Origin of the sequence: Pedobacter africanus, from assembly GCF_900176535.1 — a bacterium.
In the GTDB taxonomy this organism is placed as follows: Bacteria; Bacteroidota; Bacteroidia; order Sphingobacteriales; family Sphingobacteriaceae; genus Pedobacter; species Pedobacter africanus.
In genome coordinates, this window is the sequence record NZ_FWXT01000004.1 from 461,372 (window position 1) to 519,042 (window position 57,671).

Sequence of the window (57,671 nt, forward strand, 5' to 3'; positions counted from 1 at the left end):
ATATGCTGCTGGCCCAGTGGTTCTTAAGAAAAGACAATATGGCTAAGGCCGAAGTTTATTTAAGACGGATCAGCAATTATGAGAAACAACTCATTAGGGTTCAGCATGGTTATTATAACCTTTTAATTGGCTTAATTGAGTCTAGAAAAGCGCCGATGCAATCAGAAAAGTATTTTAAGAAATCACTTTCTTTAGGTTTGCACATGGACCACAATATTGCATTGGCTAAGTTGAGCCTTGCAGGAATCGCAATGGCAAAACGCAATAAACGCGAAGCCCAGATGTATTTGTCAGAGGCCAAGAAAGCAGATAAAAACAAATTACTGGCCGATCAGATCAAACAAATGAAAGACCAGATGGGGATGATGGATAAGCAGCAGCAGGTAAGATACAGATAAACCAAAGCCACATGAAAATGTGGCTTTTTTATTTATCGCTTAACCTGTCGAAATTTTCGCTTGCTTCGGCATAGGAAGTTCTGCTGATGATGTCGTCTTCCAGGTAATCTTTACTTCTGCTGAAGAACAATTGCTCGGACTGTATCCTGGTAATGAGCTGACGGATTAAGGTCAGGTCAAACGCCTCTTTGCTTAATTTGATGCAATATTCTTTTTCGGTAATTTCCAGACTTGAACTGTTCATAATCGTTATCATTTAAATCTGCATAAAAATAAAAAAGGCTTGCTGCATTTTTTGCAGCAAGCCTTTAAGCTTTTGTTATTTCTGTGTTAAGCAAACCAGGTCATCACTTCTTCTTTTGAAGGCATATTCAATTCCAGCTTCAGCTTTTTGCGCATGCCACCAAGGTCGTTAAATACCTTATTAGGATTAGCGCCTTTCAACTCTTCAAGGGTATTGATGTTCATTTTTCTGATCACCTGTACCCATTCAGCCGGAATACCTGCATTTACAAAATCTTCATCTGTAGTTACTTTAGCTTTCTTTTCAGGACGCATCTGGGGGAAGAACAATACTTCCTGTATGGTCGACTGGTTGGTCATCAGCATCACCAGGCGGTCTATGCCTATACCCAGTCCGGATGTTGGTGGCATGCCGTATTCCAGGGCACGGATAAAATCATCATCCATGACCATAGCCTCATCATCGCCTCTTGCTGCAAGTTTCAGCTGATCCTCAAAGCGCTCACGCTGATCGATCGGGTCATTGAGCTCTGAATAGGCATTGGCAATTTCCTTGCCCATTACAAACAATTCAAAACGCTCTACAAGCCCTTCCTTGCTTCTGTGCTTTTTAGCCAATGGGGTCATTTCCAGCGGATAATCTGTAATGTATGTTGGCTGGATCAGGTTGGCTTCAACCTTTTCGCTGAAAAGCTCATCAATCAGTTTGCCCCGTCCCATAGAAGCATCTACTTCTATGTTCAGGTTTTTGCAGACTTCCCTGATCTCCGTTTCTGAAAGGGCAGAAACGTCGATACCAGTATATTTCTGGATAGACTCATACATGGTCAGTTTTTCGTATGGGCCTTCAAAATTGATCTCATGCTCAGCAACTTTTACAACCGCTGTGCCGTGAATAGCTACCGCTACTTTTTCCAGGCATTCTTCTACCATGGCCATCATCCAGATATAATCTTTATAGGCCACATAGATCTCCATAGAGGTAAATTCGGGGTTGTGTGTGCGGTCCATCCCTTCATTTCTGAACATCTTACCGAACTCATAAACGCCGTCAAAGCCCGCTACGATTAACCTTTTCAGGTAAAGTTCATTGGCAATACGCAGGTACAATGGCATGTCGAGCGTGTTGTGATGGGTAGCAAAAGGACGTGCAGCAGCACCGCCGTGAATGGGTTGCAGGATAGGTGTCTCTACTTCCATCCAGCCCTGATCGTCAAAGTACCCCCTCATGGTATTGATCACCTTAGACCGGTTCATGAAGATCTGTTTGAAATGCGGGTTTACGGTCAGGTCAACATAACGTTGTCTGTAGCGCATTTCCGGATCAGTAAAACCATCGTATATATTGCCTTCTTCGTCGCGTTTAACAATGGGCAGTGGTTTTAAGGATTTGGACAAAAGGGTCAGTTCAGTAACGTGCAGCGAGATTTCACCGGTTTGCGTTGTGAAAACATATCCCTTCACGCCGATAAAATCGCCCAGGTCCATTAATTTTTTAAATACCGTGTTGTACAGGGTTTTGTCTTCACCCGGACAAAGATCGTCACGTTTCAAATAAACCTGTATCCTGCCGGTCGAATCCTGCAATTCTACAAAAGACGCGCTGCCCATGATCCTGCGGCTCATGATCCGTCCTGCAATACTGATGTTCTTATAGGCCGTCTTGTCGCGTTCGTAGTTGGCTAAAATATCTGCTGCATTGGCAGTGATTTCAAAGGCTTCGGCAGGGTAGGGATTGATGCCCAGCTCACGTAATTGGTTCAGCGAATTACGGCGCAATACTTCTAGTTCTGATAGTCCTGTACTCATATATTTTTTGTATCGGCCTTAGGGCCAGATAGCTTGATTGTGTAATAATGTAAAATTAGGCAAAAATAGGGATTTTAATCGGCATCTACAGCCTCTGCATACATCTCGTTGATGGCTTCTGCATACTTGGTTTCTATAACCTTTCGCTTGGCTTTTAATGTAGGTGTGATTTCACCTTCTTCAATGCTGAAAGGATTACGTTTGACCTTAAAATTCTTAATGCGCTCGAATTTAGCCAGTTCGCTGGACAGCTTCTTCAGGTCCTGGCCGATCCAATCCGTGATTTCTTTTTCTGCTATAAAGATTTCCGGTTTTTCGAAAAAGGATTCGGGAAGTTTAAATGCCTCCTGCATATTTTCTTTATTCGGAATGACGATAGCCGTAAGGTATTCACGTTTATCTCCGATCAGGAAGATCTGGTCTATTTTCAGACTTTTTAAATAAATATTTTCTACCGGGGTAGGGTACACATTTTTTCCGTAGGCATTTACGATCATGTTTTTAAGCCGGTCAGTAATCTGCAGGTTCCCTTTGTAGAAACGGCCGATATCACCTGTATGGAACCAATCGTCCTTATCAATTGCCTCTGCCGTTTCTGCTGGTTTATTGAAATAGCCCTGCATTACACAATGGCCCCTCACAATGATTTCACCTTCGGCACATTCAAAGTCTTCATTAAAAGTTTCATGGGTCTGAATGCTGATCATTTGTTTGCTTTCCACATCCTGTATGCCAATCTCTATTCCCGGAATTACACGGCCTACTGTACCATAAACCTGTCTGTGATACTCTGTAACAGCCATTACCGGCGATGTTTCCGTAAGCCCAAAGCCTTCTAATATTTTAATGCCAAGGTTCCCAAAAAATTCACCCACATTTTTGGGAAGGGCCGCACCACCAGAGATCATGAACTTTAGACGTCCACCGGTTTTTTCTTTTATTTTGCTGAATACCAGCTTTTCTGCAAGCGCCTTTTTTGCACTGAGCAAAATGCCCGGGGTCTTTCCAGTTTCTTTTATCCTTCTGTAGTCCTGACCTGCTTCTAGGGCCCATAAAAAGATTTTTGCCTTTACACCCCCGGCGGCAGTACCACTTTTAATGGCTTTGTCGTGAATTCTTTCCAGCAACCGCGGAACACAGCTCATTACCGTTGGTTTTATTTCAGCCATGTTCCTGGCCAGCAATTCCAGGCTTTGTGCATAAGCTATTTTACAACCTTGTGCACAGCATACATGGTAGGTCGCTGTACGCTCAAAAACGTGCGATAGCGGAAGGAAGGACAGAAATGTTTCTGTTTGATCAATTACAGGGATCTGCTGCAAACATACCTTTACGTTTTCTACAAAATTACTGTGGGAAAGCATTACCCCTTTTGGCGTTCCGGTAGTGCCGGAGGTATAGATCAATGAGGAAATATCAGCTGGTTTTACCGTACTTCGGATTTTGCCGATGGCTTCCAGTTGTGCTGCATCCAGTTTACCCGTAGCAGCCAGTACTTCTTCAAAGCTGATGATCTGTGCTTTTAGGTTTTCTGGGATATTTACTTTCTGATATTCCGGAAATGCCGGTATGATGTATTCCAGGTGCCTGCAGTTGGCTGCGATTTTCAGAATTTTTTTATACAGAAAGGTATTGCCGATCAATATGGCCCGCATACCTGAATCGTTTACGATGTAGGCGACTTCATGCTCAGACAGGGTAGGATAGATAGATACATTAATGGCGCCAATCTGTTGTATGCCCTGATCGTAGTACACATATTCCGGAGAATTTTCTATCATAAGTCCCATCCGGTCGCCCCTGGTAATCCCTTTTTGCAGGAAAAAGGCCGAGACAGCATCTGCACAATCCAAGGTCTGCTGATAAGATATTTCCTCCCAAACTGTATTCTTTTTGTGGATCAGAAATGTTTCTTCCGGTTTATGGATGTTTTCTACCACATTACGCAATAGGCTGGGTATGGTAGAATGCGCATTAAATAATTCCATGACTGCTGGTTTGGTTATTATAAAAATAGGCCGCTCCAGATTGAACTGTAACGGCCTATGCAAATATAATAATTGTATTTAAACAGAAAAACTTTCGCCACAACCGCAGGAGCGGCTTGCATTCGGGTTATTAAAATTAAAACCCTTTCCGTTTAAACCATCTGTAAAATCAAGCTCTGTGCCTGCCAGATAAAGGAAAGATTTCATATCCAGGGCAATCCTGATGCCTTTATCTTCAAAAAACTGATCTCCGGCATTTTCTTCATTGTCGAAATCCAGATTGTAAGATAGTCCTGAACATCCCCCCCCTTTGACAGACACACGCAAAAAATAGGTGGTATCCATCTGCGCCTCTTCCATCAGCTGGTCGATTTTGCTTTTTGCTTTATCAGTGATTGTAATCATTTCTTTACTATTTAGACCTGTCTGAGGTCATACAAAAACTATACCTATTCAAAAACCGGTAAGGCCGTTAATGATGAGATTTAGGCAATTCAATTGGCTCCATGCCGTTTTTAACGCGGTAGTCATTGATGGCCGATTTGATCGCATCTTCTGCCAATACCGAGCAATGAATTTTTACCGGTGGCAAAGCCAGTTCCTCAACAATATCCATATTGTCAATAGCCAGTGCCTCATCAATGTTTTTGCCTTTCAGCCATTCTGTTGCCAGCGATGAAGATGCAATTGCAGAACCACAGCCAAATGTTTTGAATTTAGCATCTGTGATTACGTTGTTTGCATCGACTTCAATCTGAAGGCGCATGACGTCGCCGCACTCAGGTGCGCCAACAAGTCCGGTACCAACTGATTTACTGTCTTTATTTAAAGTACCAACGTTTCTTGGGTTGGTATAATGATCTATTACTTTTTCTGAATATGCCATTTTATGCTGTTTTAATTTTTTTTAGTGTTCTGCCCACTCAATTTTACTCAAATCCACACCTTCTTTAAACATTTCCCAAAGTGGTGAAAGGTCTCTCAGGTGGTTAACTGCTTTTTTAGTATTCTCTATTGCATAGTCCACTTCCTCTTCGGTTGTAAAACGCCCCAATCCGTAACGGATAGAAGAATGTGCCAGGTCGTCTGACAAGCCTAAGCTTTTCAATACATAAGAAGGTTCTAACGATGCAGAAGTACAGGCAGAACCTGAAGATACCGCCAGGTCTTTCATGGCCATCATTAAGCCTTCACCCTCTACATACTTAAAAGAAATATTAGCTACATGTGGTAAGCGGTGCTGGGTATTTCCGTTTACATAACTTTCTTCAAGCTGGGTAAGGGCATTTTCAAGTTTGTCGCGCAGGGCCGATAAACGCTTGGCTTCCTCTTCCATTTCCAGGCGGCACAGCTCACATGCTTTACCAAGGCCAACAATACCAGGTACGTTTAAGGTACCTGAACGCATTCCGCGCTCATGACCACCACCGTCTATTTGTGCAGTTACCTTAACCCTTGGGTTTTTACGGCGTACATACAATACACCTACACCTTTAGGTCCGTACATTTTATGCGCGGAAAAAGCCATCAGGTCAATCCCATCGGCATTTACATCTACAGGTATTTTACCAACAGCCTGTGTGGCATCAGTCATGAACAGTGCGCCATGCTTATGCGCAATAGCGCTAATTTCTTTAATAGGTTGGATAACACCGATTTCATTGTTGCCATACATAATGGTAACCAGTATGGTCTGTTCGGTCATTGCGGCTTCAAGTTCCTGAAGGTCAATTAATCCATCTTCCTTTACTTTCAGATAAGTTACTTTTGCACCCTGTTTTTCCAGGTGCTTGCAGGTGTCCAGGACGGCTTTATGTTCAGTAGTAGCGGTAATGATGTGGTTACCTTTTTCCTGGTACATTTCAAATACACCTTTGATGCCGAGGTTATCTGCTTCAGTAGCACCTGAAGTAAAAATAATTTCTTTTTCAGTACAGCCAATCAGTTTTGCAACCTGCTCGCGTGCATAGTCTACACCCTCTTCAGCAACCCAGCCAAATGCATGGTTACGACTTGCTGCATTGCCAAATTTGTTGGTGAAATAAGGCAGCATCGCTTCCAGTACCCTTGGGTCAAGAGGTGTAGTTGCGTTATTATCTAAGTAAATAGGAAGTTCCATTATTATATATATGTTGTTATTAACAGACAAAGATACAAAAAAAGATTGCCAACAATTATAAATAATAGCTATGACGGTAGCGTTAAAACATGCATTTTTACATTCTTCTAACGTTTTAAGCAGATATGAATAAGATTGAACACATCGGTATTGCTGTAAAAGACATGGATGCTTCCTGTCAGCTCTACGAACAACTGTTAGGCACCGCCTGTTATAAAAAGGAACTGGTGGAATCTGAGGGCGTGAATACCGCCTTTTTCAAAACAGGTGAAAATAAGATTGAGTTGCTGACAGCTACCGCTGATGAAAGCCCCATTGCCAGGTTCCTGGAGAAGAAGGGAGAGGGGATACATCACATTGCATTTGACGTGACAGATATTGTGTCTGAAATGGCCAGGCTCAAAGCGGAGGGGTTCACCCTGTTAAATGAAAGACCCAAAAGGGGAGCAGATAATAAACTGGTTTGTTTTGTACATCCTAAGGGCACAAACGGTGTACTTGTAGAGCTTTGTCAGGATGCAGGATAATTTTTTCCACACATACTTGCTATTAAAAAATAAAATTCAGATATTTGCATCCTTAAAAATAAGCGACAAATAAGATATAATAATATAATATGAAAAAAGATCTGCATCCATCAAGCTATAGATTTGTAGTATTTAAAGACATGTCAAACGACTACGCTTTTTTAACAAAATCTTGTGTAGATACTAAAGAAACTATCCAGTGGGAAGATGGCAACGAGTATCCTTTATATAAATTAGAGATTTCTCATACTTCTCACCCTTTCTATACCGGAAAAATGAAATTGGTCGATACAGCTGGTCGTATCGATAAATTCAAAACCCGTTACGCTAAAAAGTAATGCTATAGAAATAAGAAATTATTTGAGTCCCGATGCTGTTGCTTCGGGACTTTTTTTATTTTTGTAGCTTATGATGATCAATTTATTTGATGATAATGCCTGGCAGTCCCTTCGCCCATTATCTTTTACAAGACCTGTTGCAGATCTTCGTGTAGGAATTCTTACGATTGCAGAGAAATGGACGAAACATCTGAATGCCGAATGCGGGTTTATCACTTTAGCACACTTATCTGTTAAATATCCGTCATTAAAAGAAGGCTGTTTGTATATCAATGGTTCTGTTTGCCCGGATGAGTCCTTACTCGAAGCTATTGTAGCACTGCAGACCGGTGAATCGCTAAAAAAAGAAGGACTCCTGATTGCCTTTAAAACTGATTATGGAACAACTGATGTGATGAAAACAGCAGATCAGTTAAAACCGAAGGAATACAACAGAGATTTTACCAGGATTGTAGTCCCTGAAGATATTTTCAGAAATAATGATATTGAACTTAGGAAGGATTTTGCACTGATCACAAAAGGACGAAGTTCCGCAGCATTGAGTGCTACCAATACCTTATTGGGTAATGACATCTTTGTTGAAGAAGGAGGGGGAGCAGAGTGTTCCACTTTTAACAGTTTAAACGGGCCTATATATATAGGCAGAAATAGTCAGGTTTGGGAAGGCTGTCATATCCGGGGTTCTTTTGCGCTGTGCGACAATTCGCAGATTAAAATGGGCGCAAAAATTTACGCACAAACCACCATTGGCCCCTACAGCAGGGTTGGCGGAGAAATTAACAATGCCGTAATCTGGGGGTATTCCTCCAAAGGACATGAAGGCTATCTGGGTAATTCGGTGCTTGGACAGTGGTGCAATATCGGGGCCGACAGCAACAACTCTAACCTGAAAAACAATTATGCCGAAGTAAGGCTTTGGGATTATGCAACAGAAGGGTTCCGGAAAACCGGCTTGCAGTTTTGCGGCCTCATCATGGCCGATCATTCCAAATGCGGCATCAATACCATGTTCAATACCGGTACAGTGACCGGTGTCAGCGCTAATGTTTTCGGTCCCGGTTTCCCCCGAAATTTTATACCTGACTTTGCATGGGGAGGCGCACAAGGATTTGACGTTTACAAATTAGATAAGATGTTTGAAACAGCAGAAAAGGTGTATGAACGCAGAAATATACCCTTTGATCAGACAGAAAAAGATATCTTGCAGGCTGTTTTTGACATGACAGAAAATTACAGACATTTTTAGACAGGTGTGCAGTCTGAAATCTTTACATAAAACCTAAAATAACAATATATTTAACAACGATGAGGAAAAAAATAGTTGCAGGAAACTGGAAAATGAACCTGGATTATGCAGAAGGCATATCTTTATTTTCAGAAATAGTTAATATGGTAAGGGATGAAAAAAAAGGCGATCAGACTGCCATCATCTGTGCACCATACATTCATTTAAACAGCCTGGCTAAATTAGGTGGCGATGTAGTGAAAATTGGTGCGCAAAATTGCCACCAGAACGATAGTGGTGCATATACCGGTGAAATATCGGCGGGTATGATCAAATCCGTTGGCTGTGCCTATATCATCATCGGACATTCTGAAAGACGTCAGTATTTTGCTGAAAGTGATGAGATGCTTGCTCAAAAAACAGTGAAAGTATTGGAAAACGGGTTAACCCCAATCTTCTGCATAGGCGAGACACTGGAAGAAAGAAATAATGGCAGTTATTTTGAAGTACTTAAAGCCCAGTTAGTAAAAGGGCTTTTCGGACTAAGCGCTATAGATTTTTCTAAAATAGTTATAGCATACGAACCGGTATGGGCTATTGGTACCGGCCTTACGGCTTCATCAGAACAGGCCCAGGAGGTACATGCTTTTATCAGAAAAGAAATTGCAGCCAAATACAGCAATGCCATAGCAGAGGAAACCACGATTTTATATGGCGGAAGCTGTAACCCTAAAAATGCTGCAGAACTATTTTCCCAGAAAGATATTGACGGGGGATTGATCGGCGGAGCTTCCCTGAAATCGAGGGATTTTGTGGATATCGTTAAAGTTTTTAATTCCTAGATGAACTACATACAGGTAACCTTCAGTTTTACGGCCATAGAGGAATATCAGCAGGATCTTTTGATTGCTGAACTGGGCGATATCGGCTTCAATACTTTTGAAGATACAGCGGCAGGTTTTATGGCATTTATTGATTTTCCCGCTTACAGCGAAGATCAGTTGGAAAAAGTGCTGGAACAGTTTGATGGTGAATTTCAATGCAGCTATGAAGTGGCAGAAATTGCAGGGAAAAATTGGAATGAGGAATGGGAAAAGAACTTTGAGCCTTTGATCATTTCCGATCAATGCTACGTACGTGCAACTTTTCATGAGCCCAGGCCTCAATATCCATATGAGATTGTTATAGATCCTAAAATGGCTTTCGGTACCGGGCACCACCAAACTACAACCATGATGATCCAATACTTGCTGGATACAGATGTGGAAGGTAAAACTTTGCTGGATATGGGCTGTGGAACAGCTATTCTGGCTATTCTGGCTGCAAAAAAAGGTGCCTCGAGCCTGGTGGCTATAGATAATGATGAAGTCTGTTACCTCAGTGCAATTGAAAATGCTGCGCTGAACAATATTGTCAATATGAAGGCATTGTGTGGGGGTAAGGAGGTTATTCCGGATCAGACATTTGATGTGATCCTGGCCAATATTAACCGCAATATCCTGTTAGACCAAATCCCCTCGTATAACGATGTACTAAGGCCCGGTGGCAGTATTTTTTTTAGCGGATTTTATGAATCACCAGACCTGGATATGATCAGGCAAGCCTGTGCGCCTTTTGGCATCCGCTATGTTAACCATAAAAAAACAGGAGAATGGGTAGCCGCTTATTTTAAGAAGGATTAATCCGCAGACCATAATAAATTATAAAGATGCGTATACACTTTATTGCCATTGGGGGCAGTGCCATGCACAACCTGGCCATTGCATTACATAAAAAAGGATACCAGGTTACCGGATCAGATGATGTTATTTTTGAACCATCGAGCAGCAGACTGGCCGGATATGGTATTTTACCAGCACAGATGGGTTGGAACAAAGCCAATATTACACCTGATCTGGACGCGGTAATTCTGGGTATGCACGCGCTTGCCGATAATCCTGAATTGCTCCGTGCCCAGGAACTCGGACTTAAGATATATTCTTACCCGGAATATATTTATGAACAAACCAAGGACAAGCTGCGGGTTGTCATAGGTGGAAGCCATGGTAAAACCACCATTACTTCCATGATCCTTCATGTACTGAATTTTTATAAAAGGGATTTTGACTACCTGGTAGGGGCACAATTGGCCGGTTTTGAAACCATGGTTAAAATTACCAGCGAAGCGCCATTGATCGTTATTGAGGGAGATGAATACCTGGCTTCTCCAATCGACAGGAGACCTAAATTTCATCTTTATAAAGCTAATCTTGCGGTGATCAGTGGCATTGCCTGGGATCATATCAATGTATTTAAGACCTATGCTGACTATGTCAGGCAGTTTGAATTGTTTATAAATACGATTCAGCCAGGGGGTAAATTAATTTATTGCAGTGCAGATAAAGACTTAAAAGAGATAGTTAAAAATGCCACCGCGGCAATAGAAAAAATTGCCTACGAAATTCCTGATCACATGGTGAAAGATGGGATTACTTACTTAATGCCGGAAGAAGTCCCGCTAAAAGTATTCGGAGATCATAACTTAATGAACCTTAACGCAGCCAAATTAATTTGCGCGCAACTGGATATTGACAACAAACAATTTGATGCCGCTATATGTTCCTTTACCGGCGCCGCGAAAAGACTGGAGCTGCTGAGGAGCGAAAATGAAACAAATGTATATAAGGATTTTGCACATTCACCCTCTAAGCTGAAAGCAACTATCGAAGCAGTTAAAGCCCAGTTTCCCGACAGGAAATTAGTGGCGTGTATAGAGTTACATACATTTAGCAGCCTGAATAAAGACTTTTTAGTTCAATATGCTGATACCATGAAGGCCGCGGATACGGCGATTGTCTACATCGATGAAAAAACTTTTCAGCATAAAAAATTAAAACCTTTTAGTAAAAAAGATGTTCAAAGAGCGTTTAAAAGAGAGCAATTGCACTTTTTTAATGACCCAACACTATTGCAGGATTATTTGTTAAACGTAAATTTTTATCGTACGAACTTACTTTTGATGAGTTCTGGAAATTTTGGCGGAGTTGATCTCGTTAAATTGGCACGTGAGTTGAATACAGTTGAGCAAGGAATTTAATACAAGATTACACACCTAAATTAATAATATGAATATCATTGGAAAAAACATTAGACAACTGCGCCAAAAAAATGGCTGGAGCCAGGGGGAAGTGGCTAAACGTCTAAATATTTCAATCCCGGCGTTCTCAAAAATCGAAACTGGTATCACTGATATTAACATTTCAAGGTTGGCACAAATCGCTAATCTTTTCGAGGTATCCACTATGGATATCATATCCAAAGAAGGGGAAAATCCTCAGTCACTTAATTTTGAAGAGATCAATGGCCTAAAAGAAAAGCTGGCGCAAAGAGAAGAAGAGATCATCAAACTTCAGAAGAAAGTAATTGATCTCTACGAAGAAATAAGAGAAAAATAATTTAAAACACCTTTCGCATTGTCAGGTGCCGCTTTCCAAAAGTGGCACCTGTTGCCTGATGGATAGCGAGCATTTTATCGTTAAAATCGCCTACCCATGAGAGCTCTAGTTCCTCATACTGGTTTAAAGGCAAAACATACTCCTTTAACTTAATGAACAATGCCGATTCCAGGCCATGCTTTTGATAAGCAGATTTTGTTCCCATAACTATTGCGCGCATACGTTTTACACCTACCCAGCGCCTGTAAACAAATTTAAGCTTTTCCAGGAGGCCCAATTTGCCATTAAAGTCTTTGATCATCTGGTTGGCATCCGGTATAATTACAACAAATGATGCGGGTTCTCCATTCACATAACCAAACCAGATCAGCTTTTCATCCATAATGGTCTGCATTTTTTCAAAACTTTCCTCCAGCGTTTCTTTTTTTATCGGAACAAAGTTCTCAAAATCTTTCCAGGCATCATTGTAAATTTCCATCAGATCGGATACATATTTTTCCGCGTTCTTCTTGGAAAAATGCTCAAATGTATAGCCGGGTTTATTGGCTACCCAGTTCGCAATTTTAGTAAAACGCTCCGGAAAGGGCTTTTTTACCGCAAGATGATTGGTGATCTGCTCGTATTCTTTCAGGAAACCATATGCAGTAAACAGCTCATGATAATAGGGACGGTGATAATTCATTCCATAGGATGGCGGGGTAAAGCCCTCTACCAGTAAGCCCCAAAAAGAGTCGTTCTCCCCAAAATTTATGGGGCCATCCATGGCTTTCATCCCGTTTTCTTCGAGCCAGACTTTCGCGGTGTCAAACAGCAGGAAAGCCGCTTCTCTGTCATTTACACATTCAAAAAAGCCGATTCCTCCTGTTGGCTGCGCGTACTGGTATGCTTTTTTATCGTTTATAAAAGCAGCAATTCTGCCAATACCGTTTCCATTATCGTCTTTTAATATCCAGCGGATACATTTGCCGTGTCCGAAGAAAGGGTTTTTGCTGGGGTCAAATATCTGCTCAATGTCCTGGTCCAGCGGACAAATCCAGTTTTTATCATCCTTGTAAATCAATCGGGCAATAGCTAAAAAATCTTTTTCTGAATGCTTTCCGGATACTGTAGTTATCTGCATTTTAGGTGAATAGGGCTGGATTTAAAATAAAAAGCATCCCATAAGGATGCCTTTTAATATTCTTTTTTAACTGCTAATAATTGTCGTCATCGTCATCGTCCGAACCAAAACTGTCAAAAGAGTCCAGATCATCTAATGGCATGTCAAAGTCATCATCATCGTCATCATATGACTTATTTTTACTTGTTCCTTCATACGAATCTTCCAGCTCTTCTTCTGGATCTTCTGCTTGACTTTTGTTGATTGGTTTTTTTGGAGTTTTCATTACAAAAAAAATAATTCCGTAAAGTGTTTTATTGATATGTTAAATTTACTAAAAATCTTTTTAAATCAAAAGAACGATGTTTTTTTTAAATTTTCAGCTTCTCAAAAGTAAGACAAAAAGAAATTCCACAAAGAATTTTTTGAAAAAAAATATGCACAATTTTTATGTGGATATCCATGCACGAAACCCTCAGATTTACGGATAAAAAAAATGGTAAAGCTATGAACTTTACCATTTTTTAACACACAAATGAAACCTGAATTGAGATATAGTTTTAGGTTAGGTAAAAATATCTTTGATCAATCCTATAAGAACGCATTTTACAAACTTCTGTTTGTTTTAATATCTATAACAAGTTTAATGCTATTTCCAGTACGTTTCATTTAAAATTAGTAAGTGGTAGGAATAATTGAGTAAACGGTAAATTACCGTTTTAAAGGGATCAAAACAGATACGTATGTACCTGAAATACCGTTCTGTCTGATCTCAATCCGTACTGGATTTACTTCAACCTGATTCAGCAAATTGATCCGTTCATTAGTCAGGCTCATGCCTTTACTCTGGTGCCGGCCTTTTTTGCTGCGCAGCGAATTCTCAATACCTATACCATCATCAATAATTTCGATCAGCAGGTGCGCAGTGCCCTGCAAATCAATCCGGATATCGATCTTTCCACCCTCTTCTTTAGGCATTAAGCCATGCCAGATGGCGTTTTCTATATAAGGCTGCAGGATCATTGATGGGATCAGCGTTTCTTCCTTGTCAATGACCGGGTTTATCTGGATGTTATATTTAAATTTTTCTCCAAATCTCTTTTTCTCCAAACTCAGGTAAAGTTCCAGGTATTCCAGTTCCTCATCCAGACTGATAAAACTCCTGGTACATATTTCCAGGTTTTTCCTGATCAGCCTGGCAAAACCGGTTAATATTTTATTGGCCGAATTGGTGTCTTTGGTATTGATGTAATGTTGTATGGAATTCATCACATTAAAAACAAAATGCGGGTTCATCATGGCCTGGAGTGCGCGCTGTTCGAGCATCAGGATCTGGTTTTTTAGCAGCAGCTGCTGTTGCTCCTTGTTTTTTTGTCGCTGTGTTACTATTACTGCAGCCTTATAAAAGGCAAAGCCGGCCAAAACAAAGATACCTCCAAGGAACCAGTAGGTTTGCCAGAAATGTTTCTTTAAAGAGAAGCTCACTTTGGCAGGCACGCTCCACCTGCTGTTATTGGACCTCGCACTGATCTCAAAAACATAATCACCTGGCTCCATAGAGGAAAACTCAAGTCGTCTGTTTTTGGTCTCTGTCCAATTGGCATCTGCTTTTAAACGATACCGATAAGTGATGTTTTTATTTTGAAAATCAATAGCACTGTAGGTAAATGTGATGTTGTTGTTTGCCGGGGGCAGTGTATACAGCGGATCATTTAGCCCCAGTTTTATTTTATTGTTTATTACGGATGAAATGAACACCTTAGGGGGTTCATTGGTCTGGTTTGCATTTTTATAAGAAAAATAGATCAGCCCGTTATTGGTGGCAAAATAAGCATAGCGATCATCTATGTACAGGCAGTTCACATCATCAGACAGCAGAGAATTGGTATATTCAAAAGCTTCAACCTTAATCTGGTTATCTTTTAAAAAGAGCTTGTTGATCCCATTATTGGTAATTACCCAAATGTAGTTGTCTTTGATAAAAAGACGCTTGCAAATGTTATCCGCCAGGCCCTCTTTTTGTGTAATCACTTTAAAGAGCTTTTTGTCCCTCAGGAACAGAATGCCATAACCATCCGTTGCCAATACAATGGTTCCGTCATCCAGTTCGCAAATGTCATTTATCCTTTTGGTGAGCAATTGGTTGTTCCCGTAATAGCTATACAAGTTTCCTTTCGAAAATTCGGAAAGGCCATTGATATTGGAAAACCACAAATTTTCTCTTTTGTCATAAAATACACGGTAGGACCTGTTGTTAAAAAAACCAACCCCCTGCCTGAAATACAACGAAGTGAACTCAAATTTACGGATCCGGTCGGGTAAGATGAAAACGCCTGAGGAAAGGGCCAGGGCCAGGCTATTGTCTTTGCCAATACTAAAGGATTTGACGACATACAAAGAATCATTGGTCTCCTTCAGATACTCAATTTTTGGTTTTTGGTCATGAATCCCTGTTAACCTTCCCATCCCATAATCGGAAGCAAAATACATGGCATCATTGAGCGTATCTAAATCAAGCTGCTTGATGGTGGCGTATTTCTTTCGTTCCGGTAACTGGATTTTACTCACTTTGTAACTGTTTGGCTGCAGAATATTGATGCTGGCATCGTCCATACCCAACCACAATCTCTGCTGATCATCCTTCATTATACTTTTTACCCCGTCAGTATTTAAGCCATTGCCACTGTTGATCAGGTACAGACGTTCTTCTTTCCTGGGCAGCATATATATACCGGAGTTGGTGGTAAACCACATGTTGTTTTTAGAATCTTTTATGACCTGACTGCTGGATATATTAATCAAATACCGAGTTGTTTTACCATAGGGTTCAGTATGGTAAATGCCATTGCTGTTGCTCAGCCATATATCGTTGTTCTTATCCAGAAAGAAAAAACCCAGGTCATTTGTGAGTAAGGTGCTGTCTATCTTTAGTCTGGTGTATTGTTGCCTTAAACCGTTGTGTATGTTCAGTCCATTGCGCCCAAGATAAGCCATTGTTTTGTCTGGCAGATTTAATGAGGTTTTATAGGAGAGGGGCAGGGTAACGTGAGGTACAATATGAAATTGTTTATTTTTAAAGACCCTTACACAGGCTTTACCAAAGGCCCAAATGTTTCCGGCCCTGTCTTCATGAATAAAGGTATTGATAAATTGCAGACTGGCATTGGCCGACATGTATTTCATAATTGATTTTCCATCGTACATCACCAACAGGTTCTTATTGGTGCCAAACCAGATGCGGCCTTTGCTGTCTTCAAAAAAAGAGACCACCACAGCATTAAATTTCAATAATTTCAGCAACTGGTTATTGGTTTCGTTGTATATTTTTCCGTTGAAGTAATAGCTGAGCTGACCATTCAGTGCCAGGAACCAGATTTTTCCGCTCCTGTCTTCCTTCATTTGCAGGATCTGGTTGTCAGGCAACCCGTCGTCTATGGAAAAGTTTTCAAACAGTTTGCCGTCAAACCGGCTTACCCCTGCGTCGCTGCTGATCCAGATATATCCTTTTGAATCCTGAAGTGTATAATAACAGTTGTTGCTGGGCAAACCGTTTTTTGTGCTGAAGTGCTGCAGATAGGTTGTTTGCGCATAACCACACAATTTAAAGCTCAAAAACAATGCAGTGACTGCTAAAAAAAACGATGCCTGCCTCAGCGTATTATTTTTCATGGTCAAGGGCGTGTATAAGATTTAATCCGTTCAGCAAAATCACTCGCCCGGCGCCTGGATACTGCAAGTTTTTCACCATTTTTGAGGATCACTTCCAATCCGTTCCTTGAATTGTACTCCTTTAGATAATTGAGGTTAACAATACTGGATTTGTGGATCCTGACAAATTGATGGTCAGGCAATATTTCCTCATATTCCTTCAATACCTTGGATACAGTGATCCTGTCCCTGTTGGCAAAGTAAAATACAGAATAATTGCTATCGGCCTCAATATGAATGATGTCGTCAATATTGACCAGGGTATAGCCCTGTCCGTTGGGCAGGCTGATCTTACGGATCTCCGCCCTGTCAGAAAGATTTACTGCGAGATTTTGCAGACTTTCGTTACGGTTATTTTCGTTTTTGTTCAATGCGATAAACCTTAGCGCCTTGTCTACTGCTACTTTGAGTTCATCAATGTCGATGGGTTTGAGCAGGTAATCGAGGGCATTGGCCTTAATTGCTTTTAAAGCATACTGGTCATATGCAGTGGTGAAAATAATATGTGCCTTACTGGATTGTGCATAGGGGATGAGCTCAAATCCGTTTTCGCCGGGCATGGCAATGTCCAGAAAGATCAGGTCTACAGAATGTTGTGTCAGTAAATTCCTTGCTTCGGATACTGACTTTGCAATACCCGATATGTGCACGTCCTCGCAATTCTCCTGTAACAAAAAGTAAAGGGAGGAGCGGGCAAATTCTTCATCATCTACAATAATTGTATTCAGCACAGCTTTAATTTAATATGGTGAATTTATTAAAAAAAAGCCATATCCCCATTTTATGCCTGCTAATAATTGATCACCTGTTCTTCCAGATGATCGGGCAGGTCGCGGTAATTGTACTGTTGCCCGCGTAACTGCGGCTCAAACCCGGCTTCTCTGATCGCATCTTGTATTCCTTTTGCCGTAAAGCGGTGCGGGGCACCTGCTGCCGATACTACATTCTCCTCGATCATAATTGAGCCAAAATCATTCGCTCCGGCATGCAGGCAAAGTTCTGCCACATTTTTACCTACCGTGAGCCAGGATGCCTGTATGTTCTTGATGTTGGGCAGCATGATCCTGCTCAGGGCCAGCATCCTGATGTACTCATCACCGGAAACCGTATTGCTGATGCCCCTCAGACGTTTCAGTAAGGTGCCGTCATCCTGAAAAGGCCAGGGGATAAACGCCAGGAAGCCCTTGGCATCGGCGGGCTTTTCACTTTGCACTTCCCTGATCCATACCAGGTGCTCAAAACGTTCTTCGATAGTTTCCACATGGCCAAACATCATAGTGGCGGAGGTGGTGATGTGCAATTGATGTGCTGCCCGCATTACGTCCAGCCATTCCTGTCCGCCGCACTTTCCTTTCGAGATCAATCTTCTTACCCTGTCGTTCAGGATCTCTGCGCCGGCACCAGGAAGGGAATCCATACCAGCTTCTTTCAGGGCCTTTAGAACTTCGGTATGCGATAAGCCTTCCAGCTTTGCCACGTGAGCAATTTCCGGCGGGCCTAAAGCATGAAGTTTCAGATCCGGATACAATTCCTTCAATTGTTTAAACAAGTCTGCATAAAACTTCAGGCCCAGATCGGGATGGTGCCCACCCTGCAACAGCAGCTGGTCGCCTCCCAGTCTGAAAGTTTCTTCAATCTTTTGCTTATAAGTTTCAATATCAGTAATGTAACTTTCTTCGTGGCCGGGCCTTCTGAAAAAATTACAGAATTTACAGTTGGCAATACAAACATTGGTTGTATTCACATTCCTATCGATCTGCCAGGTCACTTTTCCACTGGGTACCTGTTTTTTTCTCAGTTCATTGGCTACATAGGCCAACTCAGCAGTAGCTGCATGATGATATAAAAAAACACCCTCTTCTTTAGTTAAAAAGTCGAAATTCAAGGCCCTGTGTAGTAATTCGGCAGTATTCATGGTACAAATATACCATAAGTTGTTTTGATCAATATAATTTGTTTGTCTTAATTAGCGACACTTCTATTTCCAATCGCATAATTCCTATCTTTGGCGCAACTATTTTCAATTTATGGTAGATTTTAATCGTTTTACACTAAGTAATGGCTTACGTGTGCTGGTACATGAAGATGATACTACACCGATGGCAGTGCTGAATATTTTATATGATGTTGGTGCAAGGGACGAAGAAGAGGGAAAAACTGGTTTTGCTCATTTGTTTGAGCACCTTATGTTTGGAGGCTCGGTAAACATACCCAGCTACGATGAACCCTTACAACGGGTGGGGGGCGAAAACAATGCCTTCACCAGTAACGACATTACCAATTACTACATCACCCTCCCGGCGGTTAACCTTGAAACTGCTTTTTGGCTGGAGAGTGACCGGATGCTGAGCCTTGCTTTTTCAGAGAAAAGCCTGGAAACGCAGCGAAATGTGGTTTGCGAAGAATTTAAACAACGCTACCTGAACCAGCCTTATGGCGATGTATGGCTAAAACTAAGACCATTGGCCTATACCACACACCCTTACCGCTGGGCAACCATTGGTCAGGACCTGAAGCAAATTGAGGATGCAAAAATGGAGGATGTAAAAGCATTTTTCAAAAAGCATTATAACCCTCAAAATGCCATCATGGTTGTAGGTGGAAACGTAAAAACAGAAGAGATAAAAGTTTTGGCAGAAAAATGGTTTGCACCAATTCCGGCTGGCGAAAAATACCTGAGGAAGCTGCCGAAGGAGCCTCTGCAAACAGTGGAGAGAAAGGAAACAGCAACCGCTGATGTGCCTTTAAATGCCATTTATATGGCTTTTAAAATGCCAGCCCGGGTCGATAGCGATTATCAGGTATACGATCTGATGTCGGACGTATTGTCGCAGGGGCAGTCATCCAGGTTGTACAACAGCCTGCTCAAAGAGCAGCAATTATTCAGTGATATTCATGCCTACATCACCAGCAGTATAGACGAAGGGCTCTTCATTATTGAAGGTAAACTTGTAGAAGGTGTAAGTATAGAAAGGGCAGAAGCAGCTATCTGGACAGAACTGGATAAGCTTAGGGCAGAGCCGGTTGCCGAAACGGAAATCACTAAAGTGAAAAACAAATCAGAATCTATAATGGTATTTGCCGAAATGAACCTTTTGGATAAAGCCATGAACCTGGCTTATTATGAATTGCTGGGGGATGCCGGGGGACTGAATACCGAGATCGATAAATACCTTGCTGTTAGTCCGGAACGTATTCAGCAAGCTGCCAAAACTACTTTTGTGAAAGCACAATGTTCAACTTTATATTATTTAACCGCCAACAATGCTTAACCGTACACTAGCCCCGGAATCTAAACAGGTAGAGGACATCAGTTTCATCGAACCTTTAAAACAAATACTGGACAATGGTATACCGGTTTTTACCATCAATGCCGGTAAACAGGAGCTTGTGCGCATAGAATTTATATTCGAAAACGTCAACTGGGATGCCACAAAACCATTGCAGGCCATCGGTGTCAGTCACCTGGTCAATAATGGAACAGCCTTGTTAAGTGCCAGGGAAATTGCAGATAAAGTAGATTATTACGGCGCTTTTTTGCAGACCGAATATGGTGCCGATCAAACCTGTGTAAAACTATACACCCTGAACAAACACCTGGTTTCCGTATTGCCCATCATCAGGTCAGTTCTTAACGAAAGCATTTTCCCTGAGCAGGAACTGGCTATTTTTGTTCAGAACCAAAAGCAATCCTTACAGGTAAACCTGCAAAAGAATGATTTTCTGGCCCGTAAGCATTTTGCGAACACGCTTTTTGGAGAAACACCATATGGCTCTAATATCGGTGCTGCCGATTATGATGCATTGACAAGGGCTGAACTGATCAGTTATTTTAAGGCCGCTTACAAGCCAGAAAACTGTACAATTTTTGTAGCAGGTAAGTTTGAACAGAAAGAATTCGATATCCTAAATAGTATAATCGGGAAAGACTGGGACAATACAGAAATTTCTGTCATTAATAAATTCAGCTTTGCTGCGGTACCGGGCGGAGATGTTCTTATCGAGAGAACAGAGGCCATTCAATCGGCCATCAGAATGGGCGCATTGGCGATTAACAGGAACCACCCTGATTTTCCGGGATTCCAGGTGCTGAACTGCGTACTTGGTGGTTATTTCGGATCGAGGTTAATGGCCAATATCCGGGAAGATAAGGGCTATACCTATGGTATCGGTTCTGCGGTAGCATCTTTGAAAAATGCCGGATACTTTTTTATAGCCACAGAAGTTGGTGCTGATGTTTGCAATAGTGCCCTTAATGAGATCGAAAATGAGATCAGCCTGCTTAAAACTGAACTGGTGGCAGATGAGGAGCTTGCTCTGGTACGTAATTACATGCTGGGCGCCATGTTGGGTAGCCTGGAGAATGCATTCTCACATGCCGATAAATTTAAAAATGTATACTTCTCAGGACTGGATTACAGTTACTACGAAAACTATATCGAGACGGTGAAGACCATTACCGCTCCCGAGCTGAAAGCACTGGCCAATAAATACCTCAATACCGACACCTTTACCAGGGTAGTGGTAGGAAAAAAATAAAGCCTATCCTGGCTATTCTACTTTAGCCAGGATACCTTTTTGTTTATCTGCCTGAAACATTTTCTTAGAAAATGCCACATAATCATTGTACTTCTCAGGGGGATATTCCCTGCTGATCATTGTTTTTGTGCGCGTGTAAACCACTGTGTTGTCCTTTAAGGTCACTTTAGCTGTATACTTTCCAAATTCTGATTCTATCAGGATGTCCTTAGGCATAAACTCTACCTTATATCCTTTGGGAAGGGTATAAATAATTTCATCTTCATCACAGTAACCGTACGCAATGTTAAAAGATGTTTTACGGTTTTCCAGCGCAGTAAGGCTTGATTCCTGTCTATTGAGCAGGTTAAGCGTAACAAAAAGTTTGTCGCCCCCATTAGCCAGCAGCTGAGTGCTTTTAAGGTTTATTTTTTCATTCAATACAGGCGACTTTTTGTCTGGCTGGGTATAACTGAGGGTATTGATCTGCATGTTCGGGATACTCAACGTGTTCATTATCCTTTTTCGCTGTAATGAGGGATCAGCAAACAACATGGCCATATTGTCTTCATACTGGGCATTCCCATACCGGGTCTCAATGCTGATATCAGCGGAACCTTCCTCATCAAAATTTACTTTTGTATTTCTTTTCTGATAATTACTGGCAGGTTCATACGTAGGGGTCTGAACCAGTTTCCCTCCTTTTTCTGTAACCAGCAATACCGTTCTGTTCGAGTTGCCATTGCCAATAAACCCGATGGGGGTTCGTTGACTGGTACATTCCAGCCAGATGGTGTCTTTTTCAAGTGGTACACATAAAATCATATGGTTGGCCTGGCCCATACTTGCAAAGCTTTTGTTTAATGAGGGCATATCATTTCCTATAACAACCAGGTTCGATTTTATACCCGCTACTTCAAGCAGCGCTTTCATAAAGTTGGAAAGACCCTTACAGTCACTGTAGTTTACTGCATATACTTTCTCTGCTGCTATAGGCTTGTACCCACCAATCCCCAGCTGTACACCTACATACCTGGTATTGGATTGCAGGTAATTGTAAAGGATCCCAATTTTCTCCTGATCTGTTTTTGCATCTTTAACAAGGGCTAGTATTTTTGTCTTTGCCGTCTCGGGAAGTACCTGCAAACCATTGCTTAAGCCATACATCCAGTTGCCAAAATTTGTCCAGTCTTCAATGTTGGCTTTCGAGTTGTCGTATTCAAACTGGTTGGGTGCAACATTTACCCAGGGCATTACATTTTTTAAACCTGTGCTCATGGGTTCAAATTCCAATGCCGGTACATTTCTGCATCCCCATTTGTACTCCATCTTATCTTTTACCTTCAGGGAATCCGTTTTTACATTCTTGTGTTTAAGGTATTTGAAGGTCATGCCCTCAGGAATCCGGAAAATGAAATCTGATTTCTCTATTGCATATCCCCAGGACCTTGCAGGATACCATGTTGGATAAGAGCGAATGCCCCTGTAATCCACAACATAGCTGTATTCAATGGTATAGGGATAACCGGTATGTAAAAACTCCAGGAATTTAACCCGGTCGTCCTGATATAAGGTACCTTCCGGTACAGCGCTTTTGTCTTTAAAATCAGCACTTTTATACTCCTTTATCTTAATCCCCTTGTCATTATAAAGACATGCCTTTAAATTGGATATGCTGGAAAAATTATCATAGAACTCGTACATATTTGAAGCCTTTTCCCCATTTTGATTCAAAATGGTAACCGCAGTTTTGTAGGTTAATGTTGCACTTGAAGGACTTTTAACCTCATAAATCTGTTCTTCATCTCTGATCACCACCGATGCATCTTTAGTCAGTTCTGCAGGTATCCTGCTTATATCATAGTTGCCCTGGGCATGCACTTTTGCCATGCCCAGCAAAGCTGTAATAAAAAATAAATGCCGCTTCATCGTTTAACTTTTCTTAAATACAATCTGCTCAGCCTGCTTCCTTACTACATTTTTAAAAAGTTCTTTCAGGTCCTGATATTCCTCAGGAGTAAAGAAGGATTTTCTAACTTGTATTTTGCTGGTGATCATCAGTTTATTTTGGTCTATGGCAAACAGGAATGTAAATGATGCCTTATCTTCAGGTAATACTATTTTTTCATTTTTTGGTGTTTTATCCAATTGGTATCCTTCAGGAAAATCTATGGTAATACGGTAATTTTCTTCTGTAGGATAGGCAAAGTCGACCGGAAACACCCTTTCCTCCTGCCGAAAAGGGTTCTCCTTTGTTCTTTCAAACAAAAGAGGGGCAAAGTAAGCCAGGTTCCCTGCTTCCTCAATATTGTCCTCAATCAGTACATCCATAGTCTCCACCAGGGGTTCGGCAGGATCGTTCAGGTTATCTATCTTATAGTTTTTTACGCCTAAGCCTGTTTTTCCGGTTTTATAATCTTTTAGATAATCCAACTCATTGGCAGCAGAACGGTATTTATCCCTAAGGTTTAAAGCTTCATAACCTGTTGAGGATAAGTAGAGCTTGCCGTTAAATTTGTTTTCTTTGTCTAACGTCAGCATCATGGAAATGCTCCTTCTGCTCGGATGAGTTGTTTCCAGCGAAATCCATTCCGCGTTCTCATTGGCCAGATCTATCTTCAAACCTTCGTGGTTTAAATTCTGGTAAGCAATGAGGTTAGGCGCGTGGTCTTTATCGGTAGCGTCTAGAAGGATGGTCTTATCACCAATCACCGCCTGAACAAGGACATTGTTAAAATCCGTTAGCATAGGAAAGCCCGGGTGCGCGCCGTTCTCCCTTGTGCTCAATAACACCGGCGAAGCGGTAATATTTGCCTCGGTTAAAAGCGTCAGTAAGCAAAGGTTGATGTCGGCTGAATTTCCTGCTTTCTTTTCAAATACGGCTTTGGGATTGGTTTCTGATGTGTAAAAATAATGCTCCTTATTCCATTTGATATTGTTCTTTACATAATTAAATATGAGTTGCGTTACGTTATCAGGATTGGTTTCACTTTTTATGATGTCTTTTAAAAGGCTTTTGCTATAGCTCCTTCGGTTGATAAAGGCCCCAAAATTTTCCTCTCCTTTCAGACCCTTTACAATTTGAGGCCATGAGGAAGTGATTTCTTTGTAAACCTGTCCCGGAACAGTTACTGAACTCAGCTCAAAGCCTATTTTGCTCAAGTAGTCGTCCATCGTGGTAATGAAGCTCTCTTTTTTCAGGGCTGGTACGTTTTCTGCCCGGTAAACTTGTTTTGAACAGGCCGCGGTAAGGGATTGCTGTCCAAGTATGAAGGTCTTGTTAACCATTTCCTGTTTAGGGTTCAAAAATACGTAGCCGCCAGTTCGAGGTTTGTATTTGTAGTATTCCGGTATGGTGATCTCGTATTCAGAATATAGTGTAGGGATCTCTCTTTGAAAGTACCAGGGCTTAAGTGTAAATATAAAATCAGAAGTCATCTTGTATTTATATTCCACAATAGAGCCTTCCTTTACGTTAGGCAATGCAAATTTTTTAACCGTATAATTTTTATCCTGTTTTTCTGAGAATTTTGCGTCCTTGTTTAGCTTACTGGTAACAATTTTGCCATCTTCCAGGTTATAAGTGGCCGCATCCATGTAATCCAGCTTAGTCTCATCGGAGTTTCTTCTGTAGAATGAAAGTTCCAGATTTGCATAGTCATAACCGGCCTTACCGATGATCTTGTAGCGGATATGCCTTTCAAAAACGTAAACAAAATCGCCTGTTTTAGGGCTGACATCAAAATAACCCTTTCCTACATCAAATAAAGTTATGGCCGCAGCAGCAGAATCTGCACCACTGCCCTTCGTGTCAAATTCACTAAGTTCTATTTTTCCATATTTAAATGTTTTTGGTTTGCTAACCACCGTTAGCTGTGCATAGGAGAAAGATGCCAGTAAAAACAGGCATAGCACCAGGGCGTTTTTCTTGTTCATGTTAGCGATAATTTGTTTGCACAATTATAACATATATCATGAGAAGAAAAAAAATTATTTATTTAATTTTCAGCAAACTAACTACACCATCCATGGTAGCCACCAAAACAGTGTTTTTGTCAATTACATTTACCGTGTTCACCATCGAGTTGTCTATTTTATGCGCCCATACTATTTTGCGTAAGGTGGGGTCAAAGGCATACACTACACCGTTTCGCGTGCCGAAAAATACCTGCTTATCTTTGGCTATCAGCATTGAAGGTACGTGTTCATAACCAAAACCCAGGTTTAAGCGCCAGGAAATTCCCGGATCGGTTGCCTGTGTCCTATAGGCTACCACTTCATCGTTCATGGTTTTTCCAAAAATCATGCTCCCATCTTCTGCTATCCCCGCAGATTCACGTACCGTTGCTTCCTTATTTCTCCAAAGTGTAGTTCCACTATTGGCATCCACTGCAGTAAGCACCCGGTCGGGTGCCACAAAATAAACAATATCATGGTGTGCCATAGGGGTACACATGGCTGGCGAGAACATGCGGTTTGCGCTCCCATTATTCCATTTCCACAGCAAAGAACCGTTGCTTTGGTCCAGTGCGTACAAATGCCTGCCCCAGGAACCGAAAAAGACCTTGCCTTTGTACAGTAGTGGTTTTCCGACTATAGTGCCTTCCACTCCGTTAAATGCCCAGAGCTGTTTACCCGTTTGTACGTTTATCGCCCTGAAATTATTGTCGCTTCCGCCAATGTAAACAATACCGTTTTCAATAACCGGACTTCCCAATACTGAAGCTTTGGTTTCAAACTTCCAGATCTGTTTACCGCTGCCCGTATTTAAGGCATAAATAAAGCCATCTCCAGAACCGAGCACTACCGTATTGCCGCTTATTGCCGGAGAAGAATAGATGGCCCCCTGGGTTTTATGAACCCATTTCCGATTGCCATTTTTAATGGACAATGCCTCTATTTCGCCAATATGGTTGCCAAATATAACGAGGTCTTTTGTTGCCGCAGGTGTGGATATGACGTTAGCTGTAGCATGGTAATTCCAGGCCTGTTTTACCTGCGGATAGATACTGTTGATCTGGTAAGATGGCCGCTCAGTTTTCGCTGTGCTGCCTGCAGTAAATTTACCCAATGCAATTTTTCTCCATGGCCTTTCCAATTCCATTCCAGGTTTTTTAACCGCAAATAAAACCGAATCACTGCGCATAGTTACCATGTTGTAACCGCCGATGCTGTCTTTAGCCCTCAAATTGGAACGACCCATAGTGCCAGGTACACCCTCAAAATTCAGGGCCTGGTTGGCATGGCCATGTCCGCATATGGCATATTGTATATTGTATTTTTTTATCCTGTTTGTGGCTTCATACCAGTTATCCAGACTATTATCGACAGGGTAGTGATTAATGAACACCACCGGCATGGTTGCAGGGGTATTCTTTAAAACCTTATCCAGCCAAACAACCGCATCTCTCGGAATATGGCCGTCAGACATCCTTACATAAGGCCCGGATGCACAAGCTATAAAGCGATAACCTTTATGGTCTAAAGTAAATTTATCGCTTCCAAATTCCTTGATGAAATCTACCCCTCCCGATTCAGACCACCCGGTATCGTGATTGCCCGGGATCACATGAAAGGGGATTTTGAGGGAGGCCAGTATAGATTTCGCCAGCTTAATTTCAAGCCTCGTGCCCATTTCTGTTACATCGCCGGTAACCAGTACAAAATCCAGGTCTGTTTGTTTATTGATGTCGTCCACGGTTCTTCTCAGGTCTTCCTCACCCGTTGCCGTACCCACATGTGTATCGGTTACAAAAGCATATTTAAAAGTCTGGGCACTTGTGTTTAAAAAGCAGAAAGTCAGTAAAATGAAAAAAAAGCTGTATTTCATGGTCTGTTACATTTGTGAGGGCTCAATTTACGTTTTTTTTGCCAATCGTTAGCTGAGTGTAATGTTTTACTTTCAGTATGCTTTATTTCCAATACTATTGCACATTTTCAATAATAATCGTACTTTTGCCCGGCAAATAGTAACTCTTAAATTATTTGCTATGCAACTCGATCCCAATAAATTTATTGCCGAAGGTCTTACATACGATGACGTATTATTAGTACCCGCTTATTCCGAAGTTCTGCCACGTGATGTGGATACCGGAAGTTTCTTAACCAAAAAAATACGTCTGAATGTTCCTATCGTTTCTGCTGCAATGGATACGGTAACTGAAGCCGGTCTGGCTATTGCTATTGCTCAGGCTGGCGGTATCGGCATGCTGCATAAAAACATGAGCATAGAGCGTCAGGCAGAAGAAGTCAGGAAAGTGAAGCGTTCGGAAAGCGGAATGATCCAGGATCCGGTTACGCTGAGCGAAAATGCCAGGGTTGCCGATGCTTTCCAGATCATGAAAGATTTTAAGATCGGTGGTATTCCGGTTATTGACAACGAAAATAAACTGGTAGGTATCATTACCAATCGGGACCTGCGTTTCCAGAAAGACATGCAACGCAAGGTATCGGAAGTAATGACCCGCGAAAACCTGATCACTGCTCCTGAAGGAACGACCCTTTTACAGGCAGAAGAAATTCTGCAGGATTATAAAATTGAAAAACTCCCTGTAGTGGACAAGGAAGGTCACCTGGCCGGACTGATTACTTTCAAGGATATCCAGAAATATAAAAACTACCCTAAAGCCTGTAAAGATGAGCGCGGACGCTTGCGTGTTGGAGCTGCTGTAGGTGTTGCTGCTGATAACATCGACCGTGTTGCTGCGTTGGTACAGGCAGGAGTAGACGTAGTTACGGTTGATACGGCGCATGGCCATTCCAAAGGGGTTATTGATATGGTAAAAGCCATCAAACAAAGATGGCCGGATTTACAGGTCATTGCGGGAAACATCGCTACAGCAGAAGCAGCCATTGCTTTGGCCGCAGCTGGTGCTGATGCCGTTAAAGTAGGTATCGGTCCGGGGTCTATCTGCACTACCCGCATCATTGCCGGAGTAGGGGTACCCCAACTGTATGCTGTTTTTGAATGTGCACAGGCGCTTATCGGAACCGGGATTCCCGTAATTGCAGATGGAGGGATCAAACAAACGGGAGATATTGTTAAGGCTATTGCCGCCGGTGCAAACGCAATCATGGCAGGCTCACTGTTTGCTGGCGTGGAGGAATCACCGGGTGAAACCATCATTTATGAAGGACGTAAGTTCAAATCTTACCGTGGTATGGGCTCTGTAGAGGCCATGCAGCAAGGTTCTAAAGACCGTTATTTTCAAGATGAGACCGATGTAGTGACCAAATTGGTGCCGGAAGGCATTGTAGGGCGTGTGCCTTATAAAGGAACACTTGCCGAGGTTATTTATCAATATGTTGGCGGTTTAAGGGCGGGTATGCACTATTGTGGTGCAGCTACAATCGACGACCTTCAGAAAGCCAAATTTGTACGAATTACCGCTGCAGGTATGAGAGAAAGTCACCCGCACGATATTTCCATCACCAAAGAGGCACCAAATTATTCAAGATAATTTAAGTGATGATATGGAATTCCCTGCTGAAAAGCGGGGAATTTTTTTTACAAAAACTCGTCCGGACTGATCTGCCAGGTCCATGGTTTTTTAAAGCTGGTAAATGTACGGAGGTTCTTCAGGGGTAAAGGCTGTTCAAAAGTCTCATTTGCTGATGCTTTATTATCAATAGTGCCACTGGTAACGGTACGTTTCTTATTCACAAAATCGTATTGCTTGTCATTCATTTCACCTGAACCTGTATGCCAGGTATAGTTGTTCGCTTTCGTCAGCCGCCATTCCTTATCCTGATATTTAAAGGTATAAAATAGTTTCCAGCGCCAGTTGCCCCCGCCTTCAAAACTCAATGAAAGCGCATTGGAATCAATACTTAAAGGCCTTATGGGATCGCCCATGCCGCCACCTTCCTCTGACCGTAAGATGAAATTGTTATTTTGCGTAACCAGTTTGTAAGCTCCAGAGGCTGAGCGTCTGAAATATATGGCCAGTATTCTGGGTTTTTGCACCTCAGTAATGATTTCCGTTTCATTGTCGCCATAAGCACGATTTTCTTTAACAGGCCTGTAAAATTCCATCACAAGGACCAGGTCGCTGATGTTGTCATTGTTCAGATCGCCCTTTACGCTGTCTATTACTTTCCAGGTTGGCGGTACAAGCGAAGCAATGGTTTTTCCTTGTTCCGGAACCGTGGGGAATTTAAAGGTTTGTGCATATAATGCCGTATGGCAAAGTAAAAGAAAGCCAATCAGTTTAATTCTCATATCAAATGGAAAACGAAAGTTATAGCGAAATAGTGTCGGCAACACCTGGTTTGGGCAACTGAAAGCAAAATGAAACTGACCTGCCGCTTATATTTACTTTTAATTCGCTGCCGTTCCCTTTCAGGTATTCACGGCAAAGGTGCAGGCCCAGTCCGATTCCTTTTTCGTGCCCGGTACCGGAAGTGGCCTCAAATGCGCTAGTGTTGGTAATGCTCTCTATATTCAGCTCATTCGAATTTGAAGTTGTATTGTTTACGCAGACTTCTATACTGGTTTTATTTTTCGTCAAGCTGATGCCAATGCTGTGCGAGGGCGGGGTAAACTTTATGGCATTGTCAATCAGGTTCCGCAATACCAGTTGGATCTGGTTTTCATCGGCATATACCAGTGGATGTTGCGGGGCCTGAAGGTTAACGGCAATTCCTTTAGCTTGTATAAGTGGTGAGTATACCAGGACCAGATCTTCTGCCATGAGTTTCAGGTCAAACACCGTGGGTTGGTTTTTTAGGCCCTCCATCTGGCTTTTGGCCCAGTACAACAGGTTGTTCAACGTATTGTGTATGGTATCGATGTTTTTTTTATTCTCATTCAGCAACATTTTTAACTCATCCAGACTAAGCAAGTCCATGTCTTTTAAGGAGAAAATGCTGACCAGGCTGGCGAAGGGACTTCTCAGATCATGCGCAATGATAGAAAACAACTTATTTTTTACCGCATTGGAGGCTTCAAGCTGTACAATACTCTCACTAAGCTTAAGCGTGCGGTCTTCCACTAGTTTTTCCAGCCGCTGGTTCTGTGTCTGCACCAGTAAAAGATTCTCATCTCGTACCAGCTGCTCATTGCGGATAATGGTGCGGTAACGATCGCCCAACGCAAAAGCAAGCAGTAAAAGCTCTATGGTAGAGCCTATGGGTACCAGCTGAAAACTAAAATCCCGGAAAGGTAAAATCCCTTCCATACTGATCACGGCAAGGATGATGGTAAATGCAATAAATGTCCAGGCCAGGATGAAATATTTTGCAGGTGCATGCCCTTTTCGGTAGGCCAAAATACCGTATGTCCATAAAATGATGGCCGAACTTATGGAAAGAAATTGCGCTAGGATGGCCGATATACTTTTAAGACCGGCAGCGCTGGTCAGCAGCATAACGATACTAAGCCCGATCAGTGCTTTACATACTTTGCTGAACGAAGGAAACAAGGTGTGCAGGTTCAGGAACTTGCTGGAAAACAGGATGCCCGAAATGATGGATATACTCAGAAAAAGATGGGGATAAAGGTTCAGCATGATCCTGAACTGATCGCCCAGCAAATAGCTGTAACCCCTTAAATACCCCACCACGTATACGGCCAGGGAAATCACATAAATGCTGTAATAAAGATAAGTCCGGTCTCCTATGCTGAAAAAAAGGAAGATATTAAAGACAAACAGTGTAAGCAATATACCAATATAAATAGATTGCATGCTGTTTTTTACAGATAAACCAGGTACAAAATTTTCGGAAGTGGCCATTTTTATGGGCAGGAGCAAAATATTATTGGTTTTAACCCTGAGCCAGATGGTCGAAACGCCAGGGTTTTGGCCCTGCTCGGGTAAGGGAATGATGTAGTTGTTCCTGGTAATTACTCCGGGTACCGAGGGCTGTATTGATCCTGCACTTTTATGGATCAATTGGGTATTGGTTTCAACATAGCAGTCAATATGTTCTATGTTTGGCACATCTATCACCAGGTAATCCCTGCCGGCAACGGCACTTTTGTAAGTGATCTTTACCCAAAAGGCAGATTTTGTATTTCCTAAATTGAGGACCTCGCTTTTGCTTTGTTGAAACTTTCCCCTTTTTTCCAGTACTTTAACCCCGTCAAAAGTAATCCCCGCCTCCTTATCTTCAAAATAGCTTACCTGTTTACCGATATTACCATAGGTATAGCTGCTGTCCAGCAGTATAGGCTGCGCCTTTGTATTAAAACTCAAAAGGCACAAAAGAAGGATAAAGAGGCTGAGCAGGCGCATATAGCTTTAATAAGGACTTGTGCCTAATGTAAACAAATTACAGAACAAAAGAAAGATGAACTGCAATTTTACGGGGCCGCCTAAGTATCTTTCCGGAGCACTTCAAGAGGCGGATGGTTGAGCACGCTCCGGCTGCTCCATACACCTGTAATCACTACCAGCGAAACGATGGTGATAAAGAATGTCGCTATTGGCCATAGGGAAGGTGTGAAGCTGCTTGCAAAACTAAACCTGGCCAATGCCCAGCTTCCGCCCAGTGCAAGGATCATCCCTGCAGCAGCGGCAACAGCACCCAGAAACAGGTATTCCAGGGCTGTGATGAGCAGGATTTGCTTGCGGCTGGCACCCAGGGTTCTGAGCAATATGCTTTCGCGAATGCGTTGTCCCTTACTGGTCAGCACGGCCGAAAGTAGTACAACCCAGCCCGTAGCCATACTGAAAATAGCCATGAAACGGATTACAAAGCCGATCTTGGACAGCAATTCATCCAGTATTTCCAGTACCAGCTCAAGGTCTATGACCGATACATTTGGAAAACTCCGCACTACAGCTGTCTGAAACGCTGCAGATGCCTTACCAGAAGGTACACGTGTCGTTAGTACATAGAATTTGGGCGCATCTTCCAGCACGCCAGCGGGAAAAACTACCCTGAAGTTGGTCTGCATCCGGCTCCAGTTTACCTCCCGCAAACTACCTACTACAGTAGGAACCAGTATGCCCTGCACATTGAATACGATCTTGTCGCCCACATTTACATGAATTCTTCTGGCATAGCTTTCTTCCAGGGATACGTATACGATCTGGTCTGCCGCAACTTTTCCACTCCATTTACCAGCTGTAATCTTTTCGGCCAAAGTAAGGGTATCCTGCCAGGTTACCCTCAGCTCCCCTTTAAAAGCCCGTTGCGAGGGTTCCTGCTGTCTGCCACTCTTGGCTTGCCGGTTATCTACACTATCAGCTTTAGCCAGTTCATTAGCTGTTTTGCCATTGATTTCTTCAATACGTACCGTTACAATGGGTACCTGGCTCATTACCGGCAGTTTTTGTGATTTTACCAGTGCAGCCATTGCCTCTTTTTGTTCACTTTGTATATCGAAGAGCAACATATTGGCCTGTTTTGAACCCGAAGATAAGGTAACCCGGTTCATGAGTATGCCCTGTACGAAGAACAACGTACAGATAAAGGTGGTAGACAGGCCAATAGATACGGTAAGTATCAGCGTTTGGTTGTTCGGACGGTACAAATTGGCAAAGCCTTGTCGCCATAAATAACTGGCAGAACCAGGCAGCAGCCTGCGCACCAGCCACATCAATAATTTTGAAAGTGCAAAAAGTAAGGCAAAGGCAATCAAAATTCCCCCGGCAAATACAAGGGCCTGCATCCAGCTGCTCATCTGCATCCAGGTAAAACCAAATACAAAAAGCAGGAGGAGGAGGTATACCAGCCATTTCAGCGGGTCGAAAGGTTTTCCTGCTTTTTCAAAGGAAAGGCGCAGGGCACTTAGTGGCGAAATATGCCTTACTGTGAGTAAAGATGGGAGGGCAAACAACACAGAAATGATGAGGCCCAGCAAAATGCCTTGCCCGATAGCCCACCAGGATACCTGCATGGTAATTTCAACCGGGATAAAATCCTTCAATACCATGGGCAGCAAAAACTGGATAAGTGTGCCCAGCAATGAACCTACAACAGCCCCAACGAAACCAATAGCCACAATCTGGATCAGGTAAATAAGGAAAGCCTCGGTAGACTTTACCCCCAGGCAACGCAGGGTCGCTATTGAACCCAGCTTTTCCCTGATGTAGACATGCACTGCACTGCCCACACCAATACAGCCCAGTAGTAGTGCAATAAATCCGGAGAGGGCCAGGAAGCGGTTTACATCTTTAAACGATCTTCCAGTATCTTCTTTTTTGGAAGCTACTGTCTCCGTGTCCAGGTTCTCCTTTTCGAGCAGGGGCTGCAGTTGTGTGATGCTCTTTTCCACTGCAGATGCACTGCTGTACCTGAAATAGTATTTGTACTGGATGCGGCTGCCTTTTCGGGTAAGACCTGTTTGCTCCAGGTATTGAAGAGGAATATAAACAATAGGGCTAATGGCAGAAGAAATCCCTGTTTGTCCGGGCGCTTTGTCTATTGCCCCTTCAACTGAAAAGGACAACTCACCTATTTTGATGGAATCACCTTTTTTTACATTGAACTGCAGCATTAGGGTTTTATCTACCAATGCTCTTTTTGGGCCTTGCCTGAAACTTTGCGCTGCATTTGCCGGGGTAGTTTCAATTTTACCGTAAAAGGGATAGTTGCCCTGTAGCGCCCTGATCTGTACCAGCCTGCTAACCTGGCTTTTTGTAAAATAGACCATAGAAACAAAGCTCCTTTCGGTTGCCCGGTCCATACCCAGTGTATCCAGCAGGGCCATAGTCTTTTTGCCAGGCAGTTTGCGGCCCTCAATGATCAGATCTGCACCCGTAAGTAGTTTAGCCTGATTGTCTATATCCCGCTGTAAATTTTCCCTGAAAGAATAAACGGCAACCAATGCTGCAATGCCCAGCACAATAGATGAAATGAAAAGGAAGAGCCGGGATGTGTTGCGCCGGCTGTCCCTCCAGGCCATTTTAAATAGCCATCCACTGGCTACAGGGCGATTTATTGGAGATGGATTTTCAGGCATGCTGGTCTGATTGAATGAGTCCACTTTTTAACCTGATGATGCGACTGGTACGCGAAGCCAGTTCCAGATCGTGTGTTACAATGACCAGTGTGGTACCTGCCTCTTGGTTCAGGCCGAACATCAGTTTCTCAATCTTCTCGCTGGTTTCCCCGTCCAAATTGCCGGTAGGTTCATCGGCAAAAAGTATGGCTGGTCGGTTGGAAAAGGCCCTCGCAAGGGATACCCTTTGTTGCTCCCCGCCTGAAAGCTGTATTGGGTAGTGGTTTGCCCGCGCCGATAAGCCTACCTTATCCAATAACTCTACTGCCCTGGCACGTACATCTTTCTCTCTGCGTAATTCCATGGGTACCATTACATTTTCAAGGGCCGTAAGTGTGGGCATCAGCTGAAAATTTTGAAAAATAAAACCTACATAGCGGTTCCTTATCGTAGCTCGTTCATCTTCTGTAAGCTGGTTCAGCTTTACATTATTCAGGCTCACACTGCCTGAACTTGCCCTGTCAAGGCCGGCACATAGCCCCAGTAAAGTTGTTTTTCCACTGCCGGAAGGTCCGGTAATGGCAACGGTAGCGCCTTGCTCAACAGAAAAACTGATGTCGCTTAATACGGTAAGCGCATTGCCTGCGCTTTTGTAGGTTTTACTGACGTTCTGAATATCGAGAATGTTTTGGATGGGCATTTAAAAATGGATTTAAAGGAGTTTGCAATATTTTAAACTTAACGGCTGAATTGCTGTTAAATGTACAAGTATTCACTACTTTTAGATTTATATATCCTATATATGTTACGTATTAAATTTATGAGTTCAATAATTTTGCTGGGTATGCTCAGTGCCTGCGGAAATAGCCAGAACAGCGATAAAACTGCAGCTATAGCCAAGGCAAAACCTGCGGAGGCCGCACCGATGGCTACTGATATAAATGGTAAAATACAGAACATCCTGTTTTTTGGCACCAGCCTTACCGCAGGGTATGGTTTAGATCCTGCAGAGGCCTATCCGGCACTCATACAAAAAAAGATTGATTCTCTTGATTTGCCATATAAGGTGATTAATGGTGGTTTAAGCGGTGAAACCTCTGCAGCTGGAAAAAGCAGGATCGACTGGCTGCTGAAACAGCCTATTGCTGTTTTTGTACTGGAACTGGGCGCAAACGATGGTTTGAGGGGTTTATCGGTAACCGAAACTTCAGCAAATCTTCAGGCTGTAATTGATAAGGTGAAAGCTAAATACCCGAACGTAAAAATGGTAATGGCTGGAATGCAGATGCCGCCTAATATGGGAGAAAAGTATACTGCGGATTTTAAGGCTGTATTTAGTAATCTTGCCCAAAAGAACCAGATGGTATTTGTGCCATTCCTTCTGGAAGGGGTAGGAGGTGTTGCCAGACTTAACCAGGAAGATGGCATCCATCCCACAGCAGAGGGGCAGCAAATCCTGGCGGAAAATGTATGGAAAAAATTAAAAGCCGAGCTGTAGCCCGGCTTTTAATTATTTCGTTAAATCTGCCAGCTTTTTCAATAAGTCTTCAGCATGCAGGTTTTTGGCCAGTATGATGCCATTTGCATCCAGTAATAGATTTTGAGGCAGCGCCGTAATGCCGTACAATACAGCAACGGGATCTTTCCAACCTTTTAAACCAGATACCTGCTGCCATAATAAGCCGTCTTTTTCTATGGCGGCTTTCCATTTCCCGGGGTCGCTATCTAGCGACACACTCAATATATTCAGCTCCTTGCGGCTATAAGTATTATAGGCCTGTACAAGGTACGGGTTTTCCTTTCGGCATGGACTGCACCAGCTGGCCCAGAAATCCAGGATGGTGTATTTGCCACTGTTTAGTATAGTTCTCAGGTTTAAGGTTTTACCTTCCGGGGTCAGTGCTTCAAAATGAGGTACGCTTGCCCCGGCAACCATTTTCCCGGCTTTGGCAATTCGTTCTGCAAATATTTTTCCCTTATCGCTGTTTTTTATCCTGTCGCTTAATTTATGAAAGCTCGGATAAACCACTGCGTGATCTATTATTCCACCGGCCCGCCTGATCATCAATTCCAATGTGACATAAGAGTCTGGGTTGTCGGCCATAAATGCACTGGTTATTTCGGCTATCCGGCCGTCTAGTTTGGCTATTTTGTTCAAAAGTTCCTTTGCAGGTGGGTGTTCTATTTCCGCTTTTGGAATGCGATGGTATTTGAGCGTGTGGTTCATTTTTTGTCTTTGCAGAGGTCTTACAGGCTCCATAAGCCGGCAATAATCCGTAGCAATTTCATTGCCTCCTATTTTTGCGTTTTTCAGTGAATCGGTAGTTACAATATGGGTAAGGCCTGGTGCCAGGTAAAAATCAATATCATTCGTGGACAGCACTGTTCCAGCAATGAGGTAGGCTAAACCGGCTGCGTCCACATGGCCTTCAAATGTAAATGCGCCGTTGTGCACAAGGGTACTATCGTGCATGCTTTTTCCAAAACTTGTGTAATAAAGATGAACTTTTTCTCCGTCATGAGAAAGGTTCATTCTGCCTTTTACGGTAAAAGAATTTTGTTGTGCGGATGCAATGATGGGCATAGTGATGCACATGAAGATTGCTTTTAAATATTTTAAGGTCATATTGTGTAAGGTTTGGTGGGTACTTTAATTGTAACCCTGGTTTTGTATGAGAAAAGGATTTCTATTGATTTCATCTAACGGGATAGGAAACAGCTTAGCTTCAGGGCGCCAGTTGGGCTTGTCTTTTAACACATCATCTGCCTTTCCGGTACGTTTTAAATCCAACCAGCGGTGACCGTATTCGCTGAAGAATTCTACGAACCGCTCCTGCATAATCAATGCTAAAAGCTGGCCTTGCGTTGCCCCGGGGTTTTTATCTGCAATTAAGCTAATACCTGATCGTTTTCTGATGACATCTAGATCATTGATGGCTAGGTTGAGTTTATTTTGCATAGCTCTGGCCTCGGCCCGGATCAGGTATTGTTCGGAAAGGCGAAGAAAAACGTTGGACTCTGTTTTTGTTGTTCCTGTACCGCTGCTGATTTTGTATTTGTAGGGGTAATGGTAGGACTTGGTTATACCTGCGGTGGTAATGGTGTTCGTCCGGAGCCATTCTACTTTTCGCAGATCACCGTTTTCAAATGATTGATACAGTTTATCGGTAAGCAGGTAAGTAGGAATGGTGATTGCAGAAGAGGGAACAAAATTGTAGGCATCCCAGGTATATAAAACGTTTCCAGGTTGCTGCAATTGTAATATTACTTCTTTGCTGCTGGTCAGAAATGTTTTTTTTAGATCATTTTCCATATCGTACATGGTTTTACCGGCAACTTCTATTACAGTACCCGCCTGTTCCTCGGCATTTGCCCATTCTTCGCGATACAGGTATACCCTGGCCAGCAGCGCACAGGCTGCATATTTATTGGCACGCATGCGTTGGGTGCCCAGGTAGGCCGGGCCGAGATTATTTACCGCATATTTCAGGTCTTCCACTATAAGCTTATAAATCTCATCGGCAAAAACCCTGGGCAAATTGGCATTTACGCGATAATCCGTACCGATGGGCATAGGAACATCACCATAAAGATTAACCAGGTAAAAAAAGTGGGCTGCACGCATAAATCTAGCTTCGGCCAGAAACTGCTTTCTGGATGCTTCAGTAACTCCTTTAGATTTTTCCAGGTTTTCTATAACCGCATTTGAATTGAACACAAAATTATACAGCGTTCCCCATAGACCGAGGTTGTTAGCACTGTTTGTGGAATTTATAGTGTTGATATAGAATTCGTGATAGCTATTGCTCGTAGTGCTGAGTTCCATTTCATCCGCAGATACCCCCAGAGCTGTCTGCAGATGTATCCCATATGCATTTATGGCTGGGGTGGGCCCAAGGTAATGGCCGATCAACAAGGCATAAAGGCCCCTTACGGCCGAAGCCGCCTTGGCATCATTGTCAAAAGCTACGTCGGAGGCCATCTGGTCTATCGGGGTGGGTACCTCTACGAATTTTTTGCAGCCGGAAAAGCCAAGCCATAGGCAACTCAATAGCAGCAAGCCGGTTTGTAGGTAAGTCTTATTTAAGTTCATGGTATTCATTTTAAAGTGTTAACTGTAAACCTGCGGTAATGGTGCGTAGCGGAGGCATTCTCAAATAACTTTGGGTTTCGGGATCAGCACCTTTATAATTGGTAATGGTCAGCAGGTTTTGCGCCATTACCTGAATGGTAAAGTTTTTTACAATTTTTGTTGGAATGGCATACGAAAAAAACACATTTTTCAATCGCAGATAGCTGATGTCGGTGTAGGCCCTGTTAGAGAAAGTCATCGAATAAAATCCAGAAGTAGCGGTAACTGTACCCGAGTTGGTGGTAAACTTTTGTACATCTGTAAAGTCGCCCTCTTTTTGCCATCTGTTCAAAGCCAGTGTGGGCACATTGTAAATGGTTCCTGGTGGGTAGCTGGTATTGGCCACACGCCAGTCCCTTCCTGTCTGACTGTTGAACTGCAGAAAAAAGCTAAGGCTAAATCCTTTGTAGCTAAGGGTATTGTTTAAGCCACCAAAAAATTTGGGGTCAAGCGTTCCTGCCAGCGCATAATCGTTGGCAGAATTCTGCCTGTTGTCACCATTTACATCCTTTACGGTATACAGCCCTGTTACCGGATCTACCCCGCTAAACTGCGCCTGGTATATCCTGTTCAGGGATTCACCCAAGGTATATGCCCTGGCATAGCTTGACTTTTCAAGATCAGGGAACCTGACCAGCTGGTTTTGCGGAATGCTGATGTTGAATTCAGTTTTCCAGTTAAATGCCTTGTTCACGTTTTGGGTGATTAATGTAAACTCCAGGCCCCTGTTGCGAACTTTTACCCCGGCCAGATTTTGTGTTATGGTCACAAAACCGGTCATCCTGGGCAGTAAATAGCTTACAAGTGGTTCCGAAGAAATGTTCTGATAAGCCGATGCGGTAAAAAGGATGCGGTCTTTCAGGAAGCCGAGTTCCAGGCCAATTTCGGTTTTTGTATTGCTTTCCCAGTGCAGGTTGGGGTTATAGAGTTTGGAAGGATATATTGCTGATGAATCTGCATAATTCCCTGCAGGGGCCCAGGCATCCAGGTAGGCATACTCGCCAATCTGGTCATTGCCGGTAGCGCCATAACTTGCCCTAAGCTTTCCATAACTCAGTACCTTGCTCTTCTTTAGCAGTGCTTCCTCGCTAAAGATCCAGGCAGCCCCAAAGGCAGCAAAGTTGGAAAAACGGAATTCGGGGCCAAAACGACTGGAGCCATCCCTTCGCCCGGTAAAATTCACAATGTATTTGTTTTCCCAATTGTAATTTACCCTCCCAAAAAACGCCTGATAATTGTATTGGGTTAAAGTATTGGCCACTGTAATGCCGGTGCTGGGTGCACCTTTTAACGTCCCAAGCATTTCATCGCTGGTATAACCTGTAGCACTCGTTACATCACCTTCGGTATAACGTTTATTGTAAGTTGCGCCCAGTAATACATTGAGTTTGCCCCATTTGCCATCTTTTATAGGACTGGTATATTCCAATTGAGGTTCAACAATCCAGTCTTTGAGCTGATTGTTACCAAAATAGGCCTGCCCGCTTAAATTGTTGGTCCGTGGGTTTTGTGCTGCTATAGGGATGAACTTTTTCTCGTCCAGCTGTGTAAGGTTATAGCCAAAAGTGCTTTTAATCACTAAGCCTTTTAGTGGGGTATAGCTCAATACTGTATTTGCATTCAGGTGGCCCATTCTGGCCAGATATTTTTGTTTAAATATGGCCAGGGGATTGTCTTTTTGTATATATAAGCCACCTTCATTCCAGGCCAGGTCACCTTTTTCATCATAAAGCCTGAAGTTGGGGGGGAGTAAAGTGTAGGTGGCAAGGTCAACTGCCAGCAAGTTATTTTTACTGGCGATATAATTGCCTGTAAACCCTATGCTGAATTTTTCATTCTCGCTACTGGTAATGATATTGACGCTCATAGAGGCACGCTCTGCTCCGGTATTGCCATACCACACAGTACCTTCTTTATGATAGCCTCCATTGATCCGGTACCGGCTATTTTTATTACCGCCCGAAAAGCCAAGCTGGGCATCATTGGTATGTGCGGTATTGCCAATCAAAAGTTCTGCGAAATTGGTATAGCGGTTGGTATCCCATAGCAACAGGTCGTAGGCATTACTGTTGGTTTTAGCGATTTTATCATTGGCAAATGCTTCATTTCGCATGGCAATGAATTGTTCTGTATTCAGCATTTTTGGTAAATAAGCGGCCTCGCTGATGCCAGAATATAACGTGGCATCCATGCGCATTTTACCGGGCTTCCCTTTACGTGTAGTGATCAGTAATACACCATTTGCCCCCCTGCTGCCATAAATAGCGGTGGCATCAGCATCTTTAAGCACAGCTATGCTTTCGATGTCGGCCGGGTTTATACCTGACAGGGCAGAGAGCCCATCAAGTGCTGTGGCACCAAATGGTCCGCTTATCAGGTTTACCTTATCATTCGCGGCGGCCATAGGTACCCCGTCGATAACAATCAATGGCTGATCTGAGCTCAGCAATTTGTCGAAATTGGCCCTTCCGCGAATCTGTATATTTAAACGGGCGCCCGGTACACCGGTACTCTGGCTTACGACCATGCCAGGTATGCGTCCGATCAGTGCTTGCCCAAGATCGGATACAGGTTGTTTAATCAGGTCATCTCCATCGATACTGGAAATGTTGGAGGTGGCCAAGCGCCGGGAACCTTTGCCGTAAGCTTGCACGGTTACTTCATCCAACCGGGCATCGCTCAGCTGGAGTTGAATAATGCCCGTTTTTTCGGTTGCCTTAATGCTAAGAGTCTGATATCCCACATAGCTGATTTCCATTTCAGTACCTTCTTCAATATTGCTAAAGAAAAACCTGCCGTTTTTGTCGGTTTTGGTCTCGCTCCCGTTTTTTGCCTTCACTGTAGCCCCTTGTAAGGGCTGGCCATCGGGATTGACCACCTGTCCGTTTACGTCAATGGTTTTAAAATAGGATAGCAATTTACCTAGCGCATCAGAAAACCCGTTTTTTGCCTTTATTTCTAACGTGTTTCCATCCAAGCGGTAGTCAAAAGGCTGCGCTGCAAAGAGTGCTGCTAAAACCGAAGTCAATTCCTGCTTGTGCACTACCAGGCTTACTGGTTTTGCTTTATGTAGTAATTCGTTATCAATAAGGTAGTTGATGTCTGCCTGCGAACGGATGGTATTGAGCACATTTTGCAGGGTGGTTTTGCGCACATTGAGGCTTATTTTCTGCGCAAATGTGGATGCACTGACCTGCATAAAAAGTACCAGCATTAGTACCATTGTAATCTTCATGATTCTCAAAAATTGTATGACATGGCAGCTTTGCCAGTACCATAACTTTGTGTAAATTTTGTACATTTGGTTAGTTCGTTTAAATAGTTGATTGTGAAATGCAATACCTGGATAAACTGAACATTGATCAGAGGTGTGTCCAGCACTTCTGATCTTCATTTTGTCAGGTTTTCGTTTTAAAGGGATTAATTGTGGTAAACTCTACTTCATAACGTATACTTTCCTCCCTTCAATTTTAAATTTAACTTTACCAGAGGCTTCTATTAGGGCCAATACCTTGGACAATTTGGCTTTTCTTGAAATACGGCCCGTCATGTTTAAGGTTGGCTTTTTACCTACATACTCAAATTCTACATTGTACCAATTTTTTAGTCGGTGAATGATGGTTTCCAGATCATCGCCTACGAAAACAAAATCGCCTCTTTTCCAAGCCATAACGGCCTCCGTATCTGCCTTAACTACGTGTAAAACCCTTTTAGATAAACTGGCCTGTTCGCCGGGCTTTAAAGTTTTTTTCTGATCAGGCTCCTGCAGCAGGTTTACCTGCACCGAGCCTTCCAGCAAAGTAGTTTTCACATCAACCCCATAGTCGTAGGTATTCACGTTAAAATGTGTACCCAATACCCTAAGCACCTGCCGTCCTGATTGTACAATGAAAGGTTTCGCTGCATTTTTAGCGATTTCAAAATAGGCTTCACCGCGCAGCTCAACCGTTCTTGTATTTAACTTATTAAAGGTTGAAGGGAATTTAAGGGTGCTGGCGGTGTTAAGCCATATTTTGCTCCCATCCGGGAGAGTGAGGGTATAAGTACTGCCCTGCAAGGTGTTGACGATAAGCTCCTGCCCGGGATGATGAACAGTTACCTTACTGCTATCCGTATATTTTAATCCAGAATTGCCGATTACAATTCCGTCTTTGGTATTACTTAACGGTATAATTTCACCATTAGCCAGTGTTAAGGTTGTTGTGTTGGCAGGTGGGGGAACATCATTGCGCGCGGCAATTTCCCTGCTGCGCTCTTCTAAGGACGGACCCGAATTGAAAAACCAGATGCCAAACAGAACGAGAGCCATTGCAGCAGCTACACCCACAAGCGGGGCCCATAGTTTGTAACCAGGATGTGCTGCCATGGCACCATCAGGTAAGCCAACTGCTTGTAGCAAATGCCGGTATAGTCTTGATTTTAATTCCCGCTCATTCCTGTCCCCGGAACCCCACTCAATTACTTTTGGTACGGGCTGGTTATACCATGCATCCAGTTGTTCAGATTCTTCGGAACTGATGGTTCCTTGAAGTCGCTTTTTTGCAAGTTCTTTTAAGCGTTCAGTATTTATTATGGCCATGATATCAAATCCTTTTTATACATAGCCTGTAAAAAAGAACTGATACCCTTAGTTGAACTTTAAAAAAATATAAAATATATAACGATAGAACTTTTCCCGGAGTGTCCTTAAGGCTTTCTCTATATGGGCTTCTACCGTTTTTTGTGAAATTTTAAGTAGTTCCGCAATTTCTTTTCCTTTCATTCCATCGTTCCTGTGTTTAAACACCAGTCTGCATTTTTCGGGAAGTGCGGCTATGGCCCGCTCCAAATCTTGCTGCAGGTCGGCAAAGTCCAGCCACTGCTGGGTAGCGTCATCGGCTACAGGTCCTGGTTTTACATCTTCAATAAAAGGGTACTTTTTCTTCCTGCCGGATATTTGGTTGAATACTTCATATTTAACTGCAGAGGCAATGTAAGTATGAATGGTATTTCTGATTTCTGTGGTATGCCTTCGCTTCCACAGGTTGGTAAACATGTCCAGTACAACTTCTTCAGCACCGTCCTCAGACCGCAGGAGTGAAGAGGCCTTTGTCAGCATTTTTTTCCAGTACCTGTCGAACAATGTGCTGAAAGCGCCTTGGTTGTCTTGCTTTATCAAGACAAAAAGTTCTTCATCAGAAAGCAGTTTATAATTTTTCATATTGTCAGTTATCCACCAGTTAAATTTAGTGTTTAAAATGCAATCTTATGCAAAAATTGGAAAACCTGGTAAAGCAATATTAAATTTAATGTAGCTTTGAATTGCTATGCAGGGATATGATACCATCAGCGATTTTGAACTGCTGGACCTCCTGAGGTCTGATGACCATGCTGCGTTCGCTGAACTGTACGAGCGTTACAAAGTAGTGCTTTACCTCCACGCCAAAAGAATGCTGTCCGATCAGGACGAGACCAAGGATGTGATCCAGGAAGTATTTACGCAGTTGTGGACCAAAAGGGCTGATATTGTTATCAGCACCTCCGTCAAAGCCTACTTATATACGAGCATTCGCAATAAGGTATTTAACCTGCTGGCCCATCGTAAATTTGAAATGAATTACCTCAATTCCCTGCAGCAGGTGATCGATCTTGGCGAAACCAGTGGGGAAGCGCAGCTCAGGGAAAAACAGTTGATTGTTATGATAGAGCAGGAAATTGAGCAGCTTCCCCAAAAAATGCGGGAGGTTTTTGAACTGAGCCGCAAACACCACCTCTCTCATAAGGAGATCGCGGGAAAGCTGAACATTTCAGATAAAACCGTAAAAAAGCAGATCAACAATGCCATCAAGATCCTGCGGCTCAAAATCAATGCTATTTTACTCCTTTTACCCTTCCTCTAAAATATTTAAATTTTTTCTACTACCAGGGTAGTTTTCATTTGTCATAACCGCATAAAAGATAAAAAAGCTTTTTAAGGTAATGGACAACAGCAAAGCTAAAACGCTCCTAGAAAAATATAAATCCGGCACATTGAACCAGGCCGAACAGCACCTGCTGGAAGACTGGTATCTGGGCTTGTCGCGCAGCAACAAACTTGATCTGGAAGAGGGAGAACTCGAAAAGAACCTGGACGAGATCTGGAAAACGATCAGCTCAGATACTGCTGTTCCCATGCAGAAGACCTATAAAATTGTATGGTGGAAAAAGCTTAGCGTGGCAGCAGCCTTATTGCTGGTTTTTGGGGCAGGATTCTATTTCTACAATCAAAAAGAAAGCAAAACAAGTTGGTACCAGTCTTACACAACAGCTGTTCAGCCGGGCAGCAACCGTGCCACCCTAACCCTGGCCAATGGTCAGGTAATTGCACTGGATGATGCCGGTAATGGAAAGCTAGCCGAGCAGGCCGGAATCAGCATTACCAAAACAAAAGATGGGCAGTTGGTTTATACCGTCACCAATGGGGCAGCCGGCAGTAACAAAGAAACGATCAATACCATTGCCACACCAAAAGGAGGGCAATACCAGGTTAACCTGCCCGATGGGAGCAGAGTTTGGCTCAATGCTGCATCTTCACTGCGTTACCCGGTACACTTTACAGGCGCAGAACGCAGGGTTACCTTAACCGGTGAAGCATATTTTGAAATTGCAAAGGTATACAGCGCTGCGCTGTCGCAAGCCGATGGCGCTACTCAAAGAAGACTGCAGGCCCCTTTCATTGTCTTAACCGACAAACAGCAGGTCACTGTTTTAGGTACACATTTTAACATCAATGCCTATGCCGATGAACCAGCTGTAAAAACCACCCTCCTGGAGGGTGCAGTCAGGATAAACCGTACTGCTGCTCCGGCAGCTGCCCTGGTATTAAAACCGGGTGAGCAAAGCACTATAGCCAGTGGCCAGCTAAATGTAGCCGCCGTAAATACCGAAGAGGCCATTGCCTGGAAAAATGGAATGTTCATGTTTAAGGATGCCGACCTGAAGACCGTAATGCGTGCCATAGCCCGCTGGTATGATGTAGAAGTGCATTACGAAGGCACACTTCCGGATAAAGAATTCTCAGGTGATATTTACCGCAATCTTGACCTTAACCAGGTGTTGAGTGTACTGAGTTTTTACAAAGTGCATTTCAGGGTTGAAGGAAAAAAAATAACCGTAACACCATAATCTATCAGCAATTAACCAATTCTACATAACCAAACTAAAAACGCAATGAAAATCAGACTCCGACAACGCTAGACAGATCAGGGGAAAGAAAAAACCGCAGAAGTGTTGGAGCACAACTGCGGCAATATCTGAGTTAACCCTGCCCGGAAATCCGGGAAAACAATTTCGCAAACTATTTACTGTATTAACCCAAACACCACAAAAGTATGAATTTTAATACGATTACTACAGCTATGTCCAAACCATGGCTGCCCCCTAAACTGTTACTCATTATGAAGCTCACCACACTTCTTTTGTTTTTAGCGCTGCTGCAGGCCAGCGCGGAAGGGTATAGTCAGATTACCCTGAAAAAAAACAATGTGACATTTGAAAGCGTCTTGCAATCCATCAAAAAACAAACAGGCTATGCTTTTTTCTATGACAGTAAGGACATCAGGCTCAGCCGGATCAGCATCAATGTGAACAACGCCAGTCTGAACGATGTGCTGGCCGAGTGTGCCCGGGTATTGCCACTTACCTTTAAAATTGTAGGAAAAAATGTGTTGTTGAAACGTAGGGACACAGCCAATCCCAGCTACGATCAGCAGTATGCCGCGATCCTGGTAAAAGGAAAAGTTTTTGATGAAAGCGGAAAGCCGGTTCCGGGTGTAAGTGTCACCCTGAGCGGGGCCGACTACAGACAAACCACACAAACCAATTCCGGTGGTGAATATTCCTTCAATCCTTCAAAAGCGGGTACCTATACTTTAACGGTGAGTTCCATTGGTTATAACAAGCAGGTTATTACACTGGAACTGAATAAAGACAATGTAAACCAGAATGTAACCCTGGTACCTTCCAATGAAGACCTTTCGGAAGTAATGGTAGTGGCCTATGGTACGCAAACCAAGGCTTCCTTTACCGGATCCGCCAAGGTGCTGAAATCCGCTGTGGTAAACGGGGCACCAAGGGTATCATTGCAGGAAAGTCTGCAGGGAAATGTACCTGGATTGATATCTTCCAATGGCTCGGGCCAGCCGGGTGCGGTGCCTAATGTGCGTATCCGTGGTATAGGCTCTGTAAATGCGGGCAGCGGGCCGCTATATGTGGTCGACGGAATTCCACTTGAATCCGGCCAGATCAGCAGTCTGAACAGCTTTGATATAGAAAACGTAACAGTATTGAAAGATGCAGCAGCAGCTTCTATTTATGGGTCAAGGGCAGCCAATGGTGTCATTATCGTTACCACCAAAAATGGCATTGCAGGAAAAACAGTGATCAGTGCATCTCTGCAATCGGGCGTCAATAACGTTACCCCGATTAAAAATAATGCGCCCTTAAGTACCACCGAAATGCTGGAGCTTTTGAGAGAAGGCTGGATAAATAAAGGCAGTGATCCGGCTTTGTTCGACAAGGCAGTGACCGATAATGGTGTAAATCCTGACATCAACACCAACTGGTTCGACCTTCTTACCCGTACGGGGAACCATACCCAGCTCGATCTTTCGGCAAGCGGTGGTACAGAGAAAACCAAATTTTACGTTTCCGGTAGCCACTATGTAGCCAAGGCCGCATTGCTGGGCAGTGATTTTTCGCGCAGCACGGGGAATTTAAGGCTGAGCAACCAGGTTTCAGAGAAACTTTCCATAAACGGTGGGCTACAGGTAAACTACCGTCGCAACCACAGTCAGGCAGATGCCGGTACTTTTGGCAACCCGGTAAGGATGTACTCCATCTATCAACCCTGGTTAAGGGCCTACAATGATGATGGAACTTATGATTTCAGTTATTTTAACAGGTATAATCCAATTGCACAGGTAAAAGAAAGCTATGACGAAAGCACTACTTTTGGCATGCTTGGTAATTTTTTAGCCAAGTATCAGATCCTCCCTTCGTTGTCTATCGAAAACCAATCGAACATCAGCTTCGGCTATAATGAAAGGACAGAATACAATAAATCGGGCGTAGGTACTTCACGTACAGATGGCGGAAGGGCCACGGCCAGTACCAGTCGTTATATCAATTGGGTAAATACGGCCATTTTGCGCTACAACAAAACCTTTGGTGATTTTGGTTTGAAAACTTACCTGGGCTATGAGGCACAGGAGGTAAAAGAGGTGGGTACCAGCGTGCAAAAACGCAACTTTTTACCCAACACCTATACCTTAGACAACGCTTCTATATTGGTCGATGGCGGATCTAACGCTACCGGAAATACCCTGAATTCTGTGTTTTTGAATGCAACGGCCGATTATAAATCGCGCTATTATTTAAGTGCTTCAGTTAGGCGCGATGGTTCGTCAAGATTTGGGGCAAGCAGGCTGTATGGTAATTTCTGGTCGCTGGGTGCCTCATGGAACATCAGCAAAGAAGCGTTTATGGAGGGACAGAAAGTCTTTTCTGACCTGCGTTTGCGCAGCAGCTATGGGGTAAACGGAAATCAGGATATCAGTAACTTCCTTTCAAGGGCTTTATACAATAGCTCTTCGTACGACAATGCACCAGGACTGGTTTTTTCCAATTATGGTAATAACCTGCTCACCTGGGAAAAGAACAAACCCTTTAATATCGGTCTTGATTTTGGGGTGCTGAACAACAGGATTACAGCCACAATTGAATACTATACCCGTGCTACTTCCGATTTGTTGCTGAGCAGGCCGATCTCGGCTACCAATGGCTTGACGAGTTTTACCGATAACGTTGGCGCCATCAAAAACAGCGGCCTGGAGTTCGACCTGAACAGTGTAAACGTCAGGGCGGCAGACAATGGTTTTGGCTGGACTACAGCGTTCAACATCTCTACCATGAAAAACAAGATCACTGCTTTGAGCAGTCCGATCATTTCAGGTGGCTACAACCGCTTTGTAGGGGGCGATTATTACCAGTTGTACATGGTGGGCTATGCAGGCGTAAACCCCGATAACGGGGAGTCGTTATGGTATACCGACGGAACAAAAACCGCCACCACCAATGTTTATGGATCAGCCGCCCAGTTTAACCAGGGTAGCGCTTTACCTGATTTATTCGGCGGTTTTACCAATACCTTTACCTATAAAGGCTTTTCACTGAGTTTCCAGTTCAACTTTAACTTCGGTAACAAGATTTACGACAACTGGGGTGCAACAGGGAATTCAGACGGATCAGGCGGTTTTGCACCGACCACCCGGATGACCCGTTATACCTACGAGAACAGGTGGCGAAAACAGGGGGATGTGACCGATCAGCCTAAAATCGTTTATACCGGCACACAATCGGGCTTGTCCAGCCAGGGTTCTACACGTTTCCTGTATGATGGCGATTACATCCGCCTGCGTGACATATCCCTTGGCTATCAGCTTCCGCAAAGCTGGATCAAAAGCCTCAGCCTGAGCAGTGCCCGCATCTATTTCAGGGCAAACAACCTGTATACCTATATCAAAGACAAGCGTGTCAATTTCGATCCTGAAGTGGGTATAGATGGTTTGGCCGATAAAAATATCCCGGTATATAAAACGGCATTAGTTGGTCTTGATCTTAAATTTTAATCGATATAGCAATGAACAAATCATATAAAATAGTGTACGCAGTACTGATCGCCATATTGTTCAGTGCCTGCAAAAAGGATTTCCTGGATGTTGATCCGCAACAGCAAACAGATGTAAACATGGTAATCGTTGATCTACCCAGCACCAAAGCTGCGGTAATGGGAACTTACGCATTGCTGCAAAGCGCTTCCTATTATGGCCGGAGCATGATAATCTACCCGGAGGTGATGTCAGACAACCTCTACATCAGCAGACGTAATTCCAACCGCTACACGGCTTACGACCAGTATATTGCTGCGGCAAATGACAGCCGATCAGCCGAAACCTGGAACATTTTGTACCGTACCATTGTAAATGCAAACATCATTATTGCCAAGGGTGAGTTGCTGAATGTCCCTGAAACCCAGAAAGCAGAAGTAAACCACCTGATTGGTGAAGCTTATACCCTAAGGGCCCTGGCACATTTTGACCTGCTGCGTTTGTATGCCCTGCCTTATAATACAACAGCAGGTGCCGGTCACATTGGCGTTCCTGTGGTAAACAAAAGCGGAACCAGTAAGGAAGATGCCATCTCGCCTAAGCGTAATACCGTAAAAGAAGGCTATACGCAGGTGGTAAACGACCTGGTAAAGGCAGCTACCCTGATGCCTGCTGCAGCGCCGGTGGGCTTTCCGGCTTCCAATAAAGGGCATATTTCACATTACGCAGCAAAAGCACTGCTGGCCAGGGTGTACTTGTATATGGAAGACTGGGCAAATGCCGAAACTTTGGCTACAGAGGTGATCACTGGCAATAAATACACTTTGTTGAGCAATGCCAACTATGTAAACGGCGCTACCAATTTCAGGAACCAGAACAATAACGAAAGTATTTTTGAGGTACTGTACAATATCACGAGCAATCTGGGGACAGATGCACTGGTAGCCTTTTTGCTACAAGGTGCCAGTTATGGAGATGGTTTGGCTACCGACGATCTTTATAATAAATACACGGCCACGGATGTGCGCAGGGGCTTTATGGCCAAGGGCAAAAGGTCAGGATCGGGTGGCGAAGACCCGGCAGTAATCATCAACAAATACAACAATACCACCACCTATGAGGAAGGGGTTAAGGTGATCCGCCTATCGGAGATATACCTGATCCGGGCAGAGGCCAGGGCCAGGCAGACCGGTAAGGACGCACTGGCAGCAGCCGATCTGGATGTGGTGGCCAAACGTGCCGATACGGCCAAACCAACCACTACAGAAACAGGAACAGCTTTGCAGGCCCTGATTTTGCTGGAAAACCGTAAGGAATTTGCTTTTGAAGGACACCGCTTGTTCGATCTTACCCGAAACAAGCAGAATTTTACCAAGTACCGTACAGACGGGGCTACTATCGTGGTTCCCAATACCTCACTGAGAACCATATTACCCATTCCGCTGGCCGAGATGAACTCCAATCCGAATATGGAACAAAATGAAGCTTATAAAACCAATTAAACGATGGTGCTATTTCGCATGATATCAATGCTTGCCGCAGGTTTACTCTTTTTTAGTGTAAACCTGCAGGCACAGCAGGCCGGAAATAAAAACGATGGCCCTTACATTTTATACCGTGGCGGGGCTATGGTAGTTAGCCGGATCGAACCTGGTAAAGACGGGGGTGTGCAGGCTGTCACTGAGCACTATCCATTGAAAGAAAAAGATAAAGTACCTGTTGTGGTCCGTTTTTCTGATCATCCCGGCTGGGACTTTACAGTAAAACTGCAGACTGCGTTTGTTAATGAACCTTCCGAATTCAGGCAGCCGGATAAATTGCTGGCACTTTCGGATATAGAGGGCGAGTTTGAAGCTTTAAGGAAGCTGCTGCTGGCCAACAGGGTGATGGACGAACATTACAACTGGACCTTTGGCAAGGGACATCTGGTTATTTGCGGCGACCTGTTTGACCGGGGAGCGGATGTGCCGGCAACCATATGGCTTTTGTATAAACTGGAACAGGATGCCAAAACAAAAGGTGGTTATCTGCATACCATTCTGGGCAACCACGACATCATGAACCTGAGCGGAGACCTACGTTACGTGAAAGAAAAATATTTCAGCGATGCAAAGCTGCTGGGCTATGACTATATGGAGCTTTACGGGGCGGATACCGAACTGGGGCGCTGGCTACGCAGCAAGAACCTGGTAGAAAAAATAGGGGATAACCTTTGTCTGCATGCCGGCGTGGCACCAGAGATCAACAAGCTGAACATGAGTTTAAAGCAGATCAATGAAAGCTGCAGACCTTATTACGATAAAGCCAAAAAGCCGGATTTGTTTGCAGATAAAGCCATATGGAAGTTTTTTGATGGTACAAAATCGTCGTTGTTCTGGTACCGGGGCTATTTTCATGAACCAAAGGCAACAGAACAGGAGGTTGATGAAACCCTTTCGCTCTATAAGGTTAAACGCATTATTGTAGGCCATACCATTACCGATACCAATGTTGGCTTTTATTACAATGGCAAAGTACTGGGGATTGATGTAAACCAGCATGCAGGTCATCATGAAGGTGCTTTATACGAGCAGGGCAAATGGTATAAGGTTGGGGTAACGGGAGCAGCAGTTAAGCTTTAGCAAAGGACCATATAGCTTGCTGAAATATAATGCAGACAGTAGTAGGGTCAAGCGTGGCAAACTCTTTAAGTCCCCAGGGTTTGGCTACCACCTTATTAGAATTGGGATGTAAAATTTCTGGTGCACGCGCTTTGATCTCACGGTAGATGGCCTCAATATCATTGGTAGCTATTCTGATTTCAGGGCGATCCCCCTGTGCAAATTCTTTGCTATCTACCAGCAGAAAAGTAATGTCATCCCGGTTAACGATGTACAGGGAATCGTCATGGTACCCGAGTGTAAAGCCCATACCGTCGATGAAAAATTTCAGTCCTACATGAATATCTGAATAAAATACTTTCGGAAGAATTTGCTGAAGTGCCATAGTGGAATTTTATTTTGTTGATTTTGGAAGGTTCTTGTGGGTGGTAAAAACAATTTCGGGCTGCTGATCAAATTCAGATACATAAAGGCAGTTTGCTCTCATGGTGATCATTTGATACTCCTTTCGTATTTTTTTTCTGATATACTGTTTTTTTCTCTTTTTGTATCTGTATCCATTTTCACGAAAGCTTTTCTCCATTTCCTGAATAACAGGTTTGGGTGCAGTATAGCGTATTTCAACACTGATGATGTGTTTTATAGAATCGATTTCCCGAACAGACACCTGCAAAATCTCTTGCGTTTTGTTGTTTCTGAAGGTCTCGGCTGTAACGTGTATGTTCCCGTTTTGGTTGTAAGGAGCACCACCTGAAATGGAATAAAAAGGAATCTTTCGTTCAATGAACCGGTAGGCATCCCCACTTAATGATTTCAGGTGTTTTTGCTTGACTACTATCGCATCAAAATCCTTTACGGAAATGCTTTGTGCAAAAGCAATTTTTGTGAGGATAATCAGTAAAACGGATAAAATTTTTTTCATAGTACGATTGCCTGTATTCTACAAATATTAGGCCGAAGCCTTGCGTTTTGATCCTAAAGTTTTACCTTTGCAATTCATCTGATGATATGATGAATATTACATGGAAAACAGAATCATTAAAAAGTCTCTTGCGGATGAGGTAGCATCCAAAATTCAGGAGCAGATTTTATTGGGCAAATACCAGTTAAATGAAAAGCTACCCATAGAGCCCGAGCTGATGAAAAGCTTTGGCGTTGGCCGTTCTACCATACGTGAAGCCATAAAGATTCTGACCAATACCGGCTTATTAAGGGTACAGCAGGGGGCAGGTACTTTTGTAGAACAGGTAACCGGCACCAGGGAGCCTATGGAGCAGCGCCTGAAACGTGCCAACGTGCAGGACCTGGACCAGGTGCGGCAGCTGCTGGAAATGAAGATTGCCGAACTCGCAGCACGAAACAGGACAGATGCCGATATCATGATCATTAAAGGCCATCTCGAGGACAGGAAGAGCGCCGCGATCATGGGCTTAAAAGAGGCCTGTATTGATGCAGATGTAAAATTCCATATGGCCATTGCTGAGGCCTCAAAAAATGAGATCCTGGCTGAACTTTATAAGTCGACCGCCATACACCTGAAGAACTGGTTTATGACCATATACCCCGACACGCTGATTTTCGAAGAAACTTATCCCATTCACGAACAATTGCTGAAAAGCATTATCGCTGGCGATTCCAAAAAAGCCTGGAGCATTGCCGCAAAAATATTAGGACACGTATCTCAATAACAACATGAAAGAAACAAGTACAAGCACAATCGACCCCAAACAAATTGCACAGCAAACCGTATTTCCCATACTGTTTGCCATCAGCTTTTCCCACTTACTGAACGATACCATACAGTCGCTCATTCCGGCTATCTATCCGTTGGTTAAAGACAATTATAACCTTAGTTTCTCGCAAATTGGCCTCATCACCCTTGCCTTCCAGATGGCTGCGTCTTTATTTCAGCCCTTTGTAGGTTTATATACTGATAAAAAACCTCAGCCATACTCACTGGCCATTGGAATGGGTTTTACATTGATCGGCCTGATCACTTTATCACTGTCTACCGGATTTTATTTTATGCTGCTTTCGGTAGCACTTATTGGTACCGGTTCTTCTATCTTCCATCCGGAGGCTTCGCGGATGGCACATGCGGCATCGGGAGGGCGCCGCGGACTTGCACAATCTATTTTTCAGCTGGGCGGAAATGCCGGGAGTTCAATAGGGCCACTGCTGGCTGCCTGGATCATTGTGCCCAATGGGCAGTTCAGTGTGATCTGGTTCTCGATCATTGCCCTGCTGGCCATTATGATATTGACGCGGGTAGGTAAATGGTATAAAGGCTATATGGTAAATTTAAGGGCTAAACATGGCAGTAAATTGACTGTTGTGACCAATAATTTTTCAAGAACCAGGGTGGTAACTGCAGTTGTTATTTTGCTGGTACTTATCTTTTCAAAATACTTTTACATGGCCAGTCTAACCAGTTATTTTACCTTTTACTTAATTGATAAGTTCCATGTAACGGTACAAACTTCACAGCTTTATCTGTTTGTGTTCCTGTTTTCTGTTGCTGCCGGTACACTGGTAGGTGGCCCCGTGGGCGACAGGTTTGGCCGTAAATATGTGATCTGGTTCTCTATTCTGGGTACCGCGCCTTTTGCATTGATGCTGCCATATGCAAATTTATTCTGGACTGGTGTATTGATCGTTCCCATCGGTATGATCCTGGCTTCTGCTTTCTCGGCCATCCTGGTGTATGCCCAGGAACTGATACCTGGTAAGGTAGGCCTGGTTGCCGGGCTTTTCTTTGGGTTTGCATTTGGTATGGGCGGAATTGGTTCTGCTTTACTGGGCAAGCTTGCCGATAACACCAGTATTGAATATGTGTTTCATATCTGTGCTTTCCTGCCCTTGATTGGCATCATTACCGGGTTCTTGCCTAATATTGAGGGAAAAAAGAAATCTGCTTAAGCTGCAGCTGATGTTACCGGTAATAAAAGATAATTTTTATGTGATCACGGGCGGGCCGGGCATGGGGAAAACTACATTGCTTACGGAGTTGGAATTTCTGAATTATACCTGTGTGGAAGAGTCGGGCCGCAAGATCATTATAGACGAGTTGAAGCGCGGCGGCAAGGCCTTACCCTGGGAAGACCAAGCCCTTTTTGCGAGGGCAATGTTCGCTTACGCGGTAAATGACTTCAAGGCTCATGAAGCAAGCATTACCCCTGTATTTTTTGATAGGGGTATTCCGGATGTAATTGGTTATCTGAGGCTTTGTGGGCTTCCTGTCCCGGATGGTATGCTGCGTGCCGCAAAAGTATTGAGGTACAACAAAAAGGTGTTTGTTACACCTCCCTGGGCCGAAATTTATCGAAACGACACCGAAAGGAAACAGCCGTTCGGTGAGGCCGTTGCCACCTGCGAGGTGATGAAAACGGTATATGCGGATCTGGGATACTTGCTCGTAGAATTACCAAAATGCCCGGCTTCGGAAAGGGCAAACTTCATTATCGGGCAAATGGGCTAAAAATCAATGCACTATACTTTTTAAAAAATAACATTAATTGCGTCATTCATCATATAATTTCTATTTTTATATATCAAATGAAACCAAATATGATGAATGATTTAAATTTTACAAACAGGAGGTCTTTTATAAAGAAATCGGGTATAGCTGTGCTGGGCGCCACACTGGCTTCCCAAACCGGCTTCGGATCACCATTGTTCAGTTCTGCCAAAACCCTTAAGGTTGGTTTAATTGGTTGTGGTGGAAGAGGAACGGGTGCAGCAGCGCAGGCGCTTGCAGCCGATCCTGATGTGGTTGTAACCGCCTTGGGTGATGTTTTTGAAGATCGCCTGGAAGGGGCCTTGAGTGCGCTTACAAATATTGATGCAAAAAGGGTTAAGGTAGATAAAAGAAGAAAATTCATAGGCTTTGATGCCTATCAAAAGGTCATAGATTCGGGAGTGGATGTGGTATTATTAACCACGCCGCCTGCATTCAGACCAGATCAGCTTACTGCGGCAATAAACGCCGGTAAACATGTGTTCTGCGAAAAACCGGTAGCGGTTGATTCGCCGGGAATCCGTACGGTACTGGCAGCGGCAAAAAAAGCACAGGAGAAGAACCTTGCGCTGGTATCGGGCTTTTGCTTCAGGTACGACCTGCCAACAAGGGGTGTCTTTAGCAGGGTATTAAATGGGGATGTGGGTGAGATTAAAACCATATCTACCTTCAGGAACGGCTCGGGTAACTGGTCTAACCCGCGCCAGCCTGATTGGAATGACCTTACCTATAAAATGCGCAACTGGCATTACCACAATTGGCTTTCCGGCGATTTTATTGTGGAACAGGCGGTGCATAGTCTGGACATGATGTCATGGGCCATGGGTGATAAAATGCCGCTAACCTGTACCGCAACCGGCGGACGGCAGGTACGTGTAAACGAGATCTACGGAAACATATACGATCATTTTGCTGTAGAGTTTGGCTATGCCAACGGTGCCAAAGGCTTCCATTTCTGCAGGCAGCAGGAGGGAACATCGCACCGCAATACGGTGGATGTGCTCGGTACAGAAGGCAGTGCCTATATCAATGTGGGCATGAAGTATGAGTTGAGTGGCAAGACCAATTGGAAATACGAGGGCGAAAAGAAAAACATGTACCAGATACAGCACAACGAGCTTTTTGCCTCTATAAGGAATGGTACACCGATCAACAATGGCGAGTTCATGACGCAAAGTACTTTATTGTCTATCTGGGGACGTATGGCAGCTTATAGTGGACAAACCATCAGTTACGAAGATGCCCTGAACTCTAATATAGCCCTGGGGCCAAAATTTGAGGACTATAGCTGGGACATGAAATGGGACGACCAGCCAGTAGCTTTGCCGGGTATAACCAAAGTAATTTAAGCACCTGCATATATTATGTTTATAGTTAAAGGAATGGCTGTGGCCTTTTTGCAGGTATTGCTGTACGTTGTAACTGCATACGCGCAGTTAAAACCCATACAATTCGGGCAGGAAACCGAATTGCCGGGTACTGCCGGTAAAACTAAAAAACAAAGCATCAGCTGGATAAACGTAAATACAGATCCCGATACCTGGCGGTTGGAGAAAGACCTGCTGATCTGTACCGGTAAACCCATCGGTGTCATGCGGTCTGAAAAGCTTTACGAGAATTTCATCCTCGAAGTAGAGTGGAAACACATGGAGGTCGGTGGCAATTCAGGTGTATTTGTGTGGAGTGATGCCAAACCGGGTGAAAAGAACCGCCTGCCGGGCGGTGTAGAAGTGCAGATGCTGGAGCTGGACTGGGTAAAGCTGAATGCCAGGGATGGTGTGGAGCAACCGATTGCCTATGTACATGGTGAACTGTTTGGGGTTGGGGGCGTAACAACGGTTCCTGATAACGCAAGGGGAGAACGCAGTAAATCTGTAGAGAACCGCTGCAAGGGCAGGGGCGAGTGGAACAGTTACCGTGTGATTTGTGTAGATGGAACGATTAAACTATCAGTAAATGGCAAATTTGTAAACGGGATCAGCAGGTCGTCCGTAAAAAAGGGCTATTTGTGCCTGGAATCGGAAGGTGCTGAGATTCATTTCCGGAACTTAAGAATTACACAGCTGTAAAAAAATACAATCGCTCAGGATAAAACGAAAGTATGACTGAAAGAAATTGTTGTTTATTGCCTTTTTTCTGAAAAATTTTCGGAAATAAAGAGGTGTATTGTTATTATAACTTGTATTAAAGAGTTTTACTGAAAATTATTTAATACAAAAATGTTAGCTGAAAATCTGGAGCAGGCTTGTTTATCGCCAGACCTGAACAACAAATTTCAACACCTGTGGCACCTTGTTGGGAACACCCCAATGCTGGAGCTGCAATATACCTATAAGGGAAAAGCAGGGAAAGTTTATGTGAAGTGTGAGCACTACAACCTTACAGGAAGTGTGAAAGACAGAATGGCTTTGAACATTATGTATCATGCCTATAAATCGTGTGCCATAAAACCTGGTGATACCATTATTGAAGCTACAAGCGGTAATACAGGTATTGCATTTG

At 43.4% G+C, this 57,671-nt stretch carries 48 protein-coding genes (2 of these 48 running past the window's edge); 23 read left to right on the plus strand and 25 right to left on the minus strand.

The window, feature by feature from the left end; translation table 11 throughout:
• Nucleotides 1–398, plus strand: the 3' portion of a protein-coding gene (locus tag B9A91_RS21770) for a hypothetical protein (RefSeq protein WP_084241170.1). The gene continues 142 nt to the left of window position 1, outside the view; only the last 398 of its 540 coding nucleotides appear in the window; its start codon lies off the left edge, out of view; the stop codon is at nucleotides 396–398.
• 28 nt (nucleotides 399–426) lie between these two features.
• Here B9A91_RS21770 and B9A91_RS21775 read toward each other — a convergent pair whose 3' ends face one another.
• The 6 genes from B9A91_RS21775 to B9A91_RS21800 all read right to left on the minus strand — a co-directional run bounded on the left by B9A91_RS21775 (nucleotide 427) and on the right by B9A91_RS21800 (nucleotide 6,557).
• Nucleotides 427–642 carry a hypothetical protein gene (locus B9A91_RS21775; protein WP_200815708.1) on the minus strand — a complete coding sequence of 72 codons (216 nt, stop codon included), beginning with the start codon at nucleotides 640–642 and terminating at the stop codon, nucleotides 427–429.
• Nucleotides 643–728: 86 nt separating this feature from the next.
• A complete protein-coding gene (gene lysS, locus B9A91_RS21780) occupies nucleotides 729–2,450 on the minus strand; it encodes a lysine--tRNA ligase (RefSeq protein ID WP_084241172.1) in 1,722 nt (573 codons plus the stop codon).
• A 74-nt stretch (nucleotides 2,451–2,524) separates the two neighbouring features.
• The gene (locus B9A91_RS21785) at nucleotides 2,525–4,438 is read right to left on the minus strand and encodes an AMP-dependent synthetase/ligase (protein WP_084241173.1); all 1,914 of its coding nucleotides are present in this window, start codon (nucleotides 4,436–4,438) and stop codon (nucleotides 2,525–2,527) included.
• Nucleotides 4,439–4,516: 78 nt separating this feature from the next.
• Nucleotides 4,517–4,843: a HesB/IscA family protein gene (locus tag B9A91_RS21790; protein WP_084241174.1), complete on the minus strand. Its 327-nt coding sequence runs from the start codon at nucleotides 4,841–4,843 to the stop codon at nucleotides 4,517–4,519.
• Nucleotides 4,844–4,910: 67 nt separating this feature from the next.
• Nucleotides 4,911–5,324 (minus strand): Fe-S cluster assembly scaffold IscU, encoded by a 414-nt coding sequence (iscU, locus tag B9A91_RS21795; RefSeq protein WP_084241175.1) that lies wholly within the window; start codon nucleotides 5,322–5,324, stop codon nucleotides 4,911–4,913.
• 21 nt (nucleotides 5,325–5,345) lie between these two features.
• Nucleotides 5,346–6,557 (minus strand): IscS subfamily cysteine desulfurase, encoded by a 1,212-nt coding sequence (locus tag B9A91_RS21800; RefSeq protein ID WP_084241176.1) that lies wholly within the window; start codon nucleotides 6,555–6,557, stop codon nucleotides 5,346–5,348.
• 125 nt (nucleotides 6,558–6,682) lie between these two features.
• Between B9A91_RS21800 and mce the strand changes: the two genes are divergently transcribed.
• The 7 genes from mce to B9A91_RS21835 all read left to right on the plus strand — a co-directional run bounded on the left by mce (nucleotide 6,683) and on the right by B9A91_RS21835 (nucleotide 12,081).
• Nucleotides 6,683–7,084 (plus strand): methylmalonyl-CoA epimerase, encoded by a 402-nt coding sequence (gene mce / locus B9A91_RS21805; RefSeq protein ID WP_084241177.1) that lies wholly within the window; start codon nucleotides 6,683–6,685, stop codon nucleotides 7,082–7,084.
• Nucleotides 7,085–7,173: 89 nt separating this feature from the next.
• Entirely contained in the window at nucleotides 7,174–7,422 is a 249-nt protein-coding gene (locus B9A91_RS21810; protein ID WP_084241178.1) for a type B 50S ribosomal protein L31, read from the plus strand.
• A 70-nt stretch (nucleotides 7,423–7,492) separates the two neighbouring features.
• Nucleotides 7,493–8,668, plus strand: coding sequence for a GlmU family protein (locus tag B9A91_RS21815; RefSeq protein WP_084241179.1), 1,176 nt, complete (start codon nucleotides 7,493–7,495; stop codon nucleotides 8,666–8,668).
• Between the two features lie 59 nt (nucleotides 8,669–8,727).
• Nucleotides 8,728–9,489, plus strand: coding sequence for a triose-phosphate isomerase (tpiA, locus tag B9A91_RS21820; RefSeq protein ID WP_084241180.1), 762 nt, complete (start codon nucleotides 8,728–8,730; stop codon nucleotides 9,487–9,489).
• Nucleotides 9,490–10,329: a 50S ribosomal protein L11 methyltransferase gene (prmA, locus tag B9A91_RS21825; protein WP_084241181.1), complete on the plus strand. Its 840-nt coding sequence runs from the start codon at nucleotides 9,490–9,492 to the stop codon at nucleotides 10,327–10,329. It abuts the gene before it with no gap.
• A gap of 26 nt (nucleotides 10,330–10,355) precedes the next feature.
• Nucleotides 10,356–11,723 (plus strand): UDP-N-acetylmuramate--L-alanine ligase, encoded by a 1,368-nt coding sequence (locus B9A91_RS21830; protein ID WP_084241182.1) that lies wholly within the window; start codon nucleotides 10,356–10,358, stop codon nucleotides 11,721–11,723.
• Nucleotides 11,724–11,751: 28 nt separating this feature from the next.
• Complete coding sequence (locus B9A91_RS21835; protein ID WP_015807399.1) at nucleotides 11,752–12,081, plus strand: helix-turn-helix domain-containing protein; 330 nt, start codon at nucleotides 11,752–11,754, stop codon at nucleotides 12,079–12,081.
• 1 nt (nucleotide 12,082) lies between these two features.
• Here the strand turns inward: B9A91_RS21835 and B9A91_RS21840 are convergent, their stop codons facing one another.
• The 5 genes from B9A91_RS21840 to mqnC form a co-directional block, all read right to left on the minus strand.
• A complete protein-coding gene (locus tag B9A91_RS21840; RefSeq protein WP_084241183.1) occupies nucleotides 12,083–13,201 on the minus strand; it encodes an N-acetyltransferase in 1,119 nt (372 codons plus the stop codon).
• Nucleotides 13,202–13,274: 73 nt separating this feature from the next.
• Nucleotides 13,275–13,466, minus strand: a complete 192-nt coding sequence (locus B9A91_RS21845) for a hypothetical protein (RefSeq protein WP_084241184.1) — start codon at nucleotides 13,464–13,466, stop codon at nucleotides 13,275–13,277.
• A 425-nt stretch (nucleotides 13,467–13,891) separates the two neighbouring features.
• Nucleotides 13,892–16,849, minus strand: coding sequence for a ligand-binding sensor domain-containing protein (locus B9A91_RS21850; RefSeq protein WP_084241185.1), 2,958 nt, complete (start codon nucleotides 16,847–16,849; stop codon nucleotides 13,892–13,894).
• Nucleotides 16,850–16,851: 2 nt separating this feature from the next.
• A complete protein-coding gene (locus tag B9A91_RS21855; RefSeq protein ID WP_084241186.1) occupies nucleotides 16,852–17,619 on the minus strand; it encodes a LytR/AlgR family response regulator transcription factor in 768 nt (255 codons plus the stop codon).
• Between the two features lie 59 nt (nucleotides 17,620–17,678).
• The gene (gene mqnC / locus B9A91_RS21860) at nucleotides 17,679–18,803 is read right to left on the minus strand and encodes a cyclic dehypoxanthinyl futalosine synthase (protein ID WP_084241187.1); all 1,125 of its coding nucleotides are present in this window, start codon (nucleotides 18,801–18,803) and stop codon (nucleotides 17,679–17,681) included.
• A 112-nt stretch (nucleotides 18,804–18,915) separates the two neighbouring features.
• Between mqnC and B9A91_RS21865 the strand changes: the two genes are divergently transcribed.
• Nucleotides 18,916–20,160 (plus strand): M16 family metallopeptidase, encoded by a 1,245-nt coding sequence (locus B9A91_RS21865; protein ID WP_084241188.1) that lies wholly within the window; start codon nucleotides 18,916–18,918, stop codon nucleotides 20,158–20,160.
• A complete protein-coding gene (locus B9A91_RS21870) occupies nucleotides 20,153–21,427 on the plus strand; it encodes a M16 family metallopeptidase (protein ID WP_084241189.1) in 1,275 nt (424 codons plus the stop codon). The genes B9A91_RS21865 and B9A91_RS21870 overlap by 8 nt, the downstream gene beginning before the upstream one ends.
• A 12-nt stretch (nucleotides 21,428–21,439) precedes the next feature.
• Here the strand turns inward: B9A91_RS21870 and B9A91_RS21875 are convergent, their stop codons facing one another.
• From B9A91_RS21875 to B9A91_RS21885, 3 genes are read right to left on the minus strand one after another with little or no spacing between them, the layout of a single operon-like run.
• A complete protein-coding gene (locus B9A91_RS21875) occupies nucleotides 21,440–23,335 on the minus strand; it encodes a DUF3857 domain-containing protein (RefSeq protein ID WP_084241190.1) in 1,896 nt (631 codons plus the stop codon).
• Nucleotides 23,336–23,338: 3 nt separating this feature from the next.
• Nucleotides 23,339–25,342: a DUF3857 domain-containing protein gene (locus B9A91_RS21880; protein ID WP_084241191.1), complete on the minus strand. Its 2,004-nt coding sequence runs from the start codon at nucleotides 25,340–25,342 to the stop codon at nucleotides 23,339–23,341.
• 58 nt (nucleotides 25,343–25,400) lie between these two features.
• Nucleotides 25,401–27,236, minus strand: a complete 1,836-nt coding sequence (locus B9A91_RS21885) for an outer membrane protein assembly factor BamB family protein (protein ID WP_084241192.1) — start codon at nucleotides 27,234–27,236, stop codon at nucleotides 25,401–25,403.
• 160 nt (nucleotides 27,237–27,396) lie between these two features.
• Here B9A91_RS21885 and guaB point away from each other — a divergent pair, with 160 nt between their 5' ends.
• Nucleotides 27,397–28,866, plus strand: a complete 1,470-nt coding sequence (gene guaB / locus B9A91_RS21890) for an IMP dehydrogenase (RefSeq protein WP_084241235.1) — start codon at nucleotides 27,397–27,399, stop codon at nucleotides 28,864–28,866.
• Nucleotides 28,867–28,913: 47 nt separating this feature from the next.
• On the opposite strand, the gene B9A91_RS21895 is transcribed toward guaB, so the two are convergent.
• The 4 genes from B9A91_RS21895 to B9A91_RS21910 all read right to left on the minus strand — a co-directional run bounded on the left by B9A91_RS21895 (nucleotide 28,914) and on the right by B9A91_RS21910 (nucleotide 34,995).
• Entirely contained in the window at nucleotides 28,914–29,627 is a 714-nt protein-coding gene (locus tag B9A91_RS21895) for a hypothetical protein (protein WP_084241193.1), read from the minus strand.
• A 19-nt stretch (nucleotides 29,628–29,646) separates the two neighbouring features.
• Complete coding sequence (locus B9A91_RS21900) at nucleotides 29,647–31,602, minus strand: sensor histidine kinase (protein WP_235012641.1); 1,956 nt, start codon at nucleotides 31,600–31,602, stop codon at nucleotides 29,647–29,649.
• Between the two features lie 119 nt (nucleotides 31,603–31,721).
• On the minus strand, nucleotides 31,722–34,340 hold the full coding sequence (locus B9A91_RS21905; RefSeq protein ID WP_235012642.1) for an ABC transporter permease: 2,619 nt from the start codon (nucleotides 34,338–34,340) through the stop codon (nucleotides 31,722–31,724).
• On the minus strand, nucleotides 34,309–34,995 hold the full coding sequence (locus tag B9A91_RS21910; RefSeq protein ID WP_084241196.1) for an ABC transporter ATP-binding protein: 687 nt from the start codon (nucleotides 34,993–34,995) through the stop codon (nucleotides 34,309–34,311). The genes B9A91_RS21905 and B9A91_RS21910 overlap by 32 nt, the downstream gene beginning before the upstream one ends.
• A 120-nt stretch (nucleotides 34,996–35,115) precedes the next feature.
• On the opposite strand from B9A91_RS21910, the gene B9A91_RS21915 reads away from it, so the two are divergent.
• Complete coding sequence (locus tag B9A91_RS21915; RefSeq protein WP_084241197.1) at nucleotides 35,116–35,793, plus strand: arylesterase; 678 nt, start codon at nucleotides 35,116–35,118, stop codon at nucleotides 35,791–35,793.
• A gap of 12 nt (nucleotides 35,794–35,805) precedes the next feature.
• On the opposite strand, the gene B9A91_RS21920 is transcribed toward B9A91_RS21915, so the two are convergent.
• The 5 genes from B9A91_RS21920 to B9A91_RS21940 all read right to left on the minus strand — a co-directional run bounded on the left by B9A91_RS21920 (nucleotide 35,806) and on the right by B9A91_RS21940 (nucleotide 43,627).
• Nucleotides 35,806–36,921, minus strand: a complete 1,116-nt coding sequence (locus tag B9A91_RS21920; RefSeq protein ID WP_084241198.1) for a redoxin domain-containing protein — start codon at nucleotides 36,919–36,921, stop codon at nucleotides 35,806–35,808.
• A 24-nt stretch (nucleotides 36,922–36,945) separates the two neighbouring features.
• Nucleotides 36,946–38,388 carry a RagB/SusD family nutrient uptake outer membrane protein gene (locus tag B9A91_RS21925; protein WP_159451761.1) on the minus strand — a complete coding sequence of 481 codons (1,443 nt, stop codon included), beginning with the start codon at nucleotides 38,386–38,388 and terminating at the stop codon, nucleotides 36,946–36,948.
• Between the two features lie 10 nt (nucleotides 38,389–38,398).
• Complete coding sequence (locus B9A91_RS21930) at nucleotides 38,399–41,662, minus strand: SusC/RagA family TonB-linked outer membrane protein (RefSeq protein ID WP_159451762.1); 3,264 nt, start codon at nucleotides 41,660–41,662, stop codon at nucleotides 38,399–38,401.
• Between the two features lie 201 nt (nucleotides 41,663–41,863).
• Nucleotides 41,864–43,006, minus strand: a complete 1,143-nt coding sequence (locus B9A91_RS21935) for a FecR family protein (protein ID WP_084241201.1) — start codon at nucleotides 43,004–43,006, stop codon at nucleotides 41,864–41,866.
• Between the two features lie 48 nt (nucleotides 43,007–43,054).
• Entirely contained in the window at nucleotides 43,055–43,627 is a 573-nt protein-coding gene (locus B9A91_RS21940; RefSeq protein WP_084241202.1) for an RNA polymerase sigma-70 factor, read from the minus strand.
• A 106-nt stretch (nucleotides 43,628–43,733) separates the two neighbouring features.
• Here B9A91_RS21940 and B9A91_RS21945 point away from each other — a divergent pair, with 106 nt between their 5' ends.
• The 5 genes from B9A91_RS21945 to B9A91_RS21965 all read left to right on the plus strand — a co-directional run bounded on the left by B9A91_RS21945 (nucleotide 43,734) and on the right by B9A91_RS21965 (nucleotide 51,673).
• Complete coding sequence (locus tag B9A91_RS21945; protein ID WP_084241203.1) at nucleotides 43,734–44,306, plus strand: RNA polymerase sigma-70 factor; 573 nt, start codon at nucleotides 43,734–43,736, stop codon at nucleotides 44,304–44,306.
• A 79-nt stretch (nucleotides 44,307–44,385) separates the two neighbouring features.
• Nucleotides 44,386–45,570 (plus strand): FecR family protein, encoded by a 1,185-nt coding sequence (locus B9A91_RS21950; protein WP_084241204.1) that lies wholly within the window; start codon nucleotides 44,386–44,388, stop codon nucleotides 45,568–45,570.
• A 206-nt stretch (nucleotides 45,571–45,776) separates the two neighbouring features.
• The gene (locus B9A91_RS21955) at nucleotides 45,777–49,073 is read left to right on the plus strand and encodes a SusC/RagA family TonB-linked outer membrane protein (RefSeq protein ID WP_084241205.1); all 3,297 of its coding nucleotides are present in this window, start codon (nucleotides 45,777–45,779) and stop codon (nucleotides 49,071–49,073) included.
• Nucleotides 49,074–49,084: 11 nt separating this feature from the next.
• A complete protein-coding gene (locus tag B9A91_RS21960) occupies nucleotides 49,085–50,554 on the plus strand; it encodes a RagB/SusD family nutrient uptake outer membrane protein (protein ID WP_084241206.1) in 1,470 nt (489 codons plus the stop codon).
• A gap of 3 nt (nucleotides 50,555–50,557) precedes the next feature.
• Nucleotides 50,558–51,673 (plus strand): metallophosphoesterase, encoded by a 1,116-nt coding sequence (locus tag B9A91_RS21965; protein ID WP_200815709.1) that lies wholly within the window; start codon nucleotides 50,558–50,560, stop codon nucleotides 51,671–51,673.
• Here the strand turns inward: B9A91_RS21965 and B9A91_RS21970 are convergent.
• Complete coding sequence (locus B9A91_RS21970; RefSeq protein WP_084241208.1) at nucleotides 51,663–52,037, minus strand: VOC family protein; 375 nt, start codon at nucleotides 52,035–52,037, stop codon at nucleotides 51,663–51,665. The genes B9A91_RS21965 and B9A91_RS21970 overlap by 11 nt on opposite strands.
• A gap of 9 nt (nucleotides 52,038–52,046) precedes the next feature.
• The gene (locus tag B9A91_RS21975) at nucleotides 52,047–52,574 is read right to left on the minus strand and encodes a hypothetical protein (RefSeq protein WP_084241209.1); all 528 of its coding nucleotides are present in this window, start codon (nucleotides 52,572–52,574) and stop codon (nucleotides 52,047–52,049) included.
• A 100-nt stretch (nucleotides 52,575–52,674) separates the two neighbouring features.
• On the opposite strand from B9A91_RS21975, the gene B9A91_RS21980 reads away from it, so the two are divergent.
• From B9A91_RS21980 to B9A91_RS22005, 6 genes are all read left to right on the plus strand, one after another.
• Nucleotides 52,675–53,340 (plus strand): FadR/GntR family transcriptional regulator, encoded by a 666-nt coding sequence (locus B9A91_RS21980; RefSeq protein WP_084241210.1) that lies wholly within the window; start codon nucleotides 52,675–52,677, stop codon nucleotides 53,338–53,340.
• 4 nt (nucleotides 53,341–53,344) lie between these two features.
• Complete coding sequence (locus B9A91_RS21985) at nucleotides 53,345–54,571, plus strand: MFS transporter (RefSeq protein WP_084241211.1); 1,227 nt, start codon at nucleotides 53,345–53,347, stop codon at nucleotides 54,569–54,571.
• A 10-nt stretch (nucleotides 54,572–54,581) separates the two neighbouring features.
• Complete coding sequence (locus B9A91_RS21990) at nucleotides 54,582–55,130, plus strand: AAA family ATPase (RefSeq protein ID WP_084241236.1); 549 nt, start codon at nucleotides 54,582–54,584, stop codon at nucleotides 55,128–55,130.
• A gap of 89 nt (nucleotides 55,131–55,219) precedes the next feature.
• Nucleotides 55,220–56,518: a Gfo/Idh/MocA family protein gene (locus B9A91_RS21995; RefSeq protein WP_200815710.1), complete on the plus strand. Its 1,299-nt coding sequence runs from the start codon at nucleotides 55,220–55,222 to the stop codon at nucleotides 56,516–56,518.
• 15 nt (nucleotides 56,519–56,533) lie between these two features.
• Nucleotides 56,534–57,238 carry a 3-keto-disaccharide hydrolase gene (locus B9A91_RS22000; protein ID WP_084241212.1) on the plus strand — a complete coding sequence of 235 codons (705 nt, stop codon included), beginning with the start codon at nucleotides 56,534–56,536 and terminating at the stop codon, nucleotides 57,236–57,238.
• Nucleotides 57,239–57,388: 150 nt separating this feature from the next.
• Nucleotides 57,389–57,671, plus strand: the 5' end (the start) of a protein-coding gene (locus B9A91_RS22005; protein ID WP_084241213.1) for a PLP-dependent cysteine synthase family protein. It continues 767 nt past the right edge of the window; only the first 283 of its 1,050 coding nucleotides appear in the window; it begins with the start codon at nucleotides 57,389–57,391; its stop codon lies off the right edge, out of view.

Coding starts and splice junctions, on each gene's coding strand:
- B9A91_RS21970 (WP_084241208.1), bottom strand. CDS start 52,037: ATGGCACTTCAGCAAATTCTTCCGAAAGTATTTTATTCAGATATTCAT.
- B9A91_RS21985 (WP_084241211.1), top strand. CDS start 53,345: ATGAAAGAAACAAGTACAAGCACAATCGACCCCAAACAAATTGCACAG.
- B9A91_RS21995 (WP_200815710.1), top strand. CDS start 55,220: ATGATGAATGATTTAAATTTTACAAACAGGAGGTCTTTTATAAAGAAA.
- B9A91_RS21840 (WP_084241183.1), bottom strand. CDS start 13,201: ATGCAGATAACTACAGTATCCGGAAAGCATTCAGAAAAAGATTTTTTA.
- B9A91_RS21930 (WP_159451762.1), bottom strand. CDS start 41,662: ATGAAGATTACAATGGTACTAATGCTGGTACTTTTTATGCAGGTCAGT.
- B9A91_RS21845 (WP_084241184.1), bottom strand. CDS start 13,466: ATGAAAACTCCAAAAAAACCAATCAACAAAAGTCAAGCAGAAGATCCA.
- B9A91_RS21940 (WP_084241202.1), bottom strand. CDS start 43,627: ATGAAAAATTATAAACTGCTTTCTGATGAAGAACTTTTTGTCTTGATA.
- B9A91_RS21875 (WP_084241190.1), bottom strand. CDS start 23,335: ATGAAGCGGCATTTATTTTTTATTACAGCTTTGCTGGGCATGGCAAAA.
- B9A91_RS21810 (WP_084241178.1), top strand. CDS start 7,174: ATGAAAAAAGATCTGCATCCATCAAGCTATAGATTTGTAGTATTTAAA.
- B9A91_RS21960 (WP_084241206.1), top strand. CDS start 49,085: ATGAACAAATCATATAAAATAGTGTACGCAGTACTGATCGCCATATTG.
- B9A91_RS21815 (WP_084241179.1), top strand. CDS start 7,493: ATGATGATCAATTTATTTGATGATAATGCCTGGCAGTCCCTTCGCCCA.
- B9A91_RS21935 (WP_084241201.1), bottom strand. CDS start 43,006: ATGGCCATAATAAATACTGAACGCTTAAAAGAACTTGCAAAAAAGCGA.
- B9A91_RS21885 (WP_084241192.1), bottom strand. CDS start 27,236: ATGAAATACAGCTTTTTTTTCATTTTACTGACTTTCTGCTTTTTAAAC.
- B9A91_RS21915 (WP_084241197.1), top strand. CDS start 35,116: ATGAGTTCAATAATTTTGCTGGGTATGCTCAGTGCCTGCGGAAATAGC.
- B9A91_RS21990 (WP_084241236.1), top strand. CDS start 54,582: ATGTTACCGGTAATAAAAGATAATTTTTATGTGATCACGGGCGGGCCG.
- prmA (WP_084241181.1), top strand. CDS start 9,490: ATGAACTACATACAGGTAACCTTCAGTTTTACGGCCATAGAGGAATAT.
- B9A91_RS21945 (WP_084241203.1), top strand. CDS start 43,734: ATGCAGGGATATGATACCATCAGCGATTTTGAACTGCTGGACCTCCTG.
- B9A91_RS21880 (WP_084241191.1), bottom strand. CDS start 25,342: ATGAACAAGAAAAACGCCCTGGTGCTATGCCTGTTTTTACTGGCATCT.
- B9A91_RS21895 (WP_084241193.1), bottom strand. CDS start 29,627: ATGAGAATTAAACTGATTGGCTTTCTTTTACTTTGCCATACGGCATTA.
- B9A91_RS21790 (WP_084241174.1), bottom strand. CDS start 4,843: ATGATTACAATCACTGATAAAGCAAAAAGCAAAATCGACCAGCTGATG.
- mqnC (WP_084241187.1), bottom strand. CDS start 18,803: ATGAATACTGCCGAATTACTACACAGGGCCTTGAATTTCGACTTTTTA.
- iscU (WP_084241175.1), bottom strand. CDS start 5,324: ATGGCATATTCAGAAAAAGTAATAGATCATTATACCAACCCAAGAAAC.
- B9A91_RS21865 (WP_084241188.1), top strand. CDS start 18,916: ATGGTAGATTTTAATCGTTTTACACTAAGTAATGGCTTACGTGTGCTG.
- B9A91_RS21920 (WP_084241198.1), bottom strand. CDS start 36,921: ATGACCTTAAAATATTTAAAAGCAATCTTCATGTGCATCACTATGCCC.
- B9A91_RS21950 (WP_084241204.1), top strand. CDS start 44,386: ATGGACAACAGCAAAGCTAAAACGCTCCTAGAAAAATATAAATCCGGC.
- B9A91_RS21830 (WP_084241182.1), top strand. CDS start 10,356: ATGCGTATACACTTTATTGCCATTGGGGGCAGTGCCATGCACAACCTG.
- B9A91_RS21910 (WP_084241196.1), bottom strand. CDS start 34,995: ATGCCCATCCAAAACATTCTCGATATTCAGAACGTCAGTAAAACCTAC.
- B9A91_RS21850 (WP_084241185.1), bottom strand. CDS start 16,849: ATGAAAAATAATACGCTGAGGCAGGCATCGTTTTTTTTAGCAGTCACT.
- tpiA (WP_084241180.1), top strand. CDS start 8,728: ATGAGGAAAAAAATAGTTGCAGGAAACTGGAAAATGAACCTGGATTAT.
- B9A91_RS21980 (WP_084241210.1), top strand. CDS start 52,675: ATGGAAAACAGAATCATTAAAAAGTCTCTTGCGGATGAGGTAGCATCC.
- B9A91_RS21785 (WP_084241173.1), bottom strand. CDS start 4,438: ATGGAATTATTTAATGCGCATTCTACCATACCCAGCCTATTGCGTAAT.
- B9A91_RS21835 (WP_015807399.1), top strand. CDS start 11,752: ATGAATATCATTGGAAAAAACATTAGACAACTGCGCCAAAAAAATGGC.
- B9A91_RS21800 (WP_084241176.1), bottom strand. CDS start 6,557: ATGGAACTTCCTATTTACTTAGATAATAACGCAACTACACCTCTTGAC.
- lysS (WP_084241172.1), bottom strand. CDS start 2,450: ATGAGTACAGGACTATCAGAACTAGAAGTATTGCGCCGTAATTCGCTG.
- B9A91_RS22000 (WP_084241212.1), top strand. CDS start 56,534: ATGTTTATAGTTAAAGGAATGGCTGTGGCCTTTTTGCAGGTATTGCTG.
- B9A91_RS21955 (WP_084241205.1), top strand. CDS start 45,777: ATGAATTTTAATACGATTACTACAGCTATGTCCAAACCATGGCTGCCC.
- mce (WP_084241177.1), top strand. CDS start 6,683: ATGAATAAGATTGAACACATCGGTATTGCTGTAAAAGACATGGATGCT.
- B9A91_RS21965 (WP_200815709.1), top strand. CDS start 50,558: ATGGTGCTATTTCGCATGATATCAATGCTTGCCGCAGGTTTACTCTTT.
- guaB (WP_084241235.1), top strand. CDS start 27,397: ATGCAACTCGATCCCAATAAATTTATTGCCGAAGGTCTTACATACGAT.
- B9A91_RS21870 (WP_084241189.1), top strand. CDS start 20,153: ATGCTTAACCGTACACTAGCCCCGGAATCTAAACAGGTAGAGGACATC.
- B9A91_RS21775 (WP_200815708.1), bottom strand. CDS start 642: ATGAACAGTTCAAGTCTGGAAATTACCGAAAAAGAATATTGCATCAAA.
- B9A91_RS21925 (WP_159451761.1), bottom strand. CDS start 38,388: ATGAACTTAAATAAGACTTACCTACAAACCGGCTTGCTGCTATTGAGT.
- B9A91_RS21975 (WP_084241209.1), bottom strand. CDS start 52,574: ATGAAAAAAATTTTATCCGTTTTACTGATTATCCTCACAAAAATTGCT.